Origin of the sequence: Moorena sp. SIO4A5, from assembly GCF_010672005.1 — a bacterium.
Classification (GTDB): Bacteria; Cyanobacteriota; Cyanobacteriia; order Cyanobacteriales; family Coleofasciculaceae; genus Moorena.
The window spans coordinates 1-47,154 of record NZ_JAAHHZ010000014.1; the positions used below are offsets into that span (position 1 = coordinate 1).

A 47,154-nucleotide genomic window follows, 5' to 3' on the forward strand; every position below is an offset into this window, starting at 1 on the left:
TAGGGGTACTATAAATTAAATATAGCAATCCTAAATGATCTGTGAATACAGATAGGGGTAAAATACTGATAATATCATAGGTAGTCATAGCTAAATCAACTGTTTAAAACCTATTTAGGGATGCTATAGCAATTCTATTTCCCATGAGGTACAAAGGGATCCCCCTAAATCCCCCTTAAAAAGGGGGACTTTGAGGTTTAGAAGTGTACCTCATAAATGCAATAACCGCTATATAACTTCCTCAAACAAAACCTTTAGTAACAACCATGTCATATCAAAAACCTAAAATAGTAATCATCGGGGCTGGTTTTGCCGGATTGAGAGCAGTCAAAAATTTGGCCAGAGTCAATGCAGAAGTTTTATTGATAGATCGCAACAACTATCATACCTTTGTGCCTTTACTGTATCAAGTAGCTACTGGTTTTATTCCCCCAGAAGCGGTAGCCTATCCATTGCGAAAATTCTTGCGATACGCTCCTAATACCAGTTTTTTTCAAGCAGAAGTTTTAGAAATAGACTTTAACGCTAAACTTGTAAAAACTGATCAAAAAAATATTAATTATGACTATTTGATCATAGCTACGGGGAGTCAAACTAAGTTTCTCGGTGTAGATGGCGCACCTAAATACACCTATCCCTTGCAAACTCTCGATGATGCAGTAGCCCTACGAGATCGCATTTTGAGTAATTGTGAACAAGCTATTAGTTCTACTGACGAGGAAAGACGAAAACAACTACTTACGTTTACAATTGTCGGTGGCGGTGCGACAGGGGTAGAGTTGGCAGGAGCTTTAATTGAGTTAATTACAGATACCTTAGCTAAAGACTATCGGGAACTTGATTTAAAAGAAGTAAAAGTAATCTTAATTCATTCAGGAAATAGATTGCTGGCTGATTTTCCCGATCATTTAGGAGACTACACTGAGCAAGCGCTATGCCGTCGGGGAGTTCAAATTCATTTTAACACTCGTGTTAGTTCGGTCATGCCTGGAGCCATTGAATTAGAAGAGGGTTCGATAATTGAAACAGGAACTATTATTTGGGCTGTAGGAGTAAAAGCTAATCTTCCTGTAGAGTCTGACAAGTTAGCTACAGCTAGGAAAGATCAAGTTTGTGTGCGCTCAACTTTGCAATTATTAGAACATCCAGAAGTCTATGCTGTGGGAGATGTTGCCTATGTTAAGCAAGACGACAAACCACTTTTAGGGATTGCACCTGAAGCTTTACAGCAAGGAACGGCAGTCGCTAGTAATCTCAAACGACAGTTTGGAGGATTATCTCTCAAACCTTTTAATTATTTCAACAAGGGAACAGCAGCAATTATTGCTCGCAATGCAGGAGTTGCTTATCTGTTTGGCAGAATTTCCTTAAAAGGCTGGTTAGCTTGGCTGTTATGGTTAGGTATCCATTTATATTATCTTCCCGGTTTATCAAATCGTTTAACTGTTTTGGGTAGTTGGATTAGAGATTATCTCACAGGAGAACGCAACGTACGCCAAATTTTCTCTGTGTCTACCGCTACCAAACTCACTTTTTCCGACATACGGTAACCAGGGTAAAGGCATCTTTTTGGTTAACCAGGCATAGTTATGAATAAACCCTGCCTTGTCTTGATACAAAGCATGCATCAAGACAAGACAAATCAAAAAACTTGTTGGTTGCTAGGATCTAATAAAATACCTAACAGTTCTGTTTAGTTGTTTTTGATTTTAAGGGCCTCCCCTAAGGGATGCTTAGCAACGGAACTGTGCCAAGGAGTCTGGACTTACGAAAAAGCCTTTGTCCTTAAAGTCAGAAAACATTGGACATACTGAACCAGAACCACCTGCGGTCTCATACATTTCTTCGTTAGAACAGCCTTCTGTTAAACACTCTGAAGCATAGCTTTCGTAGAGGTCTTGTAATTCACCATTACTACATCCTTCATTGTTGCACTCCTCATTCCAGTTTGCAAAAGCAGCTGGAGTGAGCGCAAAGAAGCCTACCATTAAGAAGACCATTCCAAAAATTATAATGTCAGAAAAGATGCGCTTTAGACCACCAAAAAATTCGTTATTCATTGTTACTGTCTCCTTTAGAGAGAAATTGCTATTATTCCCAGAAAGTTATCATAAACGCTCTAGGATTCCTGTACCATGGTTGGCCAAAAAATATCCTAGTATTTTGACGAATCTAGACTAATTTTTTAGCTACCATGGTTAGCATACAGTCTTTTTTTTCTGCGGTCAAGATAGATCTATTTTTTTGTAAAATTTCTTAACTTTATGGTGTATTAAAGAAGCTATAAGCTAGACTGAATCAGGATTATAGGGAATAACAATAAATGATAAGAACAAATGAACTCCTTGACAAAGGGACCTGAGGGGGTGACATGAGCCCTAAAAAGCTTAGTATATAAGGCTTTGATGCGAATAAGCTCATGGAAGATAAAGTCCCAAATTAACCCTCTATTCATTGTCTTGATGCAAAGCGCGAGTGGGGGAAACCACGGCAGTCGCTCATGGGGGGAACCCCCAAGACCGCGCTGCCTCCCCAAGACCGCGCTGCATCGCTAAGTAACTTATGGGCTGAAATTATTACCCAGTAATGATTTCAGCTTGCATGTCACCCCCCCAGACCGAGGAGACTATCAAAACATTCCAACTTTACTGTCAATTAAGTCTGAGGGTAACTCCTTGAGAAACTGAGAAGGGTTAGCTGGTTCCCGATTCCCATAAAAGCGGCGCTCATGAGCATGGGACAAAAACAGTTGTTCCTGAGCGCGAGTAATCCCTACATAACACAAACGCCTTTCTTCCTCCAACGCTACAGGATCCCTAAGACTACGACTGTGAGGAAACAGTCCTTGCTCTAGGCCGACTAGAAAGACAATCGGAAATTCTAGCCCTTTAGCAGAGTGAAGGGTCATTAAAGAAACTGCTTTTTTCCCCTCTTCGAGGTTATCCATGTCAGAGGCAAGAGTTGCATTAGCAAGAAACCCTTCTAAGCTCGTTTCTTCGTTTTCTTCTTGAAATTGCTGGACTGCATTAAACAATTCTACAATATTTTCCAATCGATTCTCAGCTTCTTCAGTTCCTTTGTTTCTTAAATCGCCAATATAACCAGACTCTTCCATAATCCCTTTGAGAATCTCCAATGCTGTTCGGTCTTCCAATTGCTCCTGCCATTGAGACATAAGCTGAGAAAATTTCTTGACCGCTTTAGCTGACCTTCCCGCAAATGTATGAACTGAGGTTTCATCACTGAGAATTTCCCACAGGGGAACTCCTAATTCTTGGGCAGCTGTGACCAGATTGTTAATGGTAGTTTGTCCAATACCTCGTCGAGGAGTATTGATAATGCGCAATAGACTAACAGTATCGGATGGGTTTGCGATCGCTCTGAGGTAAGCCAGAGCATCTTTAATTTCTTTACGGTCATAGAACTTTAACCCACCAACTACAGTATAGAGAATATCCGCTCTGATCAAAACGTCTTCAAAGGCACGGGATTGAGCATTAGTACGATAAAGAATAGCAAAACTGCCGCCATCCAGTTCTGGATTTTGTCGTTTTAGTTGGATAATTTGACTGACTACAAACTGAGCTTCTTCCAATTCGTCATCAGCGGCAAAACAATAGATTTTTTCCCCGATACCCCGTGTTGCTCGCAGAACTTTATCAATCCGCTGGGTATTATTTTCGATCAGGTGGTTAGCAGCTTGAAGAATATTTTCCCTAGAGCGATAGTTTTCTTCTAGCTTGACCATAGTGCGAGTATCTTGGTCTGGTAAACCATCACCAAAGTCTTGCTGAAAACCCAGAAGGATGGTGAAGTCTGCCATTCGGAAACTGTAGATAGAGTTATGAGTAAGCAATCCATCGCTAAAGTAGACATGGTGCTTCTCTACCTCTAGGCTATACACCAAGCCACTGTATTCCTGACGCTGAATCCTAATCGGTTTCCAAGCCACTGTTTTGCCACCCTGATAGACAGCTATATCCATCAGTTCTGGTAATAAATTAATCGCTGCTAGCTCGATAGTACTTTTACCCCTTCCGCCTTGATAGGCAATGTCAGGGCTGTAAATGGGGTAGTTTGGGTCGAGTCCAAAGTCTTGAAGACAGGAAATCCCCCGTTCTGGTAACACATCACCCAGTACATTAAATAACTGCTCCAGCATCTGACGAGTGTACTCAGTGGCACCATTAATTGGTTCAAACGGGGCAGTGGGAATACCATAGCGTGCGGCAATATAAGACACTTTGAAGGAAGCTTCTGTCCGATTGTCGGTTGCCACCAGAATCCAAGCGGCATCTGCTTTCTCAACCCTGGCTCGATAGCCTAACTGAAATCCACCATCGCTTTTAAATAGCTTGCACCATCCGACTCGGTACCACTGACCTCGGCGGATTAGGTAGACAACATGAGTCTTTTCCTTAGCTTGCTGATTCCACCGGATTGGCCATCGATGGTTTGGTGTGGAGCGAGTAGTTTGGCTATCAACCGTTACCTCAATCAGATTGCCACTAAAAGGACGACTGGCTTTGTTGAAACGATAACCATTCACTCTGCCAACTACTGCGGAAGAATGAGGGTTATAGCTGACTAACCGATGTTGATTTGGGTCTAGTGCTTCGATTGGGACATATCCCTCAGTCGTGAGTACCTGAGTACCTGGTGGCTGACACTGGTCTGCATCCCCTACTACAAAAACTGAGCGATTCTGCCAATCCCACTGACTCTTTCGAGTTTCGCCATTGGTAGTCAATAAGCGAATCAGTTCATACTGAATGCGATTGGTATCTTGATACTCATCCACTAAAATGTGATAAAATTGCTGATGCCAGTAGCTTAAGACCGACTCATTCTGTTGGAATAGCCTCATTGGCACTAAAATGAGGTCATCAAAGTCCAAAGCATTGTTAGCAGCTAATTGCTCTTGGTAGTGACTATAGACATCAGCAATCACTCGTCCCCGGAAATTGGACTGTTCTCGCTCAAATTCCTGGGGAGATAAACCGCGATTTTTGGCATTGCTGATACCATAGCGCACAGAACGGGGGTTAAATTTGTGGTCATCAAGATTTAAGGTTTGAGTGACAATGCTTTTAACCAGGGTCTGGGCATCGGATTCGTCAAAGATGGAAAAGTTCCGATTCCACTTCCGTCCCTGATCATCTTGATATTTATTGATATCGAAGCGGAGAATCCGAGCAAACAGACTGTGGAAGGTGCCAATCCACAACGGTTTGGTGATTGTTCTGTAAACACGCGATCGCAACTGAGTTTGTTGGTCTTCTGGCAGAAGCTCCAACCTTTGACCATACTTCTGTTCCGCCAGCTGCTGAGCAAATATTTGCTCAATCCGCCCTTTCATTTCCCGTGCGGCTTTGTTAGTGAACGTCACCGCTAAGATATTTTCTGGTGAGACCTTGTGTTTGAGAATCAGATTAGCAATACGATAGGTCAAGGCTCGGGTTTTGCCAGACCCGGCACCAGCAACAACTAACAAGGGACCACAGAAATGTTCAACGGCTTGAAGTTGGGAAGGGTTAAGGTGGCTCAGGAAATCAGGGGTTGTACTCATAGGGGCGGATAAAATGCGATCGCAGATCTAGCTAGATCTATTTATCTTATAGCTGAGGCTATTCTAATGTTTAGTTTTTCCAGTGTGATTCTAAATATCCGATGATCTAGCAGCGCTCAATGGTCCATAAACACTTTCCCTACTCCCTACTCCCTACTCCCTACTCCCTACTCCCTACTCCCTACTCCCTACTCCCTACTCCCTACTCCCTACTCCCTACTCCCGATTCCCGATTCTTGACTGATGGTTTACACACGCCCCCTCGCTCGCTTAATTGAAGAGCTACAACGCCTGCCTGGAGTTGGTCCAAAGACTGCCCAACGACTAGCCCTTCATATCCTCAAGCGTCCAACACCGGAAGTCAAAGCCCTAGCGCAAGCGTTGGTGGAAGCCAAACAACAAGTTGGTTTTTGTAGAGTATGCTTTCACTTGTCTGCTGAACCGGTCTGCCAAATTTGCCGCAATTCCAACCGGGACCAGAAGACTATCTGTGTAGTTGCCGACTCAAGGGATGTGATTGCCATCGAAAAAACCCGCGAGTACCGAGGCCAATACCACGTTCTGGGAGGAGTGATCTCCCCTATGGATGGCATTGGTCCAGAACAACTCCATATCCAGCAACTTGTACAACGAGTCAGCCAGAAAACGATTCAAGAAGTCATTTTAGCCATCAATCCCAGTGTAGAAGGGGAGACAACCACACTATATATAGGTCAACTGATCAGGCCGTTTACCAAAGTGACCCGAATTGCCTTTGGTTTACCTATGGGAGGAGACCTAGAATATGCAGATGAAGTCACCCTAGCTAGAGCCTTAGAAGGACGCCGTGAGTTGGATTAAGCATTCGTGAGTTGGATTAAGCATTCGTGAAGGATGAATTATCAAGTGAGAAGATACTTCATCCTCCATCCTTCCATAAACTACTTCAACTTTTGCTTAATAAACGTCACCAGCTGACCTAACTGTTTCTTCAAGGCATCTATTTCCTGTTGCATTTTGGCAACCTTTGCCTTCAACTGCGCAATTTCCTGAGCTGATTCGAGCGATGACTCAGCGGTAGCTGCACTAACTGGTGCTGGTGCAGGAGTTGCTGGTCGCTTCTTAGCCTTTTGCATGGATTCTTTGATAGCGTCCGTCAGCTGCTTTTTATTAAAAGGCTTTTCAATAAAGGCAAAATACTTAAAAGGTTCTTTAATTTTAGCAGTTACTTCTTCCTTTCGGCCTGACATTAATACCAGAGGTATTGTTTGTAATTTAGGATCACTTTTAAGTTCATTAAAAATATCAAATCCACTCATTTTGGGCAGGATAAAATCTAACATGATAAAGTTAGGTTTTGCCTGGCGAATTAAATTAATTCCCTCCACCCCATCTTTAGCTTCGATGACTTCAAACCCCTTAGGTAACATCTCTTTGACATGCTTGCGGATTACCGTACTATCATCGATTACCAGGATTTTATGACTTGCCACGACTGACTCCTTTCCAAGGTAGTTTGAGGTAATTTTAAAAAAACAAATGTTGAATGAAGCGACTGTCGCCGACTCCAGAGGCTAATGTGGACACCCTAACTTAGGATCAGGGGAGTGCCAGTTTGCCTAGCGATGATCGACAAGTCACGACCTACCCAACTAAGATAACTCAGCCCTATCAATCTATAGCCATACCCCTATAAAAAGGTGTGGGAGATGTGACAATCTATCCCTATAGCAAAGGGAACAGGGAACAGGGAACAGGGAACAGGGAGTAGGGAGTAGGGAGTAGGGAGTAGGGAACAAACATTCTCTCAATTGATTTAGGATTGCTATAGTTAGTGCCATTCTAGGGTAAGACCCCACACCCGTTCAGGGTGAACCTGTGTTGAGGCTCGCCCGTCGGAATGCGATCGCGCCCCGCGTGACCTAGAGCCAATCGCATTCCGATGCAAAGTACTTGGTCTGGTTCAGTTACGATTAACCAGTTCCTATTACGGCCTAATTTCCCCCTACACCTGATCCGCCCACACCCCAACCAGACACTGATTTCTCGGTGTAATCAAAACAACTTAACTGCCAATCTTTTCTTTCCACAACCAACGAGGCAAAGTAACCAGGCACAGGGGTTAGACCAGCGATAGACCAACGGTAAACTGCCTGAGGGTCTTTGTTGATGCTCAGCAAGGCAGTCGGTTCAGCTGGATTTACAGAAACTTCGACCTGTTCCAAGCCAGCTAGTCCTTCACCAATCGCTTTGAGATAGGCTTCCTTACTGGTCCATCCCTGGAAAAATGCCTTGTGCTTTTGCTCCTCAGACACAGAACAAATCACGGCATACTCTTGGGGGGAAAAGAAACGTTGAGCGAGTTGCTCAGCATCTGGCATTGGTCGCAGGTATTCTAGGTCAACGCCAATGCGCTGATCCCAGGTAATAGCATACAGAATTAGTCCATGAGAGTGAGAAACATTAAAACGGAGTCTTCTGCCCCCACAAGTTTCCTTGAGTGCTGGCTTGCCCCGCTTTCCATAACAAAACTCCACTTGGCGTGGGTTCATGCCCAAATAGCGACCCAAGATTTGGCGCAAAAGACCCCGACCTGCTATAAAATGCTTTCTATCCCGCTCAAAGTAAAATCGCTCAGCTCTTTGGTGCTCGTCCTCAGAAAGAGTGGTTGCCAATTTCTCAATCAATACTCCACTCAGCTCCAACTGCGCACGCCAGAGATGGACATCATGGTTCAATAGTTGTAAATCTGTTGGGGGAATTAGCCACACTGGGGTCATGGTTCAATAAAAACTTATAAACATTAGTAGTTTCACAGTTACACCCAATAGTCAGACCAATAGTCAGATTTCATAAATTTAATGATTTTTACAGATACCCAATAACTTGCCTTACTATTAAAGTTAATGTGATGTTAAGCTGCCATGAGCTTTCCAAAGAAATTTAAATTCTTGTTCCTTAGTTACTCCAAAGAACCTCAAACCCGTAAAATAGATCAGCTTTGTATAGGGAATAGATAGAGCCTATGAGTTTTATCCCATCTCCATCTAATCAAGAATCAACCTTCCCAGCTACTTCTGACCTGTTTCTGCGCCATCGACTTAAAATTGTAGAGGATTTGTGGGAATCTGTTCTCCTATCTGAATGTGGTCAGGAACTTGTTGATTTACTCAAGCAACTGCGGGAATTGTGTTCTCCAGAAGGACAAGCCACTGAAGATCCTAAATCTTCAGTAGCTGATTTAATCCAACAGCTTGACCTTAATGAGGCTATCCGGGCATCACGAGCCTTTGCTCTATACTTTCAGCTGATCAATATTGTCGAACAACATTATGAACAACGAAATCAACAACTCTCAAGACGCCGCTCTTACCGAAGAAGCACTGAACCTGAGTTAACCCCCTTCGGCCAAGGTATTTTAACAAAAAATGGTAATTCGTCTTTGTCAACTGTTGTAACCGTTGACAAAGAGGTGGAAATAGGCAATGAGGTTACTCAACCAGGGGGTGCCGTTACCAATGTTATCGAAAAGAGCCACCAGGAAAACCAAGGATCCGAAAGAAAATTAGGGCTACTGGATTGGTTATTTCCCCACTTACACAAGCAGAATGTGCCACCAGGTCAAATTCAGCGGCTGATTGACAATCTTGATATTCGCTTGGTTTTCACAGCTCACCCCACAGAAATCGTTCGTCGTACCATTCGGGGTAAACAGCGACGGATGGCTAAGATTCTCGAACAATTAGACCAAGCGGAGCAAACCTATGGTACCTTAGGAATCACTTCGTCCTGGGAGGTGACTGAATGTAGCCAAAAGCTCATGGAAGAAATTCGCCTCTGGTGGCGCACCGATGAGCTACATCAGTTTAAGCCGGGAGTACTTGATGAGGTAGATTACACTCTTCACTACTTCCACGAAGTACTGTTTGATACAATACCCCAATTGTATAGTCGTTTCAAGCAAGCGTTGAAGGGTTCATTCCCCTGGCTGAACCCACCCGCTAAGAACTTCTGTCATTTTGGCTCTTGGGTAGGGTCAGACCGGGATGGTAATCCTTTTGTCACTCCCCAAATTACCTGGCAAACTGCCTGCTATCAACGAGATTTGGTGCTGGGTAAATATATAGGTGAGGTTAAGAATCTGACCGAATTATTGAGCCTGTCGTTGCACTGGTGTGATGTGCTACCGGAACTGTTGGACTCTCTAGAACAAGACCGTTCTCAATTGCCAGAGGTTTACGAACAGCTCGCCATTCGCTATCGGCAAGAACCCTATCGACTCAAACTGACCTACATTAAGCAAAAACTCGAAAACACCCGTGAGCGAAACCAACAGCTTGCCAATGGTATGCCTGTACCAGATGAGATGGCTAATGGTAAAAGCTGGAGTTTTTACCGCTCTGGAGAAGAATTCTTGGCAGAACTAAAGCTGATTGAGAGTAATCTGGTGGAAACCGGGTTGAACTGTCGTGAGTTAGACAATTTAATCGGTCAGGTGGAAATTTATGGCTTTTACCTGGCTCACCTAGATATTCGCCAGGAAAGTTCTCGCCACTCAGAAGCCCTGAGTGAAATTGCTGAGTACCTGCAAGTTTTGCCTAAGCCCTACAACTTGCTATCGGAATCCGAAGCATGCTTGTGGTTAACCGCTGAGTTGCGAACCCGACGTCCATTAATCCCAACAGAACTGCCATTTTCGGAAAAAACCTGCGAGACTATCGAAACCTTCCGGATGGTGCGGCAACTGCAACAAGAGTTTGGTCCCCAAATCTGCCAAACCTACATCATCAGCATGAGTCATACGGCCAGCGATTTGTTAGAAGTCCTCTTGTTGGCGAAGGAAGCTGGTTTGTATGACCCGGCCACTGGTCAGGGAACCATTCGCGTGGTGCCACTGTTTGAAACAGTGGAAGACCTTAAGCGTGCTCCAGCAGTGATGAAATCCCTGTTTGAGCTACCCTTGTATCGTGCTAGTTTGGCTGGTGGATATCAACAGTTGCAGGTTAGCCCATTAAACCTACCCTACTCGAACGCTAAAGGCGAACAACCAAATAACCCTGGCCAAAAGGCCACGCTACGGGAACAAGCGTTAACCTCTCCTAACTTACAAGAGGTAATGCTCGGCTACTCCGACAGTAACAAAGATTCTGGCTTCCTCAGTAGCAACTGGGAAATCCACAAAGCTCAGAAAGCCTTAGAGCACGTGGCCCAAGAGTACGGTATTGTTTTACGGATCTTCCATGGTCGTGGTGGTTCAGTCGGTCGTGGTGGTGGTCCATCTTATGAAGCTATCCTGGCGCAACCAGGTCGTAGTATCAATGGCCGAATCAAAATTACCGAACAGGGGGAAGTCCTTGCTTCTAGGTACTCTCTTCCAGGACTAGCGCTCTATCATCTCGAAACAATAGCCACAGCAGTGATGCAAGCTAGCTTACTCAATAATGGCTTTGATGATATCCAGCCCTGGAATGAAATTATGGAGGAGTTAGCTCAGACCTCCCGTACCCATTACCGAGCCCTGATTCACGACCAACCGGATCTGGTAGATTTCTTCCATCAAGTCACACCGATTCAAGAAATTAGCCAGTTGCAAATTAGTTCTCGCCCTGCACGGCGTAAATCAGGGAAGAAGGATTTAAGCAGTCTGCGGGCAATTCCTTGGGTCTTTAGCTGGACTCAAAGCCGCTTCCTGCTACCGAGCTGGTACGGTGTTGGCACTGCCCTACAAAGCTTTGTCGATCAGCAGCCAGAGGAAAATATCAACCTATTGCGCTGTTTCTATTCAAAATGGCCTTTCTTCAAAATGGTTATTTCCAAAGTAGAGATGACCTTAGCGAAGGTGGATTTACAAATTGCTCACCACTATCTCAAGGAACTTTCAAACCCTGAAGACCTGGAACGCTTCGAGCATTTGTTTGAGCAAATTGCTAAGGAATTTAACCTTACCTGCAATTTAGTCCTGACGATCACAGGACACCAAACACTGCTAGATGGCGACCCAAATTTACAACGGTCTGTACAGTTGCGTAATGGTACCATCGTTCCCTTAGGATTTTTACAGGTATCTTTGCTCAAACGCCTGCGTCAACATAGCAACCAGGTAACATTGGGTGTGGTTCAATCCCGGTATAGTAAGGGAGAGTTACTACGAGGAGCCTTATTGACGATCAACGGTATTGCTGCTGGCATGCGTAATACTGGCTGACCTGTAAAGAATGGAAAGTGAAGGATGAAGGATGAAGGATGAAAAACGAACCAATGGCGAAGTTATTCACTGTTAGTCTTTTTTTGTCCGGAATCCTTGTAATTGCAAATTTAGCCTAATGATTAAATAGGTGTTCAACTCTTTGTATATCCTTATGGCGGTGTCTGGCTTGCATCCTTTGTTTCCATTCTCGAATCGCGATCGCAGTTTTTTCTGTAGGAGGTGTATACTTCTGACTTTTCCCGGTGTTTTGCTTTGCCTGTCGTTGGTTTTGATTAGCTTGAGGTTGAATAACTAGAAACTCGGCAAGATTCTCTTGAAGTAATTTATGATCCAAGGCCCTTAGGATCGCTCTTGCGTTTGAATAACGCTCTTTGAGGGAAATAGCCAGCATTCTGTTGAGAATATTAGCAAAGGAATCACTCAATTCCAATGCTTTGCCCCACTTCAGTTCACCAGTTTGGCGCTCGCTCTGAAATGGTAGGGGGGCTTTTCCAGTAAGTAGGTAAATACAGGTAACCCCTAGGGAATAAATATCACTGCTATACACGGGTCGTAGGCTAAACTGTTCCGGTGGTGCAAATCCTACAGTACCGATGAAATGGGTAGTTGGGTTTCTGACACTGCTATCTGATACTTGGGCAATTAACTCCTTAACTGCCCCAAAATCAATTAGTACCAACTGACCATCATGAGAAAGAATAATATTCTGAGGTTTGATATCACGATGTATTACCCCATGGTCATGGATGTACTGCAATAACGGTAGTATGTCTCGCAGAAAATCTTTAACGGCTCCTGGGGATAAGCAACCAGAACGCCTCACCAACCGAGCTAGGGTAATGCCTCGAATGTACTCTTGAACCAAGTAGAATTCTCCATCGTCTACGAAATAATCGAGCAGCATGGGGATCTGGGGGTGAGTCCCCAGTTTGTTCAAAATTTTTGCCTCTCTTTCAAACCGCTGACGAGCATTATGTAATGCTTTTGGCTCACTGAATTTGGGGCGAAGTTGCTTGATGACACAAAACGGCTGACCCGGTAAGGATGTATCTTTGGCTAGAAAGGTTACACCGAAACCACCTCGACCAATCATCCGTAACACTTCATAGCGTGCGCGAAATAGCTGCTTTTTGCCACAAAGTTGACCTAACTCGGTATTCTTTAAGACATCACTGTGAAAAGAAGATAGCTTGACTTGCGGGAAATTCATTTATTTTTATATAGAAGGAGTAGCCATCAGCACCGATATGCTTTTAGTTTAGGCGTAAATATACGGGTTTGGCAGAATTATTCAGAGAGAAAAAAAATTTCCTACAGTTAATTAAAAATTAGGTAAAGTTGGTTGATAATACAGGGGTAAACCGAAAATATGACTATGCATCACAAACTAAACGAAGCCTTGGACCAAGGTCGTTGCCTGAAAGTAATTAGTGGCTTAAATACTTTTGATCCCGAGAAAGTTGCTGCTGTAGTCAAAGCAGCTTCACGGGGTGGAGCGACTTTTGTCGATATTGCCGCCTCGCCCGATCTAGTCAGGTTGGCACGAGGGTTAACGGATTTACCAATTTGTGTTTCTGCTGTAGAACCAAAGCAGTTTGTTATTGCTATCCAAGCTGGTGCTGATCTGATTGAAATTGGTAACTTTGATAGCTTTTATGCTCAGGGACAGTGGTTTGATGCTTCCGACGTATTGGCACTGACCATTGAAACCCGTAAATTACTACCCAATATAACCCTATCAGTAACTGTCCCCCACATTCTAAAGTTAGATCAGCAAGTAGAACTAGCGGCAGAATTAGTCAAAGCGGGTGCCGATATTATTCAAACTGAAGGGGGTACCAGCAGTAAACCTCGCTCCGCTGGCACCTTGGGTTTAATTGAAAAAGCAGCACCAACCTTGGCAGCTGCCTATGAAATTTCTCGTGCTGTGTCAGTACCAGTGTTGTGTGCTTCCGGGTTATCCAGTGTGACCGTTCCCATGGCCATTGCCGCTGGTGCTGCTGGTGTTGGCGTTGGTTCCGCTATCAATCAGTTAGATAGCGAAGTCGCAATGGTAGCAGCGGTTCGCAGCTTGGTAGAATCCCTCGAAGGTGTCAAGGGTGAAGGGTTGAAGGTTGAAGGTTGTTCGCGTAGCGTGGCCTTTTGGCCAAGGTTTGAAGGGTTGAAGGTTGAAGGTTGAACGGTTGTTCGCGTAGCGTGGCCTTTTGGCCAAGGTTTGAAGGGTTGAAGGTTGAAGGTTGAACGCGCACGGGTGGCCTTTTGGCCAAGGTTGCATGCTTGAAAACTAGTCTTCTAACCTTAAACCTGTTAACTTTAAACCTGTTAACCTTAAACCTGTTAACTTTAAACCTGTTAACCTCCAACCTGTTAACCTTCAACCTGTTAACCTTCAACCTATTAACCTTCAACCTGTTAACCTTCAACCTGTTAACCTTCAACCTTCAAACTAAACAGTCCTTCAATCCATAAACTACCTGTTGCTGTTCCTCAACGGTAAGTTCTGGGAACATTGGCAGGGACAATACTTGATGGCAGACTTGCTCAGCAACTGGAAACTGACCGATTTGATAGCCTAAGTCTTTGTAGACTGGCTGCAAGTGTAACGGCAGGGGGTAATAGACCATAGAACTAATACCTGCCTGCTTTAATTTTTGGCGTACCTCGTCCCGATAGTTGCTATTGCTGCTATCTTGAGTGAGGCGAATGGTGTACTGGTTCCAGACGGAATGTCCCCCAGGGGTTTCCCGAGGCCGGATGATCTCAGGTAATGGCTCCAATAACTGGTGATACCGGGTTGCTACCTGACGACGGGCATTGTTCCAGCCATCGAGATAGGGTAGCTTTACGTTAAGAATAGCGGCTTGTAGGGCATCTAAACGACTGTTGATACCATTGACTTGATGGTAATAGCCCGAGCATCTGCCGTGGTCTCTTAGCATCCGTATTGAGGCCGCAACAGTTTTGTCATTAGTAGTTACCGCACCACCATCGCCACAGGTTCCCAGATTCTTGGTGGGATAGAAGCTAAAACAACCAATATGTCCAATACTGCCAACCTTTTTTCCTACCCATTCAGCACCAGTCCCTTGGGCACAGTCTTCAATGACTGCAAGACAATGAGTCTTGGCGATATCCATCACAGCAGTCATATCTACTGGCTGCCCGAACAGGTGAACTGGTATAATTGCTCTAGTATTATGGGTAATTGCTTTCTCAATTTGATTGAGATCGATATTAAAGGTTTCGGGATTGATATCTACAAAGACTGGGGTAGCACCAACTTCAGCAATTACTTCAGCAGTAGCGATGAAGGTGAAGGGTGTGGTAATTACCTCATCACCTGGTCCGATATCTAAAGCTCGCAGGGCGAGATAGAGAGCGTCTGTACCAGAGTTACATGCAATGCATTCCAGGGTACCGGTGTAAGCCGCAAACTGTTGCTCAAAGTGTTCTACAACTGGACCACCAATATAACGTCCAGAGGAAAGAACGTCACCGACAGCAGCACTGACTTGTTCTCCAATAACTTGGTACTGCCGTTTTAAGTCAAGAGGGGGTATAGTATTCACTTGTTCCTCACACCTTAAGTTGTTTTCAATTAAAACAGAATTTTTTGCAAAAAGGGTTCAAATTTTACCTGCAGCTTACTTTTCACTCCTGGCCTTGAAGGTTTGTTCGCGTAGCGTGGCCTTTGGCCAAGGTTGAAGGTTGAAGGGTTGAAGGTTGAAGGGTTGAAGGGTTGAAGGGTTGAATGGTTGAATGGTTGAATGGTTGAATGGTTGAATGGTTTGAAGCTGGGATGCTGGGATGGTTGATGGTTCAAAACTAGTCTTCAACCGGTTAACATTCAACCGGTTAACATTCAACCTGTTAACCTTCAACCTATTAACCTTCAACCGGTTAACCTTCAACCTGTTAACATTCAACCGGTTAACCTTCAACCGGTTAACCTCCAACTGCCATCACAATTAACAGAGGATCTGACACAATAGATTAAAACAAGTTAGCTGTGGTGGCTGGTGGATTCTTTGATTGAACTCGATATTAGCGATTTAGCGTGGGGATTGGGCATGATGGCGATCGCAATTGGTTTATCGAGCTGGCAAAGGCTGGGTTTGGAAGTTCAACTAGCGATCGCAACTGGCCGAACTATCGTACAACTCATTGTTGTGGGATATGTGCTGGCTGTAATTTTTGCCTTAGATCACCCGATTCCTGTTTTAGGTATCTTAATGGTAATGCTGACTATTGGTACCATTACTGCCCGCAATCGGATTAGTAACCACAAGATACCGAGACTTTTACCAATAGTTTTCAGTTCCCTGTTCTTCAGTACAGCATTGACCTTAATCTATACAAATCTATTGATGATTCAACCAGAACCTTGGTATGCACCCCAGTACCTGATTCCCTTAGGAGGTATTGTGCNAGTAGGGAGTAGGGAGTAGGGAGTAGGGAGTAGGGAGTAGGGAGTAGGGAGTAGGGAGTAGGGAGTAGGGAGTAGGGAGTAGGGAGTAGGGAGTAGGGAGTAGGGAGTAGGGAGTAGGGAGTAGGGAACTTCCGATTAAGTGCCTACCTACTCACCTAGGATTAATCACTCCCAATCTCCCCATCTCCCAATCTCCCCATCTCCCAATCTCCCCATCTCCCCATCTCCCCACACTCCCCACACTCCCCACACCTCCCCATCTCCCCATCTCCCCATCTCCCCACACTCCCCACACTCCCCACACCTCCCCATCTCCCCATCTCCCCACCTCCCCACCTCCCCACCTCCCCACACCTCCCCCACTCCCCACACTCTCCCGACTCCCGACTCCCGACTCCCGACTCCCCATCTCCCGACTCCCCGCACCATCTCCGAGATATGATCAAGAACAGACGTAAATCAAGAGGTACCCCATGTCCCGTAGATGTCAGTTGACTGGTAAAAAGGCCAATAACGGCTATGCTGTTTCTCACTCCCACCGTCGGACTAAGCGCTTACAAAACGTTAACTTACAGGTTAAAAGAGTTTGGTGGGAAGAAGGGAAACGCTGGGTGAAGCTGCGGATTTCCACTAAGGCGATTAAGACCTTACAGAAAAAGGGCCTGCAAGCAATGGCTCAGGAAGCTGGTATTAATCTAAATCATTATTAAGGGAATAGGGAGTAGGGAGTAGGGAGTAGGGAATCGGGAATCGGGAGTCGGGAGTCGGGAATCGGGAATCGGGAACATTTTAAAACAGATATGATATATTAACCCGATAATTGAGCATCTCCCTATCTCCCCATCTCCCCATCTCCCCATCTCCCCGCACTTCCCACACTTCCCACACTCCCGCCCCATCTCCCCATCTCCCCATCTCCCCATGTTTTTTTCTCTGGGGATGATGGGTTTTTCGCTTAATGTGGGTAGGTTAAATCTATGAGTTTTTGGTAAAGGGGATATAGTCTGCCTTTAGAGGAGGTAGGAAAATTCTAGGTTAGGTAAACTGTTAACAAATCGTGGTATTTTTCGTAAATCTCGATAGTATAATTAAATATTTAAGAATATTCTCTATTCGTAGGTAGACCTAACACTATGGGGTTAACCGTAGATAGGTAATCCTTGGCTTCGTTGAAGCATTTGAATATAGGACTACCAATTAAGGCAATTAAGGTGTTTGACATTGATACAAGCAGCAAAAGCTAATGCACGTCAACTATTGCTAGCATGCCTATTGCCTATTGCCTTGATCTATATCATCTAGGGTGCTTGAACTAGTTCGTATTCAGGAATCTACTCAGGAAATGTGACAGGAAAATCCCTATGTCAACCAGGAAGTCAACCAGGAAGAAGTTAGCGAATGCGATCGCAAAACTACTCAAACAGGTAGTCAAACTCTCTCAAGCCATCACCAAACCTTTGATGCGTTGGCTGTTGCGTAGCTTATTTATTTTACACCGTCGGTCGCGGGTGGCAACCGCTGGGTTTGTGTTACCGACCGCAATTATGGTGACCTTGGTGGTAACCTTGCTGGTAACTGCCATTGTGTTGCGCTCCTTTGACCGGGTCAAAAATGCCAGTAATTATCGCGTCAATCAAGCAGTTTTCAATGCCGCTGCTCCAGCCATTGAGCGGGCTCAAGCCAAATTAGAAGCCTTGTTTGCTGACCCCACCCTGCCCCGCTCCACCCCATCAGAGGAAGCCTTGGAAAATGCGTTCACGAATAGCAAATACAACTTTGGTGATGAAACCCGTTTGACCCTCGAAGACGAAGACAGTGACGGCAAAGTAAGCACCATAGACACTGCCTGGAGGTTTCCGGTTGATACGGATAATAATGGCCTATTCGATAGCTACACCCTCTACGGAATTTATTTCAAAAGTCCACAGCCAAGTCCAAATCAAAACGAAAAAACCAGAACCCCTCTACAAGCGAGAACCCGACCGATGGGGGAGTCTGGCGATAGCAAGCGATGTCCCCTAGCCGCTGACACTAGCGCTAGCCTAGTGGATAATTCCGGGTGGTTTAAGTCCGGGTCGAAGTTAAAGAAAAGTATATTTGTTTACACCGCAACGGTGCCGATTGTAGCTGGGGATAACAACATAGATGGTCAAACCTATGAGGCTTACAAGGGTGAGGCCGGATTATCAGCTCTAGAGTATCAGCAAGACCGAGCCAGAATTCCCCTAGCCAACAATGCCATTGTCTACGAGGATGATTTACAAATTACTCCTGGGGAGGGCATCCAGATTAATGGCCGGATTTTTACCAACGGGAATTTTCTTACCGGTAATGATGAAGGAAGTAATGAGTATTTTCAAGTCAGTAGCCCGGAATCTTGCTACTACACAGAAGAAAACAGCAAGATCGTTGTCGGGGGCAATATGGCCTTTGGTCGTGTTGATCAGGAGCAAGATCAAGACGGAGGAGACATACATCTGTTCAGAGGAGATGACCCACCGGCGAAAGTTAAGTTAGGCAAAAATGAAAATAAATCTGTTGACGCACCACCCAATCAGATTGGGGATAACAGCCAAGCCTACACGGACCGAATTAATGATCTGGTAAATGCTGTCAACGCTAAAGCTCAGGGTGATGAACGAAAAGAACTAGAAAGATACTTCAAAGACCGCACCCGTCGTGTTCCCTATGCAGAAGTTCCCGATGGTGAAGACCCGGGAAATGCAAAGATCCAAGGTACTGGTGACGAGCTTCGACCCCAGGATGATTGGATATTCCCTTATAAACCAGGTACTAGCAACAGTAACAATAAGCTGAAGCTGAATATCAATGGAAACACTCTCAGTCCGGCAGCAACGGAACCAAGCCTACAAGAGGAACGAGGTACGGAAAAAACAATTGGCGATCGCGTTTTGATCGGTCATGGCTTACCTGCTCTATGGTGGGATAAAAATGCACAGCAATTCCAGGGTGCCAGAGCTCAACAAGCCATAGATGATACGGTTGAGTGGGATGACTTTCAGGATGAGGACAATAAGCTGCGCTACCGCACTACCCAAATCACTCCCTTATCTGAGTTAGGGGATACTGACCGCAATGGTTTCTGGGAAGCAGCAGCAGCCAGGCAACCGGTTCAGCCTCTGGAAGGGTATGGGGGATTGCGGGTAGTCACCGGTGCTGGGATTTATGTGGATGATGATGAGTTGGGTCTGTTGACGAGAACCAAAGGACAACCTAATTTCCCTCGCGATAACGGCAATACTCTTAATAATCCTGATTTGGAATCTTATTTGCCCCCTCCTGGTTGGGATATTAGGTTTGTCGATCCTGGAAGTCGGCGTATTGATGACAGAATACAGGTAAATGACATAACAGCCCAATTGAGAGGATTCCCTATACGTGTCTGGCCAGATACCATGCCCATGCATGGTGGTGTAGAGGGTGATTTAACTGGAAATAATAATGGTAAGACTTCTAAGGGTGATGACATTACTGATTTTTACCAGCAAAGTGACCTATTGATGAGGGCAAGCGCGGTTTATCACTACACCCAAAACCCAGGAAAGAACCCAGAAGAAGAAAATTTTGACCAAGAACCGATTGCCTGTGTCAGTAGCTACTATGACCCCACAGATGAAGACTCCGCTAAAAATAGAGTTTCATCTGGGGGTGGGGATTGGGACGACCTAGAGCGATTTGATCCTAACAACGGCAGGTCTAACAATGGCATCGTTTACGCCTTTCCTGGTAGAAATGCTGGCAACCCAAAACTGCAACGACAATCCCGATTAGTATTTCCCAATGGGCGTCTTGTCAACGAACCCTTGAGAAGAGCCTTAAACACACCAGCAGATGAGCTCACCCTAGCTGATTATTCAGCCATTGATACTGCAATTTGCGCCTTAGCAATTTTAGACGGTGCTACTCCTATGGGTGATCCACCGATCCCTCATGGGGCAATCTACGAACAGTCCTTTTTGAATGCCAGACAAGTCCAGGATATTAATCAGGCTCCTAACCAGGCCAATAACTATAATTTATCTGAGCATACCTATGACCTAGGGATAGAAGACCGTCAGCCTCTGGAAATCAGGGCTACGGTGTTGGATCTCAATCTGCTCAGAACAACACCAATTGATGGATTAACCAACGGTAAAGGTCCCACCCCAGAATTTCTGCTACCGGATAGTGGGGTTATCTACGCCACCCGTGATGATGCTTTACCAGACCTAAGTCGGAATGATCCCAACGCTACCCGTGAAGAAAATCTCAGCTCCAGTAGCGTAGACTTTACCCTAGACCCCACCCGCCGTCCCAATGGAATTATGTTACGCAATGGGACAGTGCTAGCCCGTCAAGACGAAGATAACTCATTTACATTGACCGATCCGCCAGGAGCAGAGAAAGGGTTAATTTTAGCTACCAATTTGCCAGTGTATATCAAAGCCGATGACAACGTTATCAATGGGGATATAAAATCCGGCTTTAATTTACACCAAACCCCTGAGGGAAAGTTGGTGGAAGAGTTTACACAGCAGCTACAAAATAAAAAGTGGGATGATGGCAATTTCTACGGTCGTGAAACTCTCGACGGAAACTTTGCTTGTCGCCAAAAGGATGATAGATTGGAAAATTGTAATTCAGGGGATTTGTGGCGACCAGCAGTAGTGATTGCTGATAGCGTTACCCTACTGTCTAATGATTTTGAGTTTGGTTACCGCTCCGATGGGGACTATGACCTGAGGGGAATACCAATGGGTATTGACTTAGACCTGGATGATGACTTAATAGACCTTGTAAATGAGGCTACATATGGTGCTGACCTGAATGGCAACGGTGTCACAGGTGCCGATCAGGTTTTAGAGTCTCAAATTGTCATAGGTTATGACGTAAACGGGAATGGTGACTTAGCAGACACTTTCGATGAAACACAGATTGGCTTTGACCTCAATGGTAATGGTAATGCAACTGAAATTGGGGTTCCCGAGTCTCAGATAACTGTTGCGGCAGGACTAAAACTTAATGGCATATTTGACAATAATTTTGTCACTAGTGCCAACTGGTGGGATGTCAATGATGACAATATTATTGATAATCCAGATGGGAGGGGCAACCCTCAGCCTAGTCTTGATTCAAGACCTATTACTATAGAAAATCCGAACCCTAGAAGAATAAACAGTTCCTACCTCAGCAATTTTGTCACTCCCATTCAGCGACGGGTAGAATTTCCAGAGTATGTGATGGAAATCTGTCGGAAAGTTCCAGTTTCAGCTTGTACACCTGATGACTGGGTGGTTAGTGCACAAAACGCTGCTACACCGCAAAAGGCTAGTAACCTTGTAACACAATCTGTCAATCTACTTTTCTCCGGCACAACCGCAAGACCTGCCATAGATCCCGACGATCGACGCTATCCCCGTCGCATTGCTTTCCAACGAGATCCTGCTAAAAATAACAACTTGGTTCTCAATGACGGTCTTCCGATTCCTCTGGGAATCAACGGAGCTGATGGAACAGGAGATAATAGTGGGACTGTCCAAGAATACCCATACAATAGTTTCAGCCCTACCAAAAGACCTCGATTAGCACCACATGCTCTGTGGTATAAAACAACTAGAAATCAAAGTGATCCTACCGATGATGGTCGTCTAAGCTTCGGTGGTGAAAGACCACTGTTTTACCAAAAGCCATTACAAAACCCAACAACAGAGCAACCGATGTTGGTACCAGCCCTACAAGTTCACTCCCTGACTGCTCAACCAAGAATAAACCAAAACGGATTCCCGATAATACAATCGGAATGTGTGGAAATCGAAGAGGGCTGGACACAGCGAGCCAATGAAGACGGAGAAACCTTCAATTTAGTGATTGCTTCCGGGGATAGTCCCCCAAGCCCACAGGAAAATAATGGTGGTTTAGCTAACTTCGTCCGTTACCTAGAAAACTGGCAGCAACCGGGTGGAACTTGCGGCGAACCAAAGGGTATTCCGGCTCGGATCAGCGGCTCCCTGATTCAGTTCAAGCGTTCGGCCTATGATACAGCCCCATTCTGGCATGGCCCCCAGGATGCCCCGAATATAAACGTCCCCAGTCGATTTGGATACGAGATAGATCAGGATGATCGAGCTAATGGGTCCTTTATGCCCTATGCCACTGGTAATGGCAAACTGCCCTATTACATGGCACCCCAACGTCGATATGGTTTCGATGTGGCTCTGCTGACTCAGTTACCAGACCTGTTCTCTGGCCTGTTTACCACTCCCCCAGCGGGAGACCCTGATGAGTTTTTCCGCGAAGTTTCCCGAGATGACCGATGGGTCAAAACCTTACTGTGTGCTGAAGACGATAAAGGAAATCTAGCGGTTAACGGGCGCTATTGCCCGTCAAAAAACGGTGCTTGAAGGTTGGAGGTTGTTTGGTTGTTCGCGTAGCGTGGCCTTTGGCCAAGGTTGTTTGGTTGAAGGTTGGAGGTTGTTCGCGTAGCGTGGCCTTTGGCCAAGGTTGTTTGGTTGAAGGTTGGAGGTTGTTCGCGTAGCGTGGCCTTTGGCCAAGGTTGTTTGGTTAAAGGTTGAAGGTTGAAATTATGAATAATCAAGCACGATTGTAATTAATCTGAGGGTGGTGGGCAGTGCCTAGCACCCTGATTTGCCGGGAAATGAATTGGTCTCAACTCCTACATCTACTCCCTACTCCGGTTCCCCCCTTATTAAGGGGGGTTAGGGGGGATCGAACACTCCCTGGTTGGTGGGCAGTGCCAACCCAAGCCGATGGCAAGGAAATCAATCTAACTCAAGCACTGGCCACCCTACATCTACTACATCTACTCCCTACTCCAGTTCCCCCCTTATTAAGGGGGGTTAGGGGGGATCGAACACTCCCTGGTTGGTGGGCAGTGCCAACCCAAGCCGATGGCAAGGAAATCAATCTAACTCAAGCACTGGCCACCCTACATCTACTACATCTACTCCCTACTCCAGTTCCCCCCTTAATAAGGGGGGTTAGGGGGGATCGAACACTCCCTGGGTGGTGGGCAGTGCCAACCCAAGCCGATGGCAAGGAAATCAATCTAACTCAAGCACTGGCCACCCTACATCTCTCCCGACTCCCGACTCCCTTAATAATTAATACTTGAACCATGATTAATCCCCAGAAGCAACAACCCCTTTCCCAATCATCAGAGGCTGGTTTCACAATTATGGAATCCTTGATGGCAATGCTGATTATTACAATTCTGATGCTTGGCATCTCACCCATGATTGTCTTAGGAGTGGCAAATCGAGTCCAGTCGCGACGAGTAGAACTAGCAGTGCAAGCGGCTAGAGCCTATATCGATGGTGTGCGGAGTGAAGCGATTGACCCTCCTGAACACACGGTAATTATGAAAAAGGAAGATATTTTAACAAAAAGAGCTGAATTTGCTAAGGTTGATGCTCCTGAACAATCAGACTTGAATTGTAAAAAAAATTTATATTGCGAGAATAATCAGAACAAGAGTATTTACTGCGTAGATCTCGATGGCGGTGGCTGTAGCAGTGACAGTCCAAGAGACTTAATCATCCAGGCATTTGGGAGTATCCCTTCATCAAGTGTCAAAAGTCCTCGTATCCCTTCCTCAAAAGCCACAAGTACTGATGAAAACTATTTTCTGGGGGTGCGGGTTTACCGAGCGGATGCCTTTGGTAATAACAAAGATAAGTTGGAGATTGGTGAGAAGGGGGCTAAGGCGAAAGCGATTGGACCTGGATTAAGCGATCGCAAAGCCCCCCTAGTGGAAATGACTACAGAAATTACCACAGGTACACCCAGTTATAGCGATTTTTGCGATCGCCTAGGTTGTAACTAATGTTGTAACTAATACGGTCACTACTATCAGAAACTAATCATATAAATCACAAGCAAAAACCCCAACCATGATTAGATTACTCAGAACCTTACTCGCCCACCAACTGAAAAGCAACAAGCCTAAGCTCAACCATGGCGGCTTCACTTTAATTGAACTGCTGGTGGCAATGATCGTTGCAGTACTGATCATCGCACCACTATTGAGATTTATGATTACTATCGTCGATACAGACCGTAAAGAGCAAGCCAAGGCTACTTCAGAACAAGAAATCCAAGCGGCTATGGACTACATAGCCAGAGACTTGGAGCAAGCGGTCTATATCTACGATAACTCTGGAGTAGAAAGAGACCATAACGACGAACCGGATGACTCTGGAATCCGAAACCAAATCCCACCAGTTGCTGAAGCACCAGGTTGTAAAACAGATAACTGTCAACCTGTGCTGGTATTCTGGAAGCGGAAGCATTTTGATAGAGATGACAAAGTCAATGGCACAAGGATTGGCACTTTAACCAATGACAATGATACCTTTGTCTATGCTTTGGTTGCCTATTACTTAATCACTGAAGAAAATGATAATTGGTCAAATATTGCTAGAATTGGTCGGTTTGAAATTCGTGATCAAGTCATCGATGAAACTTCAAATAAAGCCAATCAAGTTGGTATACCTGCTAGCCCAGGCTTTAAATCTTTTGATCTCGACAAGAAAGGAAGCACTCTCAAGCAAAAGTTGAATCAGTGGGAAAAAGGGGCTGATAATTACGAGACTCAAGTTCAAATCTTGGTAGATTACATTGATAACACAGCTGATAACACAGCAACGGCAATAAAACCAGATTGTCCAATTGTGTTTCCCCAAAACGCCCCTGGTATTTCACCTAAAGAAATCAAACAGAAAGAAAAAGATTTGCAGGTTCCAAGTCAAATAAACGGTGGGTTCTATGCCTGTGTGGATGCAGAAAAAAGAATCGCCCAATTATTTTTGAGAGGGAATGCTTTAGCTCGGCTTAAGAATAATCCAGAAGACTATGAATACACACCAGAGCGGTATAGCTATTTCCCTACCGTAACCATGCAAATTGAAGGACGGGGTTTCTTGAATATTAACTAATATAGCAGTTTTTAATTAAGTGAGGTACGTTTTTTTTAAGGCAAGAGGCAAGAGGCACAAGCTAAAAAATTCTGTGTACCTCAAGGCTGATTCAGCATAATACTCAAAAATACTCCTATTCCCTGTTCCCTATTCCCTGTTCCCTTTGCTATATGTTTACATCTCAACTAAAAATGTTATATTATCAAACCATAAAAGCGAAATCAAAGCAGGATGCTGGCTTCACGTTGCTGGAATTAATAGTAGTTATCTTACTAGTAGGAATTTTATCCGCCATTGCTGCTCCCAGCTGGCTGGCTTTTGTGAATCGACAGCGCGTGAATAAAGTGAATGAGAGAGTATTAAGTGCAATCCAAGAAGCCCAGCGAGAAGCGAAAAAGAAAAAACTCAGCTACAGTGTTAGTTTTAGGATGACCGAGGATGAAGGTCCACAAGCGGCAGTTTATCAAGATAAGAATAATAATGGGAAAGACAACACACCAGAGACCTTTCAATGGCAGAGTTTAGTTGGTGATTTAGGTGTCAAACCGGAGCAAGTTTGGGTGGGTACAAACCTAATTGATCACAACAAATCTGGCGGAACGTTATCCATTTTGGAAGATGAGAGAAAAATTACCTTTGATAACCAGGGCGTTCTCAAAAATGCACAAATTGCCCCAGATGACTTTGGCTTAGCTATCGTAGTAGCTATTCGCGATCCTAGGGATAAAGATAACCCGATTGAAGCAACCAAGCGATGTGTAAAAATAAAAACTATCTTGGGTGCAATGGAAGCTAATAAAAAAGGGACGGAATGTAATCTTTCAACATAGTGTTGAGTGGGGTATAAAGTTGACACTACCCGCGTCTTTAGACCGGGGAGTGTCAATTCACTACTCCCTACTCCCTACTCCCTTCGCTATAACAATAAAGCTAAACCAAAGACAACCGAAAAATTTCTGAACTCGATAATTCAAAACCTTTTTTGATTCAGAAGATTCTCCCTGTTAGTCGTTCAAAAAATTAAATTTAATCGAACTATATCAAGCAACAATTAAACCGAGATCTTGCACCATTGTCATTAATCGTAGGGTGGGCAGTGCCTACCTAGGCGCTTTGCAAGCTTCTGAATCTGTCTGGGGCACTGCCCACCCTACATGAACCAAGCTTATTGATAATGGTGCAAGATGTGAGTTAAACCTACTTAAATCAGGGTAATATTTCATGCAATTTAATAGCCAACAGGGCGATCAATCCCGAGCTGATGCGATCGCTGGATTCACTGTACTGGAAACTATTCTGATAGTATTAGTAGTTGGAATATTGGCTGCGATCGCAACCCCCAGCTGGCTTACCTTTATCAATCATCTGCAGCTCAACATAGCCCAAGACCAAATCTACCGAGCCATGCGGATTGCCCAAAGCAACGCTAAACGAGACAAAGCGACCTGGCAAACTAGCTTTCGAGAAAAAGATGGCATTGTCCAGTGGTCAATTCACCGAGCTATGGGAAAAACATGCATCGAAAATCAAGTCCATTGGCATAGCCTTAACCCTACCATCGCCATCTACAAAGACAAAAATAAGAAAGGTAAATCCGAGACCACCCTAGCCAAACCAAAGGGAGACTGTTCAAATACTGGACCATGGCGAGTCCAGTTTAACCACAAAGGAAACACCAACGGACAACTCGGACAAATCACCATAATCACCAAGAATAATAGCACCACCCAACGTTGCGTCTACCTATCCACCTTGCTCGGAGCCCTACGCAAGGGTAGATCTCATCCTAAACCGAATAACAGTAAGAAGTATTGTTATTGAGGGAATCGGGAATCGGGAATCGGGAATCGGGAATCGGGAATCGGGAATCGGGAATCGGGAATCGGGAATCGGGAATCGGGAATCGGGAATCGGGAATCGGGAAAACTGATCTGACTCCCCATCTCCCCACACTTACCACACTTACCACACTTACCACACTTACCACACTTACCACACTTACCACACTTACCACACTTACCACACTTCCCTACTACTGTAACTCTGCCTGAGTCTTCTGATGATCTAGCTTTAAAATCAACACCCCCAGGGGTGGCAAACACAAATCTAGGGAATAGGGATGATTGTGGAAGAACCATTCATCTGTCCACTTACCCCCTAGATTACCCATATTACTACCACCGTATTGGCGAGCATCACTATTGAGCAATTCCTTGTAGAATCCCATCTCTGGCACTCCTACCCGATAATGACTATGGGGCTGAGGGGTAAAATTGCACACTGTCACAATAAACTCTTCCGAATCGTGAGCATAGCGAATGAATGACACGACACTATGGCGATTGTCACTACAATCAATCCATTCAAACCCGTCCTGGTCAAAATCCTGAGTATAAAGCGCTCGTTCCCTACGATACAAATAATTCAGGTCACTAATAAACTGCTTTAAATTTTTATGGGGTTGATATTGCAACAAATCCCATTCCAAATCTCCCCAGACATTCCACTCACTCCACTGACCGAACTCCATACTCATAAATAGAGTTTTCTTACCTGGGTGAGCAAACATATAAGCATACAGACAGCGGAGATTAGCAAACTTGAGCCACTCATCCCCAGGAATTTTCCCAAGCATATTACTCTTGCCATGAACCACCTCATCGTGAGATAGGGCAAGCATATAATTTTCAGCATGGTTGTACCACATGCTGAAGGTAACATTATTTTGGTGGAACTGGCGAAACCAGGGATCCATGCTAAAATAGTCTATTATATCATGCATCCAGCCCATATTCCACTTCAGATTAAATCCCAAACCTCCTAAATAATTTGGCCAAGACACCATCGGCCAATCCGTTGACTCTTCGGCAATGGAGAGAACACCGGGATAATAACCAAAAATTACCTGATGAGTTTGCCTAAGGAAATCCACCGCTTCAAGATTTTCCCGACCCCCATACTGGTTTGGTATCCATTCTCTATCCCCACGTAAATAGTCCAGATAGAGCATAGATGCTACCGCATCCACCCGCATCCCATCAATGTGGTACTTATCAAACCAGAACAAAGCGTTAGCTACCAGAAAATTCCGCACTTCGTTACGGCCATAGTTGAAGACTAAGGTTCCCCACTCCTGATGTTCACCTTTACGGGGATCCGCGTATTCATAGAGATGAGTACCATCAAAGAAAGCCAAACCATGACCATCTTTGGGGAAATGACCGGGTACCCAATCCAAAATTACCCCAATCCCATTTTGGTGGCACTGGTCGATAAAATACATCAAGTCTTGTGGGCTACCATAGCGCGAGGTACAGGCATAGTAACCGGTAACCTGATAGCCCCAAGACCCATCAAAGGGATGCTCGGCCAGGGGCAAGATTTCGATATGGGTGAAGCCCAATTCTTTGATATAAGGAATCAATTTTTGGGCTAGTTCTCGGTAAGTCAGGAAACGGGCTCCTGGTTTGAGGTCTGAAACGGTTACCACGGTTAGGGTTTCACCATTTGCTCCCCGAGGAAGTTCAGCTGAAGAACCATGAAGCCAAGAGCCCAGATGTAGCTCATAGACAGAAATCGGTTGCCTCAAGGGGTCAGTGTGACGCCGATGCTCCATCCAGTGGTGGTCATGCCACTGATAGTCTTCCAAATCGGTAACAATCGAAGCAGTTTTCGGTCTGACCTCTTGTTGGAAACCATAGGGGTCAGATTTTTCGTAGATATGACCTTCGGAATTTTTAATCTCGTACTTGTAGGGTTCTCCCACTCCTAGTTCAGGAATAAAGAGTTCCCAGATACCGGTCTCCCCTTTGCGCATCTGATGTTGACGGCCATCCCAATCATTAAAATCCCCGATGACTGAAACATTACGAGCATTAGGTGCCCAAACGGCAAAATAGACTCCCTCAATCCGATCAATTTCTGTAGGATGAGCCCCCAGTTTCTCGTAGATGCGGTGATGATTCCCTTCCGCAAATAGGTGCAAATCAAAATCCGTTAGTTTGGCAGAACGGAAGCCATAGGGGTCATAGCTAACCCATTCCCGTCCGCCTTTTTTAATCCGCAGTTGGTAATTAGCCAGCCGAGGTGTTTCAATTTCCACCTCAAAAAAGTGAGGATGGTGTACCGATTGCATCAGGTAAGACTTCCTTTCCGTGGGCAGAACTACCCATGCTGCCTCTGCTTTTGGTAGATAAGCCCGCACCACCCAACTAACGTTACCATCCTGCTCAAATTTATGGGAACCAAGCACTTCAAAGGGGTTATGATGTTGGTTTCCTACGATCTGGTCAATTTGTTCAGAAGTAATTCTTGAATACATTAAGGATAAACAGGTCTGGGAGGATCACCGTTAGAAAGGAAGGATTGTCCGAAACAAATCGCTCAGTTGCAGCAGGAAAATCAATTCTCGAATCTGGGGGTCAAGGCCAGGGGTGGTTGAGCGTTGTGCTATGGCATCTTGCAGTTGGGCGTATTCAGCGGGACTCATTGCCTTGCCATCAAGAGGCGATCGCGCTTCAATAATAATCTCGGTTCTCAACACCTCTTCTGGTAGATCTTCCGGAGGTGGTAAACACCAAGCTGGTCTAGCTATAAGTATAGCGATAGTTAATTCTAGGCCAATTCCTAACAATTTCAACAATTTAGCCATCACCAAGAGGATTGATTACTTAAATTGATTCGTTAATCAAATCCTATCTCAACCGATTCAGCACTGCCTGTGGCGTCTGGATTAATCAGTGTGGCTGTGTGATTGATTTACAGGAATTTCTATTGATGGGATTGGTTTTTTGCTCTAACCTTAGGGTGATAGCTAGGGTTATTGGTGCGCTCAGGTTTTTTTCTGATTTTTACTACTAATTTCTAGGCTATCACAAATTTCCGCTGTCCCTAACTCACTATTCCTCCTGAATCTGAGCTGATGCTAAGATAGGTGCGTTCTAGCATCATCTTTGTAGCTAGTAATAACTGCTACCAAGTTAATCCTGGTCAGCAGCGCTTCTTGAGTTAGCTAACCAGCCTAAGACCTCTGAAGTCTCAGCCACCAGATTGTTTTCCTGCCCTGATTAAAATTTACCGGTTTCCCATAGGTGTTTCCAACAACTAAGGAGTTTTTTATGAATGCTGTTCCTCGCTCTGCTCGTAGTCAAAGAAATCGGTCTCAGCAATCATTGGCTATTTCAAAAAACCAACGTTATAGGATAGCACGACCACCAACACATACTATGATGTCACCGAAAAACCCTCAGCCAAAGGTTGAAAACGTGAGCGTTTTGCAGCAGCAAACACCAATTTTGTTGAAAGCCTTACTATTTTTAAAACTTGGCTCAGATATAGTAACATTTACACTAATTGCTACTGCTGTCACCGTTTATTCCTGGACAGTTTACAGCCAGCAACAATGGAGCCAAGAGTATCGTAAGCTAGAGGAGCTGCAAAGAGATGAGCGCAATATGACAGCAACAACGGAAGTGATCAAAGATCAACTCGCTCAACAGGCTGAAAATCCAGCTACAGGACTGGTTACTCCTAATCCAAGTAATACAATTTTTCTCAAACGAGCTCCTGAACGTCCTCAGCGCCAGCCATTTACCGCTTTCACGAAACCTCCTGAGCCAAAACAAAAAAAAATCACACCCCTGGGTTACTAGTTTTTTGCCTAGGTATAGGGCGAATGAGGGTAGGTAAAAATATGTAATGGTATATTCATTTAAGTATATCTTGATAAGTATATTTGTTAAAAATGATAGTCAGGTAAAACCTTATGAAGCCCGGTAAGTCACTGGGAAACAACCGTTTGAGACTGCTAATGATATGGGTAATAATGATGGCAGGCGGCAGTGGGCTGTTGCTAAATTTATACCGTTTGCAAGTTTCAGAGGGATCGTCCCTAGAGGAAAAAGCACGGCGGCAGCAAATGGTCTATATGCGGCCGTTTGTACCTCGCCGTCCTATTGTTGACCGCAAGGGGAATGTTTTAGCCATCGACCGACCTGTCTATACCTTATATGCTCACCCGAAGTTGTTCAAAAAATCCTTACAGGAAATTGCTGCTTTGCTGGCTCCGATGATCAAAAAAACACCAACAGATTTGGAGGAGCTGTTCGGTAAACGTAAGAGTGGTATTCGCTTGGGCAATACGATCCCAGAAGCGATCGCAGACCAAATTGCTCGGTTGAACTTAGATGGTTTAGAGTTGATTCGACAATACTCCCGCTTTTATCCCCAAAATGAATTGGCATCAGATGTGGTGGGTTATGTAAACATTTTCGATCATCTGGGTCAAGCCGGTCTAGAATACACCCAAGAAAAGTTCCTAGAACGGGAGATAAAAAACATCCGACTGAGCCGTGCTGGCAATGGAGCCTTGATGCCAGGTCATGTGCCAGAAGGATTTATGCATCTTGATGACCTGCGGCTACAAATAACTATCGATAGTCGCCTGCAACGAGCAGCTCGCTCTGCCCTCAAGGAAACTATCAAGAAGTTTAATGCAGAGCGTGGCAGTATCATAGTGATGAATGTACACAATGGTTCCTTGTTAGCCCTAGTTTGTGAGCCAACCTACAACCCCAATCAGTACTCCAAATTCGATGTGAGTTTGTTTAAAAATTGGGCGTTGTCAGACTTGTATGAACCTGGTTCGACATTCAAACCCCTAAACGTTGCGATCGCATTAGAAACTGGTATCATTACAGCCCAAAGCTTGTTCAACGACACTGGTAAGATTCAAATTGGCGAATGGCCGATTCTCAACCATGACTATAAATCAGTAGGCGCTCGCGGGATGATCAATCCCACCAAGATTCTGCAACATTCCAGCAATGTGGGCATGGTGAGGATGATGAAAAAGATGAAACCTGAGGTTTACTATGACTGGTTAGAGAAGCTAGGCTTAAAGCAAAAAGTAGGAATTGAGTTACCAGCTGAGACGGCTGGACAGCTCAAAAGTAAGTACAAGTTTAAAGTTTCCCCAATTGAACCAGCTACGGCTTCCTTTGGTCAAGGCTTTTCATTAACCCCAATTCAGCTAACTCAGATGCTAGGTGCCCTTGCCAATGGCGGTAAGCTAGTGACTCCCCATGTGGTTCGCGGACTGTTTGACACCAAAGGGAATTCCCACTGGCAACCACGCCGTCCTGCACCGAGACGAGTATTTTCCCCCAACACTACTCGGACAGTGGTGGAAATGATGGAAACTGTAGTAACTGATGGTTCTGGAAAGGCATCCCGTATTCCTGGTTATCGGATTGGTGGTAAGACCGGTACGGCTCAGAAAGCCAGTCCTAATGGGGGCTATTACAGCGATGCCAAGATCACCAGCTTTGTGGGAATTTTGCCAGTAGAATCTCCCCGCTATGTCATCTTAGCAGTAGTGGATGAACCCCAAGGCAATGCCTTTGGTTCTACCGTAGCTGCACCATTAGTCAAATCAGTTATAGAAGCACTGATTGCCATTGAGCAGATTCCACCATCGTCTCAAAACTTCCGGTAGTAGGGCAACTTTGTTTTCAAATGAGTACAATTCAAGCTCTGGTTTGACTTGTCTGCACCTGTGCTAATAATTGATTAATGTTACTGGCTGCTGGTTTACAACTAAGTCCCTGACAAACTAAACCAATAACAGAATCTGGCAGATGGGTATCTAATTGATAAACACTGACGGGGAAATACCCACAGATCAGGGAGGTAAGTTGGTCAGCACCAGCGCGAATCAGAGTGCAATTGCGGTACCAATCTAAAGCAGTAAATATACTGGGACAGGATTGAGGGGATGTGTTGAGTACGCTACTAAATGCTTTCAAGGCTTCTTCTGCTCGGTCAAGGTATCGCAAATCTTCAGTGAGTAAAGCCAGACGTACTAGGTTAGCGATCGCTACGCCATTGGCAGATGGTGTGGCATTATCCGTATAACTACGCTCGTTTACTAACAGTTGATCACTAGGGTCAGTGGCAGCATTATAGTAACCACCATTATCCACACTCCACAGCAATTCATCAAACTCCTCCTGAACCTTAACAGCTTTCTCTAACCAACTGGCCGGTGACAGGTTCATCGGTTGCAGATTTGAACCTTGGCCTTTTGCCCAAGGTTGTTCTACTGACAAACTTGCTTGATGTAAATCTAGCAAAGCTTTGATAAACAAAGCATAATCCTCAGACTGAGCCAGCACTGCCGGTTGACCATCATAGTTTAGTCGGTGGAATCGTCCTGCTACCCATTGATTATTGAGGATGAATTGAGCAGCAACAGTTGCTAGTTGCCAATAGTCCGGTTCAAGAAACACACTATAGGCTCGCGCTAGACCAGAAATCATTAAGCTATTCCAGGCAACAATCATTTTGGTGTCCGTTACTGGTGGAATTCTACCGAGCCAGTTCCGGGTTTTTGCCTCTTGATTGGTCTTGGCTGGTGGAAAGGTTTCCAGGAGATCCGGTTTGGCACCATAACGTGCTTCAAACAGTTTAGCCAAAGCAGCTTCAGTGTTCTGGGAAAACTGATCTGAGTAACGGCGCTGCAACACATTCTTGCCTTCAAAGTTGCCCTCTTTGGTCAGAGTAAATTCTTCCTGAATTGCTGTAAACTCCGATGGGCTTAGCAGTTGTTCTAGTTCTGAATAACTCCAGACATAAAACGCCCCTTCTTCAGGTTCACTGTCTGCTGGGGTCGCGAAATTATCTGCATCTTGAGCAGCATAAAAGAAACCATTCGGAGCGGTCATTTCCCGCTTGAGCCATTGAACTGTTCCTGCGATCGCTCGTTTAAAAGCGGCTTCCTGAATCCCTGCACTCCACAAATCTACCAAGTACTCCACAATCTGCCCATTGTCATAGAGCATTTTTTCAAAGTGGGGTACTGTCCAAGTGGGGTCAACCGTGTAGCGATGAAACCCCCCAGCGACATGATCGTAAATACCCCCCTTAGCTAAGTCTAGTCCCCGCTTTGCACAAGCCTGCTGTGGATTATACTCCGATGCCCAATCGAAGCGAGTAACCCGTAGTGCCATACTGGCATAGGGAATCATGGGGAAACGTGGACCTGGATTGAGATCATTAACGACACCCACACTAACTTGACCACCGATAAATAGCAAATCATCACCAAGCTGCTCTGATTCCGGTAGTACTGCTGCCTGTTGGAGGTATCCCAGGATGTCTTCTTTGAAACTGTTAAGCTTGCCTTTTTCTAAATCATAGAAGCGACGAATTGATTGGAGCAACTGCAAAAACCCCGGTCGTCCGTAGCGTGGTTCCACAGGGAAGTAGGTACCTCCATAAAAGGGTACCAACTCATCGGGTGTCAGGAAAATATTAAGGGGCCAGCCTCCTTGACCTGTCATCATCTGCAATGCTAGCATGTAAATGCTGTCAATATCCGGTCTTTCTTCCCGGTCTAGCTTAATCGGAAGAAAATTAGCATTCATATACTTGGCAATTGCCTGATGGGAAAACGCTTCGCCCTCCATCACCGTACACCAGTGGCAGCTAGAGTAACCGATAGACAGGAAAATTGGCCTATCTTGTTTTCTTGCTGTTAATAGCGCTTCTTCACACCAAGGCCACCAATCGATCGGATTTTCAGCATGCTTACGTAGATAAAGGCTTTGGGATTGGGCAAGGCGGTTAGTCATGACAGCTTCAGTAGTCGCTTCACCTTAAGTCTACCTTGGTGAGTACTGAATCATTGATGTATTTGTGGTTAGTTATTTGTCGTTAGCGGTTCGGCAAAAGAAGCCCCACACCTAATGCGCAGCATAGGTGTGGGATGAATTTTGCACAGGATATGCATGGATCAGGGAAACGAGCTATCAAGCTTCTAATTAATTCTGACTGAGTCATTCCACGTCGCTGCGCTTCTTGTATCAACTGTCTTTTTTCAAAATCGGTAATCCTGATTATCAATTTTTTATCTTTCATCTGGATTACTGTTTGTATATACATATATTATAATTATAGTAGTAGGTCGATGAGAATTAAGGCAAGTCAATGAGAATTGCGTACCAGTATCGGTTAAAGCCAACAAAAGAGCAAAAAGCCAAAATAGATGACTGGCTTTTGATGTTGTGTGCTCAGTACAACTATCTTTTGGCTGACCGATTCAACTGGTACGAGCATAATCGGTGCTCAATTAACGCATGCCCTCTTGTTTGTCATCTCCCTGAATTAAGGGAAAATCCTGACTATTACAGCCAAAAGAAAACCCTCCCAAATCTTAAAAAGACTCATCCTCACTACAAGGGGATACATTCCCAGGTACTTCAGGATGTAGTAAAAAGGGTTAAATTAGCTTTTGATCGGTTCATTAAAGGAGACAGTAAGGGCAAAAAAAGCGGAAGACCCAGATTCAAAAAACGGCACCGCTACCGTACGTTTACTTATCCTCAGATGAAAGAAGAATGCTTGGAGGGCAATCTGATCAATCTGCCTAAAATAGGGAAGGTTAAGGTTGTATTGCATCGCCCTATCCCTAACGGCTTTAAGATTAAGACGGCTACTATCACTAAAAAATGTGATAAGTATTATTTGGTTTTGTCTCTGGAAGACAAAACAGTTACCGAAATCAAGACTAACATTAATCCTGACTCAATAGTTGGTATTGACGTTGGTCTTAAAGAGTTTTTAACAACTTCTGAAGGGGAAACCATTCAAGTTCCTCAATATTACCGGAAAGCTCAGAAAAAGTTAAAAGTTATCCAAAAACGGGTATCTCGACGGAAGAAAGGAGGGGCTAACCGACTCAAGGCTATTAAGCAACTTGGAAAACAACACAAAAAAATAGCAGACAAACGGAAAGACTTCCATTTCAAAACCGCTAATTATTTGCTATCAAAATATGATGTAGTCGCTCATGAAAAGTTAAACGTCAAGGGACTTGCTAAATCCCGATTGGCTAAATCTGTGTTGGATGCTGGGTGGTCAAGCTTCCTAACAATCCTGATAAGCAAAGCCTTAAATGCTGGCTTGTTGGCGGTTCCAGTAAGCGCCCAGAATACTTCGCAGAATTGTTCCGGTTGTGGAAAGAAAGTTCCTAAAAAACTGCATGTTCGTTGGCATGATTGTCCCCATTGTGGATGCAGCCTCGACCGTGACCATAATGCAGCAATAAATATCAAAAACAGAGCGGCAGGGTTTGAAGTTACCGTAAGATAGTGGAGCCTTAATCAAAAAGTTTTAACCCTTTTATGCATAGCCGACTAACAATAAAGGCTCCACTATCTAAGGTTTCGTCTCTCGGCAGTCCGTTCTTAAAGCCCAGTGCCTCCGAAGCGATGGCTGGATTGACTGGGAAGCCTACACTGAACCTGCAAGGTCAGTGTAGGAGCTGTCACTCATTTGTGATTCACTAGGGTTATTACGGTAGTTAAAAATGACCAATTACCAATAACCAATCACTATGAAACTTTGGTTTCCTCAAAAGTATTGCCAAAGTAATGATGATAGTAATCATAGGCACCGGTAGTGTACCCTTTTAAACCATTAGCAACTATACCCAATACTGTGCTATGAGCAATTCTCAATTCCGAGAGAGCTTCTTTAAACAAAACTTGGTTAGCTTTCCCTAAGCCTACCACCATCAATATCCCATTGGTATTAGGCTCCAGAAGTCTTGCATCCGCCAGACCAAGTAGGGGAGGGGTATCAAAAATTACTAGCTCAAACCGCTCTTTGAGATATTGAACTAAATTGTGCATCTTTTGGGAATTGAGAAGCCGGGTGGGGTCGGGGGAAATTTGACCAGCAGTTAGGACAGAAAGATTTTCCTCTAGAGGCGATCGCTGAATCACATCATCAACCTTGATTTCGCTAGAAATAACATCGCTCAGTCCCCACAAATTAGGTAAATCCATCTTCTGATGAATCTGAGGAAAGCGCAGATTACCATCTACGAGTAAAACCTTTTGCCCCATTGCTGCTGCTGCCAGGGCTAAGAATATAGCCGTAGTGGATTTACCATCTGCTGGTTCAGCAGAACTTACCACTATAGCGCTAATGGGTTTCTCAGAATACAGACATTGGAGATTAACTTGGAGACAGCGAAAAGCCTCTAAAAGAGGAGAAATCTGGTAACTACCAGATCCCACACCGAGTTGTGGAGCTGAGGCTTCCGGCTCGGGTATTATGCCCACACCAGTAACAGTAGTGCATTTCTGGAGTTCTTTGTTAAAGGGGATTGTGCCTAATATTGGTAAGCGAGTATACTCTTTGAGATCGTCGGTGCTGTTAAGTAACTGATGTAACTTTTCTGCTAAAAACCCAGCTGTGGCACCTGCAACTATCCCTGCTGCTGCACTTAGGAGCAAAGTATCAGGCAAATTGGGGGATATTGGTTTTTGAGGTTGTTGCGGCTCAACAATTGTCTGCCAAGGGATGCTGGTTTTAGCTGACTCAAGTTCCAAAGTTTCCCGAACTGACTCAAAGCGGTTTAGGCTTTCTGTTGCTTCCTCAATCTTCTGCTTGAGTTCTGTATATCGATGGGCAATCACAGCTAGCTGTTTGAGTTGTTCACTCATCAGACTTTCCCCTTTAGTGATTGCGGCCTGGCGCATCTCTAAAACCTTGATTTGGTTCGCCGTCTCTACTAGCTGAATCAAATTTAGGCGAAGTGTACTTGAAGAACCCGATTGACGATTGCCACCAAACTCTTGAATACGGCTAGTCATCACCCTTTCTGCTTCCTGACTTAACAGGGGGAGTAAATTTTGCTGTTGTTGCCTTAATCCTTTAAAGGTAGATTGGTTTTCCTTGAATTGTACCAAATCCAACACCATCTGACTTTCTACAGTAGAAAGTTGGCTGAGCAATTGTTGATAACGGGGTGTTGCGATCAGGTTAGCTACTGCTTCTGCTTGCTGTGACGATAGCCCCAACTGACCTTTGAGTTTACCATACAGTATAATCGTGTCTCGCAGCTGAGTTTGGGTAGCTTGTCTGTGTTCGACAATAGCATTGACCCGATTCGTCAACAGTTGACCCTGAAGTTGTGGATTAATCAGGTTGTACTTCTGCTGGAGTTGCTGGAGTTGTAGCTGGAGCTGATTAATTTGCCCTTGTATTTTCGGCTGCTGATTCGAGACAAATTGAATGCCTTGTCTGATGCTAGCCTCTTGTTGTTGCTGAGAGTACTCGATGTAGCCCAGAGCAACCTTTTCCAAAACAAATTCAATTCTTTCCGGGTCTGAATCTTGGTAGGCAACTTCTAAAATTTTGGTTTCTCCCAGTCGGGATACCATGATTCCTTCCCGGAGAGTATGATAGTTTATTTCTGGATATTGGGTTTGAATTTGCTCCACAATCTCAGACATAACCTGAGGAGAGCTTAATAGCTGAATTTGAGTGTCATACTCGAAACTTGTAGTTGGAGCAGCAATGCTATTTCCCCCGGGTTTTCCCTGTAACTCAAACGGGTCTTCACCAGAGCTAGGTTCGAGTAACAGTTGGAATTTGCCTTCATAGATTGGAACTACACTTAAGGTTTTGGCAATAATTCCGGATATGATAGTAAGGGCCACCCCTGCCATCAAGATAGCTCGACGACGAGCAGCAGCTAATATACGACGCAGATCGAGTTTGCTGGCTTCCAACTCATGGACTCCCCCTGTTAGTTGTGGAGAAGATCGATACTGCTGTTGACCACTAGGGTTAAATAGGGACGGCTTATAAGCTCCTTGGGAACCCATAATTCTTCTTCTTGCTACTTGGGGATTGGGAATTGGAGATTGGATAACTGGTAGGATGCATAAACCCTAGTTACATGCTAGTTACAGGAACATCAGGAATGATCAGCGCGGCTTTGTGATCAGTATCGATTAGCCCGAAGGGCTACGCTACGCGAACAGCAATAACCTTGAATTTTCCTTGCTTGAAGGTGAAAACAAGAAAGTTCATTTAACATCATTCCTCAGCAAGAGGCAATCGCAAACAAAATAGAGGATATCCAATTTACCAAACTTTCCCAATTTACAGATACAAGAGTTCTGCAACCCATCAGGATGAATAAGATGAAGGAAAAAGGCAAAAGGAATAGTAGCGTCGTAACTTTATCCTTTAACCTTTGAGATCTATCCTGATTGCCAGGGAATGAATGTGCCCAATAGATTTCAGGCACTAGTTGTTGCCAAATTCTCTGATTTTGCTTCCAGCAAGCTCTCATAGAGCTGACTCAGCTGATGGGCAACACCATTCCAGCTAAACATATTTTCTACCCTTGCTCTTGCCCCTAAGCCAAGTTGATTTTTCCAGTCGTGATCCGAGAGAATCCGGTCGATAGCAGCCGCAAAAGCATCAGCATCTTTGGGTGGTGCCAGTAAGCCAGTTTCTTCAGATACAACGGTAAACTGAAGACCACCGACATCACTAGCTACTACAGGGGTGGCACTAGCCATGGCTTCGATGGCAACTAAACCAAAAGGTTCGTAGTGACTTGGTACTACGCAAACATCAGCTGCCGCATAATAAGCTGGAAGTAGTTCATCAGCAATGCGTCCAGGAAATGTGGTGATAGTTTGCAGTTCCAATTCAGCGACAATCCCTTCAATGCGATCGCGTTCCATACCATCTTTCTCACCAGGACGAGAACCACCACCAATAATCAGCTTTAAGTTAGCATCACCCCGTAGCTGGGAGGAACCAACAGCTCGAACTAGGGTTTCAATGCCCTTGCGTTCGTCAAACCGTCCCACGTAAAAGATGATTTTGTTTTCAGGGCTAAGTCCAAGTTTTTGCCGTGCTTCTAAGCGGTTAATCTTGCCAAATCGGTCAATGTCGGTACCACAGGGAATAATATCAATGTCGCCCTTACTTGAAACTAGCGATCGCATGTGTTCTTGTTCTTGGGGAGATGTAGCCACAATGCGTTCTGCTGTTTCTAGCACTGCTTTTTCTATCTCCAAGCGAGTAGCAGCAATCTTCGGAATTGTTTCTACTGACTCGTATTTAACTGCGCCTAGGGAGTGATAGGTGTGAAGTTGAATGAGGGATTGACGCTTCTTCCACTCCATACCCACCCAAGCCGAAAGCCAGTAGTTTGTATGTACTATTGAGTAGGTAATGCCTGATTGCTCCTGAAACTTAAGCAATTCGGTTAAAAACTCACCGCAGTATTCAAAAATCTCTTGCCGTGGCACAAATGCTTTTGGACCAGCAGTTAGGCGAATAGTGCGACAACCCGGAGTATGTTCAACGATTGTGGCTTGGTTGGAACTGGAGAGGCGAGTAAACATATCGACCTGCCACCCTTGCTTAGCAAGAGCTTCACCCACTTGGCGCACATACACATTCTGTCCTCCAGCTTCTTCCTTACCGATTTCTATCGCTGGATCTCCGTGAACGGATATCAGAGCAATGTGCTGTGTATTTTTCGTATTCATAGGCTTTTTTTATGTTGGAGCTTACAGAAGGTTTTCAGGTATGGGGAGTCTGACCTCTATCCGGCTAAACCCTCAGCGTCGAGCTTTTACACACTCACTTAACAAATTTTAACCTCTCAGAGGTGCTTAACACATCAGTGGATGGAAGTAAATTTTTAACAATTAATTTATAATAATCTTAACTTACTTGGCTACATTATTATATGGTATATAATCTTTCTCAGACGCTTCTGGGCTTTCAGGCACGTCTTAATAGCTGGCTGATCTACCTCACTTAAAACTAGTGCATCAGTCAGAGATTGGTAGAGTCCGAGAGTCATCATAGATTTTCGAGATCATTTTCGTATTGCAGTGGTGTGAGCGATCGCTCATAGTTTCTCATCATAGAATTTACCCAAAAAATTGGGTAATCGCGCCCCGTCCTTCGTTCGACGGCTTTTTTTTTAAACTTTTTATTGACAGTTTGTACTAGGTGTGCTACTATAAAATTATAAAAAATATACTTTTAAACTAGAGAGATACTATCTAACCATAAGTAGGCAACGTAAAAAATATGTATCAGATACATATTGCGTAATTTAGTCTAACGACTTAAACGTCGTCTATAAATTTAGATAAAAAAAGTATCTATCTATATAAAAAAAAGATCTAAAAAAAAGGTACGGTGGGGTTAGAAGTTACCGTAAGAAGAGTGGAGCCTTTATAGTTAGTCGGCTATGAGTCAAAAGTTTTAACCTTTTTGATTAAGGCTCCACTCTTCTAAGGTTTCGTTTCCGGCACACCGGAACCGGGATCATTGAGCAATCACGCTCATGGAGAATTGTCCTCTACTCTCCCTGACTCCGGTTTGGGTGAGCAAGACAGCAAGGCCGTAGGCCACGCTACGCGAACGCTGAAATGAGAATCCCCGTCCTTCCAGGGCGGGGAGTGTCAAAAGCTCAAAAATGTGCTATCATGGATAGACACTACCTTGGAGAGGTGGCTGAGTGGTCGAAAGCGGCAGATTGCTAATCTGTTGATAGGTTCAGGCCTATCCGAGGGTTCGAATCCCTCCCTCTCCGTTGAGTATCCTCAACTGGCAAAAATCAAACTTTCGTTGCTTGGAAAAGCGGTGCGGCCCCGCGCTTTTTAAAAGCGCTAGGGAACGGGCACCAAGAGATCTGGAAAATTTGATTAAGTCTACCTAGCTCAATAGCTTCTATTTGTCCCTTTTCTACCTGCCAAAGTTAGAGAAGCTGTAACCAATGCCAAAGGAGATTCCCACATCTGCGGCACCATCAACGAAAATTCCAGTAGTTAATGCAGCATTGGCCACAAAATTGGGTCCAAAAGGCCAATCAACACCACCAGTAACGATTAAACCCACATTGTTGTCATCACCTGTAGAAAAAGCCAAACCACCACCAGCGAAAGCTGAGTAAGTAGGCGGCTCAAACGGTTCATCCTGGAAAATAAAGTTGTAAGTGGCTGGGATCACAAAGGTAGCATCATCATTGATTAGTATGCTAGGACGCACTGATAGGGTGGGGGATAAATCGTATTTGCCGTTAATCATAAAGCCACCTCGACCAATATTGGTGCCATCATCAGTAAAACCGATATGACCGCCAATTCCAATATAGTTTCCAACCCCGAGGCTGTTGCCAGTAGGATCAATATTTCTCTGAGCTACAGGGGTGCCTACTTCATAGGAGGTGGCTGGTGAGGTGTCAGAGGTGGCTGGATCTAGTTGTATTTTTAGAGCTGCCACAGATGTAGCTAAGGTACCTGGTCTCGGTGAAGCTACCACAGGATTATTTAACTGTTGAGAAGGTGTTTGGGATTCCTCAATGATCGCTTCTAGCTCTTGTTTGGAGAGATCAGCACGATACTGGATAGTTTCTAAATTGGCTTCTAAATTGGCTAATGGTAACTGCTCCTGTCTGACTGTATAGTCAGCAATTGGTGCGACTGAGGCATTGAATTGGGAGCGGTTCACCAATGCACTAGGAGACCCTACCGACTTACTGGCACGAACCGCTGCCCCTATCCTGTCCAATTGCCCTAAACGGGAATTAGCTCGATGGTCAGTGATAGTGTTGAGATTGTCTGATGGCAGATTAGTTGGTCTGAATATATTTTTAGGAGTCTGTTTAGTTTCCGGATTAAATCGATCAGGGTCAACTGTGATGGTGGAAGTTGCTGCTAATTGCTGGGGTCTCACCGCTGCTGCGGTCTGGGTCAATTGCTTCACCGATGAATTATGGCTAGGTGTTTCAGCAGTAGCAGACAGCTGGTAACTGACCATGGTCAATACTGCCATACTCAGTTGCATCGAAAGGGTCTTAGGAAAATTACTCTTCACACTCACTCCTCAAAAACTACTTGGTCATTGGTTAGGGGTAACAAACTTAGCAGTTAGCCAAAAGCTAAAAGCTATAGTTCTTGGTCAGTAACTTGTAGCTGCTAGCCAGATCAGATCAGGTAAAGTACTCAAGAATTTGAACCCAATCCTAGGATAGTCTAATCATCCCTTGAACTTTACCAGATAGAAAGAGCAGAATAACCTCATTTTGGCTTTTAGTTTTGCCCTGGGCAAACATCACTAACACAGGACTTACCCCTCTACACCTGTAAAACCTCTGTAATTCTCTATTTACCCTTGCCCGATCGGAAATTACCGATTAGACATCTCCAGAAATTAGGTTTTCACCTAGATAGGATCGGGGTTTCAGATTCTTTGTCGGAGATGTCTATTGGCTAAACCCCTGATTTTTGGCGTTGCTGAATTAAGGAATGAATGCGCGATCATCTAGTTTTATTAAAGCCCCCGTTGGTCCCCCAGCGAGCAATCCCTCGCTGGGGGACTTTGAGAGTTTTTCCCCCCAGAATTGGGGGGCTAGGGCGTGTTTTCTTGCCTCGGAGATCCCCCATTATCCCCCTTAAAAAAGCAGGGCTGTTTCATTCTCGCCAAAAATAGATGGGGAGATGGGGAGATGGGGAGATGGGGAGAATTTTGGACGAATAGTCGTGATTTTGGCCAAATTTATCTAACCCTCCTCGAAGGCCGAATCACGAGAGGCGAGTAAACATATCGACCTGCCACCCTTGCTTAGCAAGAGCTTCACCCACTTGGCGCACATACACATTCTGTCCTCCAGCTTCTTCCTTACCGATTTCTATCGCTGGATCTCCGTGAACGGAGATCAGAGCAATGTGCTGTGTATTTTTCGTATTCATAGGCTTTTTTGATGTTGGAGCTTACAGAAGGTTTTCAGGTATGGGGAGTCTGACCTCTATCCGACTAAACCCTCAGCGTCGAGCTTTTACACACTCACTTAACAAATTTTAACCTCTCAGGTGTGCTTAACACATCAGTGGATGGAAGTAAATAAATTTAACAATTTATTTATATAAAATGATAACTTAAGTCGGGCACTATATGGTAGTGTTTAGCATCTTGAGATGCTTCTGGGATTTGACACAGGTCTTTATAGCTGGCTGAATGTCCCTCACTTAAAAATAGTGCATCATTCAGCGATGCCTCAGGTGCGACCCGTGGCGAATTTAATTGGACGACTGTAAGCGCACCATTACGGTCTTGGGAAGGCAGCGCAGTCTTGGGGGTTTCCCCCATGTTTGTAGTAGTGTGAACGATCGCTGATGGTTTCTAATCAGAAAATTTACATTACTAGCAGTTGACAACTTCAAAAATGTGCTATTATGGATTGACATCACCTTGGAGAGGTGGCTGAGTGGTCGAAAGCGGCAGATTGCTAATCTGTTGATAGGTTCAGGCCTATCCGAGGGTTCGAATCCCTCCCTCTCCGTTGAGTATCCTCAACTGGCAAAAATAAAACTTTCGTTGCTTAGAAAATTTGATTAACTCTACCTAGGTCTTTGTAAAAAGGAGGCATAAGATTCAGTAATTATGCATCTTATGCCTTCTTTGCTTATATCTGTCCCTTGTCTACCTGTCAAAAGTTAGAGAAGCTATAACCAATGCCAAAAGAAATTCCGAGATCTGTGGCACCATCAATGAAAACTCCACCAGTTAAAGCAGCATTGGCAACAAAATTGGGTCCAAATGGCCAATCAACACCACCAGTAACGATTAAACCGACATTGTCCTCATCACCTGTAGAAAAAGCCAAACCAGCACCAGCGAAAGCTGAGTAAGTAGGCGGCTCAAACGGTTCATCCTGGAAAATAAAGTTGTAAGTGGCTGGGATCACAAAGGTAGCATCATCATTGATTAGTATGCTAGGACGCACTGATAAAGTGGGGGATAAATCGTATTTGCCGTTAATCATAAAGGCACCTCGACCAATATTGGTGCCATCATCAGTAAAACCGATATGACCGCCAACTCCGATATAGTTTCCAACCCCGAGGCTCTTGCCAGTAGGGTCAATGTTTCTTTGAGCTACAGGGGTGCCTACTTCATAGGAGGTTGGCTCTGAGGTGGGAGAGCTGGCTGGATCTAGTTGTATGTTTAGAGCTGCTACAGATGTCGCTAAAGTCCCTGGTCTCGGTGGAGCTACCACAGGATTATTGAACTCTTGAGAAGGTTTTTGGGATTGCTCAGTGATCGCTTCTAGGTCTTGTTTGGAGAGATTACCAGGATACTGGATAGTTTCTAAATTGGCTAATGGTACCTGCTTTTGTGTGACTGTATAGTCAGCAATTGGTGCAACTGAGCCATTGAATTGGGAGCGGTTGACCAATTCATTAGGAGACCCTACCGACTTAGTAGCACGAACCGCTGCTCCTATCCTGTCCAATTGCCCTAAACGGGAATTAGCTTGATGGTCAGTGATAGTGTTGAGATTCTCTGATGGCAGACTAGTTGGTCTGAAGATATTTTCAGGAGTCTGTGTAGTTTCCGGATTAAATCGATTAGGGTCAAGTGTGATGGTGGAAGCTGCTGCTAATTGCTTAGGTCTGACCGCTGCTGCTGTCTGGGTAAATTGCTTTACCGATGAATTATAGCTAGGTGTTTCAGCAGTAGCAGACAGCTGGTAACTGACCATCGTCAATACTGCCATACTCAGTTGCATCGAAAGGGTCTTAGGAAAATTACTCTTCACACTCACTCCTCAAAAACTACTTGGTCATTGGTTAGGGGTAACAAATTTAGCAGTTAGGCAAAAGCTAAAAGCTATATTTCTTGGTCAGTAACTTGTAGCTGCTAGCCATTGAGATCAGATAAGCTACTCAAGAACTTGAACCCAATCCTAGGATAGTCTACTCATCCGACCAACTTTACCAGATACAAAGAGCAGAATAACCTCATTTTGGCTTTTAGTTTTGCCCTGCGTAAACATCACTACTAACACAGGACTTAGCTATCTAAACCTCTAAAACCTCTGTAATTCTCTATTTTCGGTTGCCCGATCGGAAATTAGCGATTGGCGTTGGCTCCTGATTTTTCCTCTCTCTTGGTGCGCGTTCACGCTTGTCGGGAAACCCGACCGGGGTCGCACCGCTGAGTGGCGTAAGTCCACTTGCCAGATCCCGAGGCGCTCGATCTTTTTCCTTAGAAACTGGGATAGCACCTTACCAGCTTCTAGAAGAACCCCTCCTGCAACAAACCCAACTCCAAGCTCTACGCCAGCAGTTGGAAAAAAACGGTAATCCCACCGCTTTCCCAGACACGTCCATCTTTAATCAGAATTGGGACGATTGGCGGTGAACTACCCCGACCTACTAGGTTGAGGTCGGGGCTTCCAGCTTGGCCTTTGGCCACGCTACGCGAACACGGAAGAATGCCTTAACTTGGACGGGCGTCCACGTCTTGGTCTTACTTCTTCTCCACTGGCGTTGACCTCCCCCGTCCCAGAGGAGGATAGCATTCTGATCCCTTCTGCCCTAATATTCTTTGCCGCATTACCATCTCTGTCGTGGTGAGTTCCACAACTTGGACAAGTCCAAGCTCTTACATCAAGCGGCAACTCCTTGATCTGGTAATGACAATTAGAGCAGGTTTTAGAACTAGGGAACCATCGGTTTATCTCGACTAATACTTTCCCGTCTTTTTGGCACTTATAAGAAAGGAAGTTTACAAAGGTTCCCCAAGCCAGATCAGATATTGCTTTAGCTAATTTATGGTTACGAACCATGCCCTTGACATTTAGGTTTTCGACTACTACTACTTGATTCTGATCTACTATCTTTCTAGATAGCTTATGCAGGTAGTCTTGGCGGACATTTCTAATCTGTTCGTATACCTTAGCTACAATCTTTACGGCCTTTTTGCGCCCATTACTACCTTTTTTCTTTCGGGCAGTAATACGCTGTTTTTTGGCTAGTTTTTTTTCATACTTAGCCAAATGTTTGGGATTACTGAACTTAGAGGTCTTTTCGCCATCATAGGTGATCGCAAAATCTTTGATGCCCAAATCAATACCGATCACCTTCCCATCAGTGGATGACTTTACATGGTCACCCTCATACTCCACTAACACAGAAGCGTAATACTTACCAGAAGGGTCTTTACTGACTGTCACCGTTTTGATTTCCCCGTCTAATGGTCGATGGATTACTGCTTTGACAATGCCCAGTTTTCCAGGGAATTTCAAATAATTACCAACTTGTTTTACGTTTTGGGGATATTGAATTGATTGGCGATGATGATATGATTTGAACCTAGGATATTTAGCTCTACCTTGGCCTATGGCCACGCT

At 44.7% G+C, this 47,154-nt stretch carries 40 protein-coding genes, 2 tRNA genes and 1 pseudogene; 19 read left to right on the forward strand and 24 right to left on the reverse strand.

Going from position 1 to position 47,154, the window contains the following annotated elements; all coding sequences use genetic code 11:
* Positions 1-266: 266 nt before the first annotated feature.
* Positions 267-1,550, forward strand: coding sequence for an NAD(P)/FAD-dependent oxidoreductase (locus F6K57_RS07730; protein WP_293066290.1), 1,284 nt, complete (start codon positions 267-269; stop codon positions 1,548-1,550).
* Positions 1,551-1,733: 183 nt separating this feature from the next.
* On the opposite strand, the gene F6K57_RS07735 is transcribed toward F6K57_RS07730, so the two are convergent.
* Together F6K57_RS07735 and F6K57_RS07740 are read right to left on the reverse strand one after the other, a co-directional pair.
* Complete coding sequence (locus F6K57_RS07735; RefSeq protein ID WP_293066292.1) at positions 1,734-2,060, reverse strand: hypothetical protein; 327 nt, start codon at positions 2,058-2,060, stop codon at positions 1,734-1,736.
* A 569-nt stretch (positions 2,061-2,629) separates the two neighbouring features.
* Positions 2,630-5,569 carry a UvrD-helicase domain-containing protein gene (locus F6K57_RS07740; RefSeq protein WP_293066294.1) on the reverse strand — a complete coding sequence of 980 codons (2,940 nt, stop codon included), beginning with the start codon at positions 5,567-5,569 and terminating at the stop codon, positions 2,630-2,632.
* A gap of 119 nt (positions 5,570-5,688) precedes the next feature.
* Here F6K57_RS07740 and F6K57_RS07745 point away from each other — a divergent pair, with 119 nt between their 5' ends.
* Both F6K57_RS07745 and recR read left to right on the forward strand, forming a co-directional pair.
* On the forward strand, positions 5,689-5,847 hold the full coding sequence (locus F6K57_RS07745; RefSeq protein WP_293066295.1) for a hypothetical protein: 159 nt from the start codon (positions 5,689-5,691) through the stop codon (positions 5,845-5,847).
* The gene (gene recR / locus F6K57_RS07750) at positions 5,813-6,409 is read left to right on the forward strand and encodes a recombination mediator RecR (RefSeq protein ID WP_293017409.1); all 597 of its coding nucleotides are present in this window, start codon (positions 5,813-5,815) and stop codon (positions 6,407-6,409) included. The genes F6K57_RS07745 and recR overlap by 35 nt, the downstream gene beginning before the upstream one ends.
* An 80-nt stretch (positions 6,410-6,489) precedes the next feature.
* Here the strand turns inward: recR and F6K57_RS07755 are convergent, their stop codons facing one another.
* The 3 genes from F6K57_RS07755 to F6K57_RS07765 all read right to left on the reverse strand — a co-directional run bounded on the left by F6K57_RS07755 (position 6,490) and on the right by F6K57_RS07765 (position 8,328).
* Entirely contained in the window at positions 6,490-7,041 is a 552-nt protein-coding gene (locus F6K57_RS07755; protein WP_293017410.1) for a response regulator, read from the reverse strand.
* A 183-nt stretch (positions 7,042-7,224) separates the two neighbouring features.
* Positions 7,225-7,389 carry a hypothetical protein gene (locus F6K57_RS07760; RefSeq protein WP_293017411.1) on the reverse strand — a complete coding sequence of 55 codons (165 nt, stop codon included), beginning with the start codon at positions 7,387-7,389 and terminating at the stop codon, positions 7,225-7,227.
* A gap of 153 nt (positions 7,390-7,542) precedes the next feature.
* A complete protein-coding gene (locus tag F6K57_RS07765) occupies positions 7,543-8,328 on the reverse strand; it encodes a 4'-phosphopantetheinyl transferase superfamily protein (protein ID WP_293042345.1) in 786 nt (261 codons plus the stop codon).
* Between the two features lie 245 nt (positions 8,329-8,573).
* On the opposite strand from F6K57_RS07765, the gene F6K57_RS07770 reads away from it, so the two are divergent.
* Entirely contained in the window at positions 8,574-11,753 is a 3,180-nt protein-coding gene (locus F6K57_RS07770) for a phosphoenolpyruvate carboxylase (RefSeq protein WP_293017413.1), read from the forward strand.
* A 115-nt stretch (positions 11,754-11,868) separates the two neighbouring features.
* Here F6K57_RS07770 and F6K57_RS07775 read toward each other — a convergent pair whose 3' ends face one another.
* A complete protein-coding gene (locus F6K57_RS07775) occupies positions 11,869-12,966 on the reverse strand; it encodes a serine/threonine-protein kinase (RefSeq protein ID WP_293017414.1) in 1,098 nt (365 codons plus the stop codon).
* Between the two features lie 159 nt (positions 12,967-13,125).
* Between F6K57_RS07775 and F6K57_RS07780 the strand changes: the two genes are divergently transcribed.
* On the forward strand, positions 13,126-13,935 hold the full coding sequence (locus F6K57_RS07780) for a DUF561 domain-containing protein (protein WP_293017415.1): 810 nt from the start codon (positions 13,126-13,128) through the stop codon (positions 13,933-13,935).
* Here F6K57_RS07780 and F6K57_RS07785 read toward each other — a convergent pair.
* From F6K57_RS07785 to F6K57_RS07795, 3 genes are all read right to left on the reverse strand, one after another.
* Positions 13,850-14,023 carry a hypothetical protein gene (locus F6K57_RS07785; RefSeq protein WP_293017416.1) on the reverse strand — a complete coding sequence of 58 codons (174 nt, stop codon included), beginning with the start codon at positions 14,021-14,023 and terminating at the stop codon, positions 13,850-13,852. The two genes, F6K57_RS07780 and F6K57_RS07785, sit on opposite strands and share 86 nt — an antisense overlap.
* Positions 14,024-14,197: 174 nt before the next feature.
* On the reverse strand, positions 14,198-15,325 hold the full coding sequence (locus F6K57_RS07790; protein WP_293066302.1) for a DegT/DnrJ/EryC1/StrS family aminotransferase: 1,128 nt from the start codon (positions 15,323-15,325) through the stop codon (positions 14,198-14,200).
* A 75-nt stretch (positions 15,326-15,400) separates the two neighbouring features.
* Positions 15,401-15,622, reverse strand: coding sequence for a hypothetical protein (locus F6K57_RS07795; RefSeq protein WP_293066305.1), 222 nt, complete (start codon positions 15,620-15,622; stop codon positions 15,401-15,403).
* Between the two features lie 153 nt (positions 15,623-15,775).
* Between F6K57_RS07795 and F6K57_RS07800 the strand changes: the two genes are divergently transcribed.
* A complete protein-coding gene (locus F6K57_RS07800) occupies positions 15,776-16,204 on the forward strand; it encodes an ABC transporter permease (protein ID WP_364301805.1) in 429 nt (142 codons plus the stop codon).
* Positions 16,205-16,336: 132 nt separating this feature from the next.
* On the opposite strand, the gene F6K57_RS07805 is transcribed toward F6K57_RS07800, so the two are convergent.
* Positions 16,337-16,594, reverse strand: coding sequence for an isopentenyl pyrophosphate isomerase (locus tag F6K57_RS07805; protein WP_293066307.1), 258 nt, complete (start codon positions 16,592-16,594; stop codon positions 16,337-16,339).
* Between the two features lie 64 nt (positions 16,595-16,658).
* Between F6K57_RS07805 and rpmB the strand changes: the two genes are divergently transcribed.
* Positions 16,659-16,895 carry a 50S ribosomal protein L28 gene (gene rpmB / locus F6K57_RS07810; RefSeq protein ID WP_293028021.1) on the forward strand — a complete coding sequence of 79 codons (237 nt, stop codon included), beginning with the start codon at positions 16,659-16,661 and terminating at the stop codon, positions 16,893-16,895.
* Here rpmB and F6K57_RS07815 read toward each other — a convergent pair.
* A complete protein-coding gene (locus F6K57_RS07815; RefSeq protein ID WP_293035991.1) occupies positions 16,881-17,108 on the reverse strand; it encodes a hypothetical protein in 228 nt (75 codons plus the stop codon). The genes rpmB and F6K57_RS07815 overlap by 15 nt on opposite strands.
* 438 nt (positions 17,109-17,546) lie before the next feature.
* On the opposite strand from F6K57_RS07815, the gene hpsA reads away from it, so the two are divergent.
* Complete coding sequence (hpsA, locus tag F6K57_RS07820) at positions 17,547-22,586, forward strand: hormogonium polysaccharide biosynthesis protein HpsA (RefSeq protein WP_293035993.1); 5,040 nt, start codon at positions 17,547-17,549, stop codon at positions 22,584-22,586.
* On the opposite strand, the gene F6K57_RS07825 is transcribed toward hpsA, so the two are convergent.
* The gene (locus F6K57_RS07825; RefSeq protein WP_293035995.1) at positions 22,559-22,780 is read right to left on the reverse strand and encodes a hypothetical protein; all 222 of its coding nucleotides are present in this window, start codon (positions 22,778-22,780) and stop codon (positions 22,559-22,561) included. The genes hpsA and F6K57_RS07825 overlap by 28 nt on opposite strands.
* Positions 22,781-22,813: 33 nt before the next feature.
* On the opposite strand from F6K57_RS07825, the gene F6K57_RS07830 reads away from it, so the two are divergent.
* The 6 genes from F6K57_RS07830 to F6K57_RS07855 all read left to right on the forward strand — a co-directional run bounded on the left by F6K57_RS07830 (position 22,814) and on the right by F6K57_RS07855 (position 26,942).
* Positions 22,814-23,317, forward strand: a complete 504-nt coding sequence (locus F6K57_RS07830; protein WP_293066312.1) for a hypothetical protein — start codon at positions 22,814-22,816, stop codon at positions 23,315-23,317.
* Between the two features lie 3 nt (positions 23,318-23,320).
* A complete protein-coding gene (gene hpsB / locus F6K57_RS07835; RefSeq protein WP_293035999.1) occupies positions 23,321-24,028 on the forward strand; it encodes a hormogonium polysaccharide secretion pseudopilin HpsB in 708 nt (235 codons plus the stop codon).
* A gap of 67 nt (positions 24,029-24,095) precedes the next feature.
* Positions 24,096-25,139 (forward strand): hormogonium polysaccharide secretion pseudopilin HpsC, encoded by a 1,044-nt coding sequence (hpsC, locus tag F6K57_RS07840; protein ID WP_293036001.1) that lies wholly within the window; start codon positions 24,096-24,098, stop codon positions 25,137-25,139.
* Positions 25,140-25,291: 152 nt separating this feature from the next.
* The gene (locus F6K57_RS07845) at positions 25,292-25,951 is read left to right on the forward strand and encodes a prepilin-type N-terminal cleavage/methylation domain-containing protein (protein ID WP_293036003.1); all 660 of its coding nucleotides are present in this window, start codon (positions 25,292-25,294) and stop codon (positions 25,949-25,951) included.
* Between the two features lie 6 nt (positions 25,952-25,957).
* Entirely contained in the window at positions 25,958-26,107 is a 150-nt protein-coding gene (locus tag F6K57_RS07850) for a hypothetical protein (RefSeq protein ID WP_293028047.1), read from the forward strand.
* Positions 26,108-26,342: 235 nt separating this feature from the next.
* Positions 26,343-26,942 carry a type II secretion system protein gene (locus F6K57_RS07855; RefSeq protein WP_293036004.1) on the forward strand — a complete coding sequence of 200 codons (600 nt, stop codon included), beginning with the start codon at positions 26,343-26,345 and terminating at the stop codon, positions 26,940-26,942.
* On the opposite strand, the gene F6K57_RS07860 is transcribed toward F6K57_RS07855, so the two are convergent.
* The 3 genes from F6K57_RS07860 to F6K57_RS07870 all read right to left on the reverse strand — a co-directional run bounded on the left by F6K57_RS07860 (position 26,936) and on the right by F6K57_RS07870 (position 29,772).
* The gene (locus F6K57_RS07860) at positions 26,936-27,064 is read right to left on the reverse strand and encodes a hypothetical protein (RefSeq protein WP_293066316.1); all 129 of its coding nucleotides are present in this window, start codon (positions 27,062-27,064) and stop codon (positions 26,936-26,938) included. The genes F6K57_RS07855 and F6K57_RS07860 overlap by 7 nt on opposite strands.
* An 89-nt stretch (positions 27,065-27,153) precedes the next feature.
* Entirely contained in the window at positions 27,154-29,442 is a 2,289-nt protein-coding gene (gene glgB / locus F6K57_RS07865) for a 1,4-alpha-glucan branching enzyme (RefSeq protein ID WP_293066319.1), read from the reverse strand.
* 30 nt (positions 29,443-29,472) lie between these two features.
* Positions 29,473-29,772 carry a hypothetical protein gene (locus F6K57_RS07870; RefSeq protein ID WP_293066322.1) on the reverse strand — a complete coding sequence of 100 codons (300 nt, stop codon included), beginning with the start codon at positions 29,770-29,772 and terminating at the stop codon, positions 29,473-29,475.
* A gap of 466 nt (positions 29,773-30,238) precedes the next feature.
* Here F6K57_RS07870 and F6K57_RS07875 point away from each other — a divergent pair, with 466 nt between their 5' ends.
* Positions 30,239-30,772, forward strand: coding sequence for a hypothetical protein (locus F6K57_RS07875; protein WP_293066325.1), 534 nt, complete (start codon positions 30,239-30,241; stop codon positions 30,770-30,772).
* Between the two features lie 158 nt (positions 30,773-30,930).
* On the forward strand, positions 30,931-32,616 hold the full coding sequence (locus F6K57_RS07880) for a penicillin-binding protein 2 (protein ID WP_293066328.1): 1,686 nt from the start codon (positions 30,931-30,933) through the stop codon (positions 32,614-32,616).
* Positions 32,617-32,647: 31 nt separating this feature from the next.
* On the opposite strand, the gene F6K57_RS07885 is transcribed toward F6K57_RS07880, so the two are convergent.
* Positions 32,648-34,753, reverse strand: coding sequence for a thioredoxin domain-containing protein (locus F6K57_RS07885; RefSeq protein WP_293066330.1), 2,106 nt, complete (start codon positions 34,751-34,753; stop codon positions 32,648-32,650).
* A 355-nt stretch (positions 34,754-35,108) separates the two neighbouring features.
* On the opposite strand from F6K57_RS07885, the gene F6K57_RS07890 reads away from it, so the two are divergent.
* Positions 35,109-36,272 (forward strand): transposase, encoded by a 1,164-nt coding sequence (locus F6K57_RS07890; RefSeq protein WP_293066333.1) that lies wholly within the window; start codon positions 35,109-35,111, stop codon positions 36,270-36,272.
* Positions 36,273-36,514: 242 nt separating this feature from the next.
* Here F6K57_RS07890 and F6K57_RS07895 read toward each other — a convergent pair whose 3' ends face one another.
* Both F6K57_RS07895 and F6K57_RS07900 read right to left on the reverse strand, forming a co-directional pair.
* Entirely contained in the window at positions 36,515-38,800 is a 2,286-nt protein-coding gene (locus tag F6K57_RS07895; RefSeq protein WP_293066336.1) for a polysaccharide biosynthesis tyrosine autokinase, read from the reverse strand.
* Between the two features lie 420 nt (positions 38,801-39,220).
* Positions 39,221-40,489 (reverse strand): glycosyltransferase, encoded by a 1,269-nt coding sequence (locus F6K57_RS07900; RefSeq protein WP_293017450.1) that lies wholly within the window; start codon positions 40,487-40,489, stop codon positions 39,221-39,223.
* Positions 40,490-41,461: 972 nt separating this feature from the next.
* Between F6K57_RS07900 and F6K57_RS07905 the strand changes: the two genes are divergently transcribed.
* A tRNA-Ser gene (locus F6K57_RS07905) sits at positions 41,462-41,550 on the forward strand.
* A 152-nt stretch (positions 41,551-41,702) separates the two neighbouring features.
* Here the strand turns inward: F6K57_RS07905 and F6K57_RS07910 are convergent.
* The 3 genes and pseudogenes from F6K57_RS07910 to F6K57_RS07920 all read right to left on the reverse strand — a co-directional run bounded on the left by F6K57_RS07910 (position 41,703) and on the right by F6K57_RS07920 (position 44,105).
* Positions 41,703-42,833, reverse strand: a complete 1,131-nt coding sequence (locus F6K57_RS07910; protein WP_293017451.1) for a hypothetical protein — start codon at positions 42,831-42,833, stop codon at positions 41,703-41,705.
* 710 nt (positions 42,834-43,543) lie between these two features.
* Positions 43,544-43,708: pseudogene (locus tag F6K57_RS07915) on the reverse strand (glycosyltransferase family 1 protein); the annotation flags it as partial.
* A gap of 169 nt (positions 43,709-43,877) precedes the next feature.
* Positions 43,878-44,105 carry a hypothetical protein gene (locus F6K57_RS07920; protein ID WP_293066339.1) on the reverse strand — a complete coding sequence of 76 codons (228 nt, stop codon included), beginning with the start codon at positions 44,103-44,105 and terminating at the stop codon, positions 43,878-43,880.
* Positions 44,106-44,209: 104 nt separating this feature from the next.
* On the opposite strand from F6K57_RS07920, the gene F6K57_RS07925 reads away from it, so the two are divergent.
* Positions 44,210-44,298, forward strand: a tRNA-Ser gene (locus tag F6K57_RS07925).
* A gap of 147 nt (positions 44,299-44,445) precedes the next feature.
* On the opposite strand, the gene F6K57_RS07930 is transcribed toward F6K57_RS07925, so the two are convergent.
* The 3 genes from F6K57_RS07930 to F6K57_RS07940 form a co-directional block, all read right to left on the reverse strand.
* On the reverse strand, positions 44,446-45,558 hold the full coding sequence (locus F6K57_RS07930) for a hypothetical protein (protein WP_293066341.1): 1,113 nt from the start codon (positions 45,556-45,558) through the stop codon (positions 44,446-44,448).
* 518 nt (positions 45,559-46,076) lie between these two features.
* A complete protein-coding gene (locus F6K57_RS07935; RefSeq protein ID WP_293066344.1) occupies positions 46,077-46,217 on the reverse strand; it encodes a hypothetical protein in 141 nt (46 codons plus the stop codon).
* Between the two features lies 1 nt (position 46,218).
* Positions 46,219-47,154 (reverse strand): RNA-guided endonuclease TnpB family protein (locus F6K57_RS07940; RefSeq protein ID WP_293066347.1); only part of this gene is annotated, 936 nt, incomplete at its 5' end.

Bases quoted from the DNA above. Each gene is read 5' to 3' on its own strand.
- F6K57_RS07730 (WP_293066290.1), top strand. From the start codon at position 267: ATGTCATATCAAAAACCTAAAATAGTAATCATCGGGGCTGGTTTTGCC.
- F6K57_RS07735 (WP_293066292.1), bottom strand. From the start codon at position 2,060: ATGAATAACGAATTTTTTGGTGGTCTAAAGCGCATCTTTTCTGACATT.
- F6K57_RS07740 (WP_293066294.1), bottom strand. From the start codon at position 5,569: ATGAGTACAACCCCTGATTTCCTGAGCCACCTTAACCCTTCCCAACTT.
- F6K57_RS07745 (WP_293066295.1), top strand. From the start codon at position 5,689: ATGGTCCATAAACACTTTCCCTACTCCCTACTCCCTACTCCCTACTCC.
- recR (WP_293017409.1), top strand. From the start codon at position 5,813: ATGGTTTACACACGCCCCCTCGCTCGCTTAATTGAAGAGCTACAACGC.
- F6K57_RS07760 (WP_293017411.1), bottom strand. From the start codon at position 7,389: ATGGCACTAACTATAGCAATCCTAAATCAATTGAGAGAATGTTTGTTC.
- F6K57_RS07765 (WP_293042345.1), bottom strand. From the start codon at position 8,328: ATGACCCCAGTGTGGCTAATTCCCCCAACAGATTTACAACTATTGAAC.
- F6K57_RS07770 (WP_293017413.1), top strand. From the start codon at position 8,574: ATGAGTTTTATCCCATCTCCATCTAATCAAGAATCAACCTTCCCAGCT.
- F6K57_RS07775 (WP_293017414.1), bottom strand. From the start codon at position 12,966: ATGAATTTCCCGCAAGTCAAGCTATCTTCTTTTCACAGTGATGTCTTA.
- F6K57_RS07780 (WP_293017415.1), top strand. From the start codon at position 13,126: ATGACTATGCATCACAAACTAAACGAAGCCTTGGACCAAGGTCGTTGC.
- F6K57_RS07805 (WP_293066307.1), bottom strand. From the start codon at position 16,594: ATGGGGAGTCGGGAGTCGGGAGTCGGGAGTCGGGAGAGTGTGGGGAGT.
- rpmB (WP_293028021.1), top strand. From the start codon at position 16,659: ATGTCCCGTAGATGTCAGTTGACTGGTAAAAAGGCCAATAACGGCTAT.
- F6K57_RS07815 (WP_293035991.1), bottom strand. From the start codon at position 17,108: ATGGGGAGATGGGGAGATGGGGAGATGGGGCGGGAGTGTGGGAAGTGT.
- hpsA (WP_293035993.1), top strand. From the start codon at position 17,547: ATGTCAACCAGGAAGTCAACCAGGAAGAAGTTAGCGAATGCGATCGCA.
- hpsB (WP_293035999.1), top strand. From the start codon at position 23,321: ATGATTAATCCCCAGAAGCAACAACCCCTTTCCCAATCATCAGAGGCT.
- hpsC (WP_293036001.1), top strand. From the start codon at position 24,096: ATGATTAGATTACTCAGAACCTTACTCGCCCACCAACTGAAAAGCAAC.
- F6K57_RS07845 (WP_293036003.1), top strand. From the start codon at position 25,292: ATGTTTACATCTCAACTAAAAATGTTATATTATCAAACCATAAAAGCG.
- F6K57_RS07855 (WP_293036004.1), top strand. From the start codon at position 26,343: ATGCAATTTAATAGCCAACAGGGCGATCAATCCCGAGCTGATGCGATC.
- F6K57_RS07860 (WP_293066316.1), bottom strand. From the start codon at position 27,064: ATGGGGAGTCAGATCAGTTTTCCCGATTCCCGATTCCCGATTCCCGAT.
- glgB (WP_293066319.1), bottom strand. From the start codon at position 29,442: ATGTATTCAAGAATTACTTCTGAACAAATTGACCAGATCGTAGGAAAC.
- F6K57_RS07870 (WP_293066322.1), bottom strand. From the start codon at position 29,772: ATGGCTAAATTGTTGAAATTGTTAGGAATTGGCCTAGAATTAACTATC.
- F6K57_RS07875 (WP_293066325.1), top strand. From the start codon at position 30,239: ATGAATGCTGTTCCTCGCTCTGCTCGTAGTCAAAGAAATCGGTCTCAG.
- F6K57_RS07880 (WP_293066328.1), top strand. From the start codon at position 30,931: ATGATATGGGTAATAATGATGGCAGGCGGCAGTGGGCTGTTGCTAAAT.
- F6K57_RS07885 (WP_293066330.1), bottom strand. From the start codon at position 34,753: ATGACTAACCGCCTTGCCCAATCCCAAAGCCTTTATCTACGTAAGCAT.
- F6K57_RS07890 (WP_293066333.1), top strand. From the start codon at position 35,109: ATGAGAATTGCGTACCAGTATCGGTTAAAGCCAACAAAAGAGCAAAAA.
- F6K57_RS07895 (WP_293066336.1), bottom strand. From the start codon at position 38,800: ATGGGTTCCCAAGGAGCTTATAAGCCGTCCCTATTTAACCCTAGTGGT.
- F6K57_RS07900 (WP_293017450.1), bottom strand. From the start codon at position 40,489: ATGAATACGAAAAATACACAGCACATTGCTCTGATATCCGTTCACGGA.
- F6K57_RS07920 (WP_293066339.1), bottom strand. From the start codon at position 44,105: ATGGGGGAAACCCCCAAGACTGCGCTGCCTTCCCAAGACCGTAATGGT.